The following is a 56,960-nucleotide window of genomic DNA, read 5'->3' on the forward strand; positions in this document are numbered from 1 at the left end:
TTGTTGCGGTATACGGGTTCCATATCCAGCATTGACTCTGCTTCCATCACCAAACCCGAGCGCACGTATCTGCGACGAAAGAGAGCGTATCGGTCAGAGTTCGACCCCGCTCGGGGCCGTAGTTAGGTGGTTGTCGCCCCTTCGCTGGGCTTTCCGCGATTGGCCAACAGGCCGACGATGACCGCGACTACGATGCTCACGCCGATGTGAACGGAGAATGTGAACACGTCATCGACATACGGCACATTGACGTAACTCATTCCGGCGATTGCGACGAATGCCACGCCAAACGTCGCGTAGGCGACGAGTACCGATGTAGCGACTCCGGAGAGGCGGTCAGCGTACGCACTGACAATCCCGCCCGCCAGCACTCCGACGATAACGCCGACGAGAACACCGATGATACCGATTCCGGGAGCCTCGCCGGCCCCCAACAGTTCGATCGTCGCGGCACCGGCCAACAGGAACGTGGTGATCGCGGTAGCCGTTCCGAGTGTGATCGTACGGGCGGTCATACGTGACAGATCACGGCAGAGAGCATAAATTCGCGGAAAGGATGTGTACCAGCGGTTTGTCATGCTGCGTGCATCCGAGAGGGACTAAGAGTGGTCTGTCCGAGTTAGTCTGGCCGGTCCCCAATAGACGACGACAGACACTGCTGTGAACGCGAGGAGTCCGACGAACGCGAGACTCGCCGGATCGGAGTCGAGTATCGGAAACATTCCCTGAGACCAGTTGAACGAGGTGTGGAACAGAAGAGCGGGGAGAAGGCTGGCGTTCGTGTTGTTATACACCCACGTCATGAGCACTGAGAGTAGCGTGATAGAGACCGCGAACCCGATAAACGGATTCTGGTAGTAGATCGTTTCGCTCGGGACGAAAAACAGTGGAACGTGCCAGATCGCCCAGACGAACCCGACAGCGAGACCGCCGCCAAGCGCCGAAAGCCGCTCTTGTAATGGGTCGAGGAGGTAGCCACGCCAGCCGAACTCTTCTTGAACAGGTCCACCGAGAAAGAAGATGACACCGAACGCGATCGGGAGGACGATCGGATCATCCGTCCAGGGAAACGAGAGCGAAGCGCCAGTGGTGATGGCGACGCCAACTGAGATGAAGACGATGGCAGGAGAGAGGAACAGCGCCGGGAGCAACCAGCGTTTCGGGAAGTCGAAGCGAACCGCCCGCCGAGCGAGGTGTCGAGCCCCGGTTGTGCCGTTCGCGTACGTTACGAGAATGAATGCAGCGACGGTCGGGCCAAATGCACCCAACTCGGGGAGAACAGGGATATTCTCAATGAGTCCTTGGGCTACGAGGGCTTTCGGTCCCCAGAACCCCCACGACCAGCCGAACGTTAGTAAGAGGAACGTACCAATCCGTGGTTTGTCACTCTGTTTAGAGTACGCTGGCCGTTGTTTAGCGCTCATACTCCCTGTGAATAGCCAACTCAATTAAAAACTAAGCAACAGTGCTTGCGTATCGTATACCAGCGTTCGCCTCATTACTCAGCGGTGGGAGCGAGCATTCACAACCCGAGGGACCGGCGACCGCTCTGGGTAAATTCTTTCGTCGTCACTGTTCCATGGAGTGAACACAATGACCGGTCAACTCCACCGATGGCATATCGGCTCGACGGTCGCCATCCTCGTTCTTGCCGCCGGTTCGTCACTACTCGGGTTGTTCCGTTCTGGCCATTATCGAGCACGTCCGGAGCTTGTAGAAGCATATCAGGTACAGGACCTTACGATCCTCGTGGTCGGCATTCCTGTCCTCGCTGCCGGGCTCTGGTACTCAGCGCGGGGCTCGCCGCGGGGACGAATCGTCTGGCTCGGTGGGTTAGCATACATGACGTACATGTGGGCTAGCATAGCCATTCAGATCCCGTTCAACGAACTATTTCTCGTCTACGTCGCGCTGTTCGGGCTCTCGCTCTTCGCGCTCGTCGGTGGTGTTGTCTCGACCAACGCGGAGAGAATCCGCCGAACGTTGGAGGGGAATATCAACGTACTACTGTACAGCGGAGCCTTGGCTGTCATTGGACTCGGTCTGGGGTCGCTCTGGCTGTCGGACGTCGTCCCGCCGCTCCTCGACGGGACGACGCCGAGTCTCATCGACGAGTCCGGTCAGCAGGCGATGGCGACCCACGTCATCGATCTCGGCGTCGTGGTACCGTCGATCCTCCTCTCTGCGACGTGGTTGTATCAGGGGCGTACTTGGGGATACGTCTTCGCCGGGATCGAGTTGGTTCTCGGCGGAACGCTCGCGGCGCCAATCGGTGTCATGACAGTAGTGTTTCTAACAGGCGACACCGTTACGGTCAGCCCTCTCGCAGCCGGATTGACGTTTCTACCGATCCTCGTATCCGCGCTACTGGCCGTAACCTACCTCCGCTCGATGGAGCGTCAAACACATCCGTCGGCGGACGACATCCCTCAACGATCCGGCTAACCATCGCCGCGTCTGCTGAGTTCGCACTCCGTGTGTAGTATCCAAGCGGTAAGCTGTCTCTCTGAATTTCAGCGAGACGAACGAGCGAGAACGAACCATCGAATGGGCCATACGACTCCCAACATACCTCGCGAATGCGATGGGAAGCCAGAGAGACGTAAGTGCGATTCGGTGGTGGTGCCCCCAGCGTTCGATTCCGAGTGCAAAGAGAAAGCCGTCGAGTAGCAGAAACACGACCGGTTCGGCATACGCCGTCGCCGCCGGATATCGACGACGCCGGTCAGGGGAAAAGAGACGATGGGAGGGAGGCTCGTGGCCGAAATCGAAATCGCTTCAATCAGCAACTAGACCACAATCCAGAGCGTACTTGCGAGTGCCGTATTCGCGGACGAGGAGATGCCGAACGGTGGAACAAGAGAAAACCGATGAACAACGCTGAACCGAGAACCAACCCGATCTATTGTCGGCTGGTAAAATCAGAGAGGTGACTATGGTTCACTGAACATCTCGGTCGCGTTCTGTCGTTCCACTCGGCCGTTCGTCATCCGTTCCGCGGCGTGGCTCGTCACCTGTTCGGTTCTGCGTGGTCCAGTGTTCGCGGGTCGACCGCCGGACGTACCACGCGACGCCGAGAAATCCGGGGACGGCAACGGCGAGTGCCGCGAGGAGGCGTCCCCAATCGTCGATACCCAGCGGAACCGTCCCGAAGTACTGGTTCAGTGGTGTGTACAGTACCGACAGATGGAGCGCGAACGATGCACTGACAGCACCCGCTAGCCAGCGGTTCGTGAGCGGCGGCGTCCCCCGGGACCAGCGAACCACGTACAGTTTGACGAACTCGAAGACGACGAACCCGGTGAACACCATCGTCATGACGTACGGTGTCACCTCAGGCGCCCCGCGTAGCGTGAGGAACATCACGCCGAGGAGGACGACGGTGGTCGTCAGACCGACGCCGCCCATAAGCGTCGTCATCGGTCGGTCGATGATACCATCAGTGGACGCCCGGGGTTCCCGACGCATCACGTCGCTGGACTCGGCGTCGGCCCCGAGCGCGAGTGCCGGGAGCCCATCGGTTAGCAGGTTTATCCAGAGCAACTGGACAGCGGGGAGGATGAGGTAGCCAAAGAGGGACGCGACGAAAACGAGCAGTACCTCCGCGAGGTTAGCCGACAGGAGGTAAGCGACGAACTTCCACACGTTATCGAAGATGGTGCGTCCGCGTCGGATGGCGTTCTTGATGGTCGCGTAGTTGTCGTCGAGGAGAATGATGTCGCTGGCCTGCTTGGCGACGTCCGTGCCCCGAACGCCCATGGCGATGCCGACGTCGGCGTTCTTGAGTGCGGGTGCGTCGTTGACGCCGTCGCCCGTCATCGCGACCGTCCGCCCATCGTCTTGCAGCGCGCGCAGAATGCGCACCTTGTGACTGGGCGTCGCCCGAGCGTAGATGTCCACGTCTTCGACACGTTCGCGCAGTTCGGCGTCGTCCATCGCATCCAACTCGGGACCGGTCAAGACGTCAGACTCGATGCCGACCTCGCGTCCGATGGCCTGCGCAGTTCGGCGATTGTCGCCCGTGATCATCTTCACGTCGATACCCGCGAGGTGGGTTTCGGTGATCGCGTCTGCGACCTCGGGTCGGGCCGGGTCGATGAGTCCCTGGAGACCGACGAACACCAGGTTCTCCTCGGGGTCGCCACCGTCGTCGGTCGGCTTGTCGGCGAACGCGAGGACGCGCAGTGCGCTGTCAGCGAACATTTCGACCTGCTCTCGAATCCGATTTCGAGTCGCTTCATCCAACTCGGCGACGCCGTCGGCGGTCAAGACGCGTGTCGACCGCTCCAGGACGACTTCGGGAGCGCCCTTGACGCGGACGCGGTCGGCGTGAACGGTCGCCATCCGCTTGCGGTCCGACGAGAAGGGAACTTCGTCCTCGCGGGGAGTGTCGTTCCGGAGCGCGTCGACATCGATACCCGCGTCGATGGCGGCCTGACGCAGGGCCTGCTCGGTCGGTTCGCCGCGCTCGTCATCAGCGTCGTTGCACAGCGCCCCGACTCGGAGCAGGGTTCCGACGCGGTCGTCTTCGGGGTCGAACGCGTCATCGATCACCTCGTCGTGGACCCAGAGGCGAGCAACGCGCATCTCCCCCTCGGTGAGCGTCCCGGTCTTGTCCGTGCAGACGACGTCCACCGAGCCGAGTGATTCGACGGCCGGGAGGGTCCGGACGAGCGCGTTCTCGTCGGCCATCTGCTGGACGCCTAGGGCCAGCGTCAGCGTGACGACTGCCGGCAAGCCCTCAGGGATGGCGGCGACAGCGAGCGAGATGGCTGTCAGTGCCGCAGATAACAGCGCGGTACCGCGAAACACCAGGAAGGGGATCACGAGCGCCGAGAGAACGAGAACGCCGATTCCGATCCGCCGACCAAGCCGGTCCAAGTCGCGCTGGAGCGGCGTCTGGCGCGTCTCGGCCTCCGAGAGTTCGGTCGCGATGGTCCCCATCTCCGTGTCCATGCCGGTCTCGACGACGACCGCTTCGCCCCGGCCGCGAGTGACGGTCGTGCCTCGGTAGACCATGTTCTCGCGTTCGGCCAGCGGCGTCTCACTGTCGAGTTCTTCCGAGGATTTCTCGACGGGAACGCTCTCGCCGGTCAGGGGTGCTTCGTCGACCTGCAGGCTCGCCGACTCTGCGATCCGAGCATCTGCCGGGACCGCGTCACCCTGTTCGAGCACCAGCACGTCTCCGGGAACGACCTCGCTGATATCAACATCCTGTCGCGCTCCGTCCCGGTAGACCATCACGCTCGGGGCGGCCAGTTCCCGAAGTGCCTCGAGACTCCGTTCGGCGCGGTACTCCTGAACGAACCCGAAGATGCCGTTGGCGAGCAGGATAACCGTGATGAGGATAGCGTCGACGACGTGCCCGACGGCGACCGAGAGTACCGCGGCGCCCACGAGGACGAGCACTAGACCGCTGGTGAACTGCGAGACGAGGACCTCGAGAACTCCCCGACCTTCCTCGCTGGTGATCTCGTTAGCGCCGAACTCCTCGAACCGCCGCCGGGCTTCCTCGGTCGAGAGGCCGTCAGCGTCGCTGGCCACGTTCTCGAATACGACATCGAGAGGGTGGTCGTGCCAGGCCATATTACCCAGGCAGGATGATGTTCAGCAACGCGACGACGATGCCAGCTAGACCCATCCGGGCACCGGCCACGATCCAGTTCTGTTCGGAGATGTCGGCGAGGTACGCACCGAACACGAAGAGAATGGCGACGGCGACGCCGATGGAGCCCAACGTGGCCCCGCGCATGCTCAAGAGCGATTCCTCGAAGAGGAACGGAGCCATCGGGAAGACGACCCCGATGACCGGACCGATACCGCTCATCAGCGCGTTCACCTGACGGGCGCCGGCCTTTTGGCGCTGAATCCGTGTCTCGTTGAGGTCGGTCAACATGGCGTGTTCGATACGTTTGAGCTCGGCTCGTTTCTCCGCGCGCTCGATCTCCCAGACGCTCCAGACCCCGGACGTGCCTAGCCCGATCGCGGCACCCATACCGATCTTGAAGACGGTCAGCCCGTCGGGGACGCCCGAGAGATACGAGCCGACAGCGACGCCGACGCTGGTGAGTGCGCCGTCGAAGCCGTTCGAGATGAAATATCGCCGCGAGATGGAGCGGACGTCATCGCGCTCTAGCGCTCTCAGCAGGCGTTTCAGACGGGAGATCATGACGTGCTCAATCCTGCGGCGTTTTGCTTTCTTCGACAATGAACTCCCCGCAGACCACCTCGTCGATAGAATGCACCGTTCCGCCGAGGTCCTCAACGATGTCGTGGACGGCGTCGACTGGAATGGAGTCCCCTTCGATAGTCAGCTTCACGTTTTGAACCTCCTTGTCAGTCTCCATCAAGACGACGTTGATACCGGCAACACCGTCACAGTCGGCGACCGATTCAGCGAACGTGACAACGTCTGGCTCATGCGGTTTCAACAGATCCAGCACGAGCCGCCTCACATTGGCCATTGGTGAGTGATTGCATCACCTAACTGATTAACGTCGGGGTCGCTCTCGCTAATCTGGCCACGGCGTACTACTCTCATCCGCTATCTCTTAGAGTTCGGTGCACCATCCGTAATAGCTACCGACCCCGAAGGACGTTGCTGTGTACCGAGGCCCGCAGATGAGCTGGTGCCTCAACGGACTACCGTTCAACGGCGCAGCCGCTGATTTGACGGAGCGAACGAGAAATATCTCCACTACAGAGGACGTCCGGGTCCGCATTGAGCGCGTCACGCGGGACGCTTTAGAGATCCCCAACAGTGGGGAATTCAAACTACCGCCGATCGCTTCAGTCTGATAGCTACGTATGGTCGACGCGGATTGGAGAAATCCTACGGATTTAACTCCGATGACGTGTTTATTCTCTGTGAGGTATTAGAGTTATGTCACTCCTCGAGGACCGTATTGCGGTCGTCACTGGCGGAAGTTCGGGTATCGGTCGCGGAATCGCGCTTGGATTCGCGGAGCAGGGCGCCAACGCAATCGTCGTTGCCGACGTTCGTGAGGAGCCGAAGGAAGGAGGCCAACCGACTCACGAGGCGATCGAAGAAACGACCGACGCGTCGTCGGTGTTCGTCGACTGTGACGTCACCGATCGGGCGGATCTGGAGAGTGTGATTGAGGCGACCGACGAGTTCGGGGGCGTCGACGTGATGGTGAACAACGCCGGAATCTGGCGCGCCGAGGAGTTCTTTGACGTCACCGAAGACCAGTTCCAGCAGATGATGGATATCAATCTCAAGGGTGCGTACTTCGGATCGCAGATTGCCGGAAAGCGGATGGCAGCTAACGGTGCTGGGTCCATTATTAACATCTCCAGCATTGCAGGATTGTTCGGAAACGGGAACTGGTCGACCTACTCCGCCTCGAAAGGTGGATTGACCATGCTTACCTACTCTCTCGCGCACAAGCTCGGCGAGCACGGCATCCGTGTCAACGCCATCCATCCCGGCGGCATCGAGACGATGATCGGTGGCGAGGCGACGGATCCCGAGGCGGCCGCCGCGCAGGCCGAGCAGTTCACCCAGATGGTCCCGCTTGGCCGATACGGACAACCCGAAGATATCGCCGGCGCCGCCACGTTCCTCGCGAGCGATCTGGCGAGTTATGTTACCGGTGAATCGCTCGTTGTGGACGGCGGGTGGACAAGCTGGCGATAGTCTGTCTTCTAAATCATTCAGGCAAAGGTATGTCTGGATACTTGTTTCAAGGACTCTGCTAAAATACTCATTTGGTGACAGATACAAGAAGTCATACTAAATATAAAGTGTGGGACGAATCACATTCTCCTCTACAGCCTTTGTCCACAGAACGAGATTGGATAGAAGGCACGGCATCTTTCCTGTAGAGAGGGATTCCCTCCCCGACGTGGTTCCGAATCCGTGCAGCGAAAGCATGCTTTCTTTGCGTGAGCCATTCTCTTTGCCCGTCCGGTGCGTTGATCCGTCAAGGGTCGGATAAGAAAGACCGAGAGGACAGGACCCTCTCAGCGGAGGAACAACGTCACGTTGAGGCCGGCTATCCACCTACTGAGATACGATAACCGGACCTTATCGGGAGGAGGGAAGGGGAGGCCGAGGGACCTCGTCGGCACCGGTCATAGTCTGTGCACCCCAGATTACAACGATTACACCCGCAAGTACCAACCAGAGGGCGTAATACGCAGGGTCGGGGACGACGATGATTTCTCCGTGAAATTCACCCATCCGTGTAAGATGATGATACCGAGAACACTGCGTTCGGTATTGTTATAGACCCACGTGAAAGCGAACGAGAGTGCGACAATTCCTGTCATAAACAGCCAGAATTCAGTGGTCGCGAAGCCGACGGAATCGTGTTGGTACGACCCTTCAATAAAGAACAGAGGGAGGTGTCAGAGCGCCCAAACAACGCCTAAAACAGCGCTCGCGCTGAACGCCGACCACTTCAGTTGCGGTCGGTCCAACGCGTATCCTCTCCATCCTAACTCTTCGAGGATCGGTGGAAGAGTCGTGAAGAACAACGCTGGAAGTATCGCGAGGGGATCGACGCTGAATTCGGTTACGCCTTCGCCCCACGTAGGTCCGGTTCCGCCGAGCAGCAGATCCAGGACGCCAGCGAGAACGCTAATACCCAGAGGAACCAGTAGAATCACGACGAACCAGAGAATTCCGAAGCGCTGTGGTTGAGTAACGCGGTTCCAGAAATCGGTCCGGCCACGTTCGTCATAGGTTAGGTACACGAAAGCGATACCAAGGGCTCCAGGGACGGAAAGACCAATGAGGAGCAACGCGAGCCCCGCGGCGCTGTCGAATCTCACACCGAGACCGATCGCTGGGAGCCAGAAGGCCCACGTTCCCGCGACTGCGACCAAGTACACTCACCAACGTCCGATAGCGCCAGAACTGTCTTCTAGTCTCTCGTTCGCACTTACTTGTGGATTCACGGAAGTCATAGCACTCTACGATGCGTCAAGTCACAGCGTAACTTGGTAGGGTGCTCCCCGCTGATAAATAACAGAGATAGTCACTATCAAAATAGATTTGTGTGTACGGATCTGCGGTGTACTTCGGTTGTGTCCTCCCCGCAAGACTATCAGCTATTGCTGGTTTCAATAAAGCCTGTTCACGAACACTTCTATTCCACCTTCTCTTTGAGGTGGCAAGAAAAGCGAACGCGGCGTGGGAGATCTTTATCGCCCCTCGACGATGTAGGTATGGGACACTCCGAACCCACTCCCTCGAAATTGCGGAACAATCCTGATGTGCGAATGCGAGACCCACTCTCGTCAACCATCGATTACCACCGCGATAGAGCACAACGAACTGTCAGAAGAGATCTGTGGCTACATTTTCGAAAGCGGAATCAATTCCCTGTCCTAGGATTCTATGGACGAACTTTCTCCGAAATGATGGCCTACGCTATCAGTGCTCTTTTGTGGGAATTCTCGCCGCTTGCTTATCGTGACGGTTTGGGTGCTATGGATGCACGAGACAATCGCCCACTGACGATGAGGACGGATACAACGAACACGAGAGCAGGAAGCTGAAACGGAAACATCTCGTCTGCCAACCCGAGGAACTCACCGGTCAGGTTCATCAGCGAGTGGATCAGGAGGACGGCGAGAATACTCCGTTCCGTATTGTTGTAAATCCAGACGAAAATCAGCGTGTGCAGGACGATACTCGGCATCCACCACCAGAGTGCCGGGTCGTAGCTGGTGTTCGCGTAGTATCCGGGAAAGAAGACGAACGCCGCGTGCCAGATGGCCCAGGTACCCCCGTTGAGTATTCCAGCGACGACCGGACTGAACCGTTCCTGAAGCCGGTCGAGGTAGTAGCCCCGGAGCCCGATTTCCTCGATTGCAGGAAACAACAGTCCGAGTGCCAGCATGAACCCGAGCGTCGCGGGTTCGGTCAAGATTTCCCAGACGACGCTGATCGGCCGATCCGTGACGCCGAATGCGATTGCTGCCCCAGCCGTGACGAGATTGAAGAGCGGCCAGAATACGAGGATGACGAGCCACCACTTCGCGGAGATTCGCCCGACGTCCACGAGCCGACGACCGAGGTCACAAACGCGCTCGGTACCGCCCGTGAGCCAGCCCATCGTCAGGCCGGCGAGCAGCGGACTCGCGCCACCGACGAGGAATAGGAGGAGATTTGTCCCTTCCCAGACGGAGGTTTCCGAGCCAAAGATGGGGGCCCAGAAAAGATACGCCCATCCGAGATAGAGAACGGGAAACCCCCACGGTGTAATCGACTGTGCGAGCGTTTCCAATCGGTCGGTGGTTGCCATCTCGTGATCGCTCTCCTGTACGGTCTACTGTCACCTGAATAAAAACACGGGTGTCTCTCGTCTAGTAGGATGGCCCCGTCACTGATGCTACGCTGTTCGCACCTGCTCTAACAGTTCTCGAATGCGTCAGAGTTCGCAGAGCATCTCGCTGGAGTCGTCGCCGTGGTCGCCGGTGATGTCGACCATTTCTGCGGTGTCCTCACCTTCAGTTGCCTTCGTGAACCATCGGAATGATCTACTGTGTGCCAAACCGATCCGTTCGGTATTGCCGTTTGTTCTCATTCGACTGAAATATCCCTCTCGATTTAAGCTATACTCTATCTAACATTAGGTGGGTGAATAATGTATGAGCCAACTCGAAACCTCGACGAAACCAGTATTCTCCATTCGGGGAGTGACGTTCGACTCCCAGACACTGGCTGGTGTGTTCTTCTTCACACTCGCTGCACAGTTCATGACAGTAATCATGCTCGCGGCGGCGATGGTCCCCGGCTATGACTTCCGCGCGGCTGCCATTAGTGACCTCGGCGTCTTCCCGGAGACGGCACTCCTGTTCAACGTCTCGCTGGTCGTCGTGGGCGTGTGCAATCTCCTCGGTGGGTACTTCCTCTACCGAGCCCACGGGAAGCGCTGGTTGCTGGCCATCTTCGCGCTGGCAGGCATCGGTGCAATCGGTGCTGGCCTCTTCCCGCTCAACACCGGTGGTATCCACGGTCTCGCCGCACTGCTCGCGTTCGTGTTCTTCAACGTGCAGGCCATCGGGAGCGGGACCTACCTCAGAGGGATCATGCGAGCGCTGTCCGTCCTCGTCGGGGCACTTGGCCTCGTCTTCGTCGTTCTGATGGCCCTCGGTGATGCGGGTAACGCTGCGGCGTTCGGCTCCATCGGCCACGGTGGGACCGAGCGAATGATCGTCTACCCCGTGATGCTCTGGATGGTCGCCTTCGGCGGCTACCTGCTCGAAAAGAGCGAGCGTCCCAGCGACGTGCAAGAGCCGGTATGAGTCACCGTAGACTGGCGAGCCAACACGACGGTTGCAGGTTCGGTTTCGCAGTCATTCGATACATGCACCACACTCGAATCAGCCACTGAACAAAGAGATCCCGTGAAACATCAGTACGTCCACTCCGTCGTTGTGGTCACCCTAGTCGTCGCTCTCGTGAGCACGCCGATTGGGACGACAGCAATCCTCGCCGTCTTCTCCTCTGATAGCCTTTCCGGTCAGGTCGAACTGAGCAATCAGACGGCGACCGAGGCGTGGCTTGACGAGACGATGGCCCGCCAACTGGAAGAGTACCACGTCCCGGGCGCGGCCGTGGTCGTCGTCAGCGACGGCGAGGCGGTTCTGACGAAAGGCTACGGGTACGCAGACCTTGCATCCCAGCAGCCTGTCGACGCCGACGAGACCGTTTTTAGCATCGGCTCGACCGGCAAGCTCGTGACGTGGACGGCCGTGATGCAGGGCGTCGAAGACGGGCGACTCGAACTGGATCGTGACATCAACGACTACCTGACCGACTCAACCGTCAGCGTTCCGGACACCTACCCCGAGCCCGTCACACTGGAACACCTCGGCACCCATTCGGCAGGCTTCGAAGACATCTTCTCGGGAATGGTCGCAGATGACTCCAACGAGAAACGACCCATGGAAAACATCCTCGCCGACCACCAGCCAGCACGGGTCAGACCGCCGGGGCAGTTCGTCTCGTACTCGAACTACGGGACTGCCCTAGCCGGCCACGTCCTCGCCGAGCAGTCCGAGGAGAGTTTCACAGGGTTCGTCGACAACCGCATCTTCACGCCGCTGGCGATGGACGATACGACCTACGCCCAGCCGCTTCCGCCCCGGCTGGAGTCACGGCGCGCAATCGGATACACCTACCAGAACGGCGAGTATCAGGCTCACGACCCCGTAGTCTGGACGCTTCCGCCTGAGGGCGGATCGCTTCGCACGACCGCGACCGATATGGGCCAGTTCATGCTTGCCCACCTGAACGGGGGTTCTTACGGCTCTGAACGCATCCTCGAGGCCGAGACAGTCCGCGAGATGCATCGTCGACATTTCACGAAGTCCGAGGAGGTTCCGGAACTCAACGGGATGGCGTACGGATTCATCGAGATGGACCGCAACGACGAGCGCATCGTCGGCCATTGGGGTGATACGCCCCGGTTCAAGAGTCTTCTCGCGCTCTACCCCGAGCACGACACCGGGCTGTTCGTCGTCTACAACAGTCCCGGCGGGGCTCTCGCCCGGTTCGAACTTCTCCAGGCGTTCACGGACCGGTACTACCCACAGTCGGACACGCCGGTCGTGGAGCCACCAACTGGTGCCACTGAACGGGCGCGCGAACTGACCGGTGACTACCGGTCGCTGACCATCTCGGAATCCTCGTGGGAGCGCGTCCTCGGCGTGATGACACGGACGTACACCGTCGGCGTCACCGACGAGGGGTATCTGACGACTTCCTCGTTGGGGGAGGAAACTCGCCGGTGGGTCGAGCGACGACCCGGCGTCTACGAGGAGATCGGAGGGAGCGATATGCTGGTCTTCCAGTTCGGCGAGAACGGGCGCGCGACACATATGTTCCGCCATTCCTTCGGACCGGCCACGTACGAACGCGTCCCATGGTACGAGAGCCTCACCGTACTCCAGTCTGTTCTCGGCGCGGGCGTCGTGGCCTTCCTCTCTGTCTTGCTGCTCTGGCTCGGCGGGCCGGTGTGGCGACGATGGCGAGCGAGTGACGTTCCGAGCGACCGCGAACGGTCAGCCCGATGGCTCCTCGGCGTGGTGAGTCTGCTCTGGCTGACCGTTCTGGTGATATTCTTGTTCGCCTGGATTAATTTCAACGCCGAAGCTGCCTCACCGTCGATAGCACTTCGGACAGGCAAGGTCCTCCGATACCTCGCTCTCGCCGGAACTATCGGGGCCGTCGTCGCGACAGGGTTCGCGTGGCACGAGGACTACTGGAGCCGCCCCGCTCGACTGCATTACTCGATAGTGACGGCACTCGCGCTCCTGTTCGCTTGGCAACTCTCCTTGCTCGGTGTTTTGCCGCTGTAGATCCAAGAAACATGATTCCAGAAGCAACGATCGACCCTCGGAGTATCGAACCATGAGACAGCAGATTCGCGAGCGTGTCGATGCCCACCCTGTCGTGACGTTTTTCCTGCTTACCTATGCTATTTCCTGGATAGCGTGGATCGGTCCCGTCTTGGAACTGTCCGAACCGATCGGAACTCTCGGATTCGTCGTCGGTGGCTACGGCCCGTTCCTCGCAGCCCTCGTCGTCACGTGGCTCGGGAGCGATTCGGTCCGGGCATGGGCACACCAGATCGTCGACTGGCGCGTCGCGCCGCGGTGGTACATCGCTGCTCTCACCATCCCACTTCTGGTCATCGTATTGACGAGCGTCGGCCTCACCGCCGTCGGCAGGTCCGTTGACCCCGGCGTGCTCCCCGGTCGCTTCTCGCTCGTCCTCGTCTCGTTCGTCACTATCGCACTCATCGGTGGTGGGAACGAGGAACCCGGCTGGCGAGGACTCGCACTCCCGAAGCTCCAAGAACAGTACGCGCCCGTGCCAGCGACGGTCATCCTCGGCGTGGTTTGGGCGCTCTGGCACCTCCCGTTGCTGGCAACTGGCACCACCGAGTTTCATGGACTGGCGTCGTTCGTCGAACTCGCTCCGACGACCGCGGTCCGCATCCTGAACATCGTCGGGGTCGCGTTCATTCTGACGTGGATCTACAACGAGACCGGGAGCGTCCTGCTCGCCACCCTCGCACACACCGGGTTCAATACGGCCAACAGCACACTCGTCCCGCTCCCACTCGACGTCATCGGCGCCGGCGACTCCACGACCATTCTCGTGATCACGACGGTCGCTATCTTTCTTCGAGGAGAGAATCCCGCCGTTTACGGCGGGAGTGAATCCGACAATTCCCTCACAGTCCACCGACGGCACTCAGACTGGATATTCAGCGCTAATCCTACTCATTAAGTAGGTTTGTTTACATAGACTATGTATGGCGATTGAGGTCACGCGCACCTACGTTGGTTCCATTCAGAACCACCGGCAGGTCTGCGATAGCCTCGACTCGCTCGGAGACTCCGCCTCCAAAATCTGGAACGTCGCACGATGGACAGCGGACCGAGTCTGGGACGAAATCGGTGAGATTCCCAACGAAGGCCCGCTCAAATCGTATATGAAGAATCAAGCGTGCTGGAAAGACTTGAACGCGCAATCCAGTCAGAAAGTCATCGAAGAACTATCCGACGCTTTCCAGTCATGGTTCGACCTGCGACACAAGTTTGACGAGGCAAATCCACCCGGCTACCGCAAACACGGAGACACAAGACCACGTTCCACGGTCACGTTCAAAGAAGACGGCTTCAAACACGACCCCAAGAACAACAGAGTTCGACTTTCGAAAGGCTCGAACCTCAAGGAGTACTGGTCGGACTTCCTGCTCTGCGAGTACCAAACGCGCCCCGACGTTGACCTCTCAGAAGTCAACTCCGTGCAAAACGTTCGCGCTGTCTGGAACGGCGACGAGTGGGAACTCCACTTCGTCTGCAAAGTCGAACTCGAAGCCAACGACTCCGCGGGCGAAGGTGTTGCTGGCATTGACCTTGGCATCAAGAACATCGCCACAGTCGCATTTCCCGACGAATACGTTCTGTACCCCGGCAACTCGCTCAAACAAGACAAGCACTACTTCAAGCGAGCAGAGTACGATACTGAGGGCGAGAACGGTCCGTCGGAGAAGTCGATGTGGGCACGTCGGAGACTCGCAGACCGCGAAACCCACTTTTACCACACACTGACGGACGCCATCATCACGGAGTGTGTCGAGCGCGGTGTGGGCACACTCGCGGTGAGTTGGCCCGAAGACGTGCGCGAATCTGACTGGGGGAAGACCGGCAACAAGAAACTGCATACGTGGGCGTTTGACCGCATCCACCACTACCTCGAATACAAAGGCGAGATACGTGGCGTCGAAGTACTGAAAGAGAACGAGTGGAACACCTCGAAGACGTGTTCATGGTGTGGTGACGACACGAAGTCGAACCGTGTCGAACGTGGCCTGTACGTTTGTTCGTCGTGCGGGTTAGTCGGGAATGCGGATTGCAACGGGGCGGAGAATATGCGTCAGAAGATAACTCCGAGTCCTCATGGTGAGGATAGGAGTAACGGCTGTGTGGCACAGCCATCGACATACTTGTTCGACCGCGAGAGCGGGACGTTTCGCACGAGAGAACAAGTCGTGTCGTAGACCAGCAAATATCCCAACTGCGGTACGGGAAGCCCCGTCGTNGTGGCACAGCCATCGACATACTTGTTCGACCGCGAGAGCGGGACGTTTCGCACGAGAGAACAAGTCGTGTCGTAGACCAGCAAATATCCCAACTGCGGTACGGGAAGCCCCGTCGTTTACGACGGGGAGGATGTCACGGAGGGGTCACCGAGGAACTCATGCTCCGGTTCGGACTCATGTCCGTGCTCGCGTTCGTCGGGTGGCGCGTTACCGGCCGTCGGACGGACGGCCCACGACCGGTTGTCATGTGGGCTGCAATCTTGGTCTCCGCCATCCTATTCGGCTTAGGTCACCTCCCCGCACTCGCTCAATCGGTTGATCTCACCCCAGCACTGATCGCGCGGACGGTTCTCCTGAACGCGGTCGCAGGAATCCTCTTTGGATGGCTCTACTGGCGACGGAGCCTCGAGGCCGCGATGGTGGCTCACGCCTCTTTTCACGTCCCCCTCGTCGCGCTCTCGCTCGTCCAAGTCGCGGTGGTCTGAGAGAGCGCTCTACGGAGTTCTGATGCGAGGGCACTCGGATTTCACCGGCTTGAAACTGGTCTAGATCGACGCTCTCGAACTGGACAAACTACAACCGCTCTCGTTCCAAGACAGCCGTTGTTGGAAGGGTCGGCCTATGGCGAGTTCGAACGAGGGTCACAAAATCGTTCGCATCGCTTCTCTGCGGCTGAACGATGTCCGGTACGACGAAAACCGGACGGTTGATGACGAGTGCTTTCCCGCCTGAGCGCCGATTGCGAACACGGTTTTTTTGGTGCTACCCGATACCTCCAGCACGCCACGACTCGAACGGGATTGGGTCCGACCCGTCTTTATTGAGTACCGTGCTGAACGTCCTTGCTGAGGTTAGAGAACAGATGAGTTCCTTTCTGGTAACCTACGCAACGGGAGAAGGCCAAACGGCGAAGATCGCAGATCGGATCGCCGCGACTATCGGAGAGCGCGGCCACGAGACGAGCGTTCTTGACGTGCGCGACCGACCAGAATCGTTCACGTTGGAAGGGTACGACGCCGCCATCGTGGGTGCGTCGATCCACGTGGGCAAACACCAAGACGAGGTCCGTGACTTCGTCACCGACAATCGAGAGGCCCTGTCCGAGATGCCGACCGCGTTCTTCCAGGTTTCGCTCTCCTCGGCGAACGAGGAGAAACACGAAGAAGCCGCAGGGTACGTCGAGTCGTTCCTCACTGAGACCGGGTGGCATCCGGATCGAATCGGACAGTTCGGTGGCGCGCTTCGGTTCTCCGTGTACGGGTTTCTCAAACGCCTCATGATGAAGCGAATCGCGAAGGACCTCCTCGTCGAGGATCGGAACCCGACGGGCGACATTGAGTTCACGGACTGGGACGCGGTCGATGCGTTCGCAGCGGATGTCGCCTCGTTTGTCGAAGGCCGTCTCGGCGTCGTGCCGGACACTCTGGAGGACTCGCCGGAATGACCGCGGTGCGATCACCTCGACGCCTCACTCGGCCGTACTTGGTTTCGTCAACGATTACCCTCCTTCTCACGGTTCTCGCGACGGTCGTCGGACTGTTCGTTCCCGAGTTCTACCGAGACGCCGAAGTCCTCCTCCCGCAGTTGTACGGGCAGGATCTGCTGACGCTCGTCGTCGCCGTTCCTGTGCTCGCCGGCGCCCTCTATTACGCATATCGGGGGTCGATCCGCGGCTACATCGTCTGGCTCGGTGTCACCGGCTACCTTCTCTACACGTACGCCTCGTACGCGTTGCTCACGGCGTTTAACGAGCTCTATCTCGTCTACGTCGCACTGTTCGCACTGACGTTGTTCACGCTCATCGGCGGGGTCGCTCGCACCGATCCAACAGACCTGAAGGAAGCACTCGACGGTCATCCGATCCGTGGATACATCGTCTTCCAAGCACTCGTCGCCGGACTCGTGGCACTGATGTGGCTCGCCGAGGTCGGCCCGGCGAGCCTCGCTGGAACGAGACCCCCCAGCATCGCCGAAACGACGCTTCCCGTACCAGTCATCCAGTCACTCGATCTCGGTATCGTCGTCCCGTCGTTCGCCCTTTCGGCGGTCTTCCTCTGGAAGCGGCGAGCGTGGGGTTACGTCTTCACCGCCGTCCTCCTCGTGAAAGGCACCACCCTCGGTCTCGCGGTGCTCGCCATGATTGCATTCATGCTCCAGAGCGGTCAATCCGTCCCTCTCCCCCAGATCGTGCTGTTTGGCGTCCTGAGTCTCATCGGTCTCGGACTCACGATTCGATTCATTCGCGCAATCACCCGCGGGTCCTCCAGAACCCAGACGCATGCCGGAACGGAACTACGAACAGACTAAGCGAGGAGTACTGAGATCGCTCACACCATAAGGCGGGTATAGTGACCTCGTATGCCGTTTCGATCAACGACAATTGGTGTCCGGTCGTCTGGGCACTGTCGGGTACTATCGTTGGGCATGATACTACGATCGTTAATACGAGCGGATTCTCAGTGTGGTTTCGTCGAAGCTGTTGCGGAGGGGCTGACAGCGGAAGAGCGTTCAAGCCGGCGGCGACGGTGATCGTAGATCGAAGCAACGCGATGACGGTGGGTTCGACTGCCCGCAACGCCGCGTTTAATGGTCGTCCGCGTTCACGAACAGCCGAGACGACTTAAATGGAGTTGAGCACGCACGTTCGGGAGCGTCGGTGGGTGACGGTAGCCGGGTACGGTCTCTTCGTCGCTCTGATGGTCGCCGGGTACTACTACAACATCACGTTCGTGCAGTTGGGGCTCATCGACCTCGGCACGCGCCTCGTTGGTATGTCCGAGACTGCCGTCTCGATGTGGATGGCGGCGCTGGCGCTCGTGACGCTCGTTGTCGCAGCCGCGACTGGCATGACGATGGACCGACGCGGGTGGAGCACGAACCTCCGAACGAAGCTCCGACTCCTGTTCGGCGTCGTCTGCGTCCAGTTCGCGCTCACAGTCGTGGCTCCGATGATTCGAACCGTTCCCGCGTTCGGGGCGTGGATCATCTTCGCGTCGATAGGACTCGGCGTCGGATTTCCCGTCTCGTTCTCGCTCGCGATTGACCTCGTTCCCGTGCCGGACCGCGGGTACGTCGCCGCGGGGATCACGGCAATTGCGTACTTTCTAGCGAACGCGATTCCGCTTTCTTGGTCTGTCGACGTCTTCAGCCAGTTGATGGTCGCCGCGATGGCGCCGGGCCTCCTCGTGCTCGGCGTCCTCTCGTTTACCAGCTTCAACCGCCTCGATGCGATACTCGACACTCTCGGGACGCAACACGAGACGTACGGCACTGGGCGGTTCTGTTATGGGGACCCGATTCAAACGCGGAGTCTCGCGTTCGCCGTCCCGGTCGTCTTGATGTTCGGCGTCTTTTTCATCGATAGCCTCGGCTTCCTCCGGATCATCGACACCCCATCGCTCCTTCTGAGTTCCTGGCAATCGACCGATCTCTCGACGCGGCTGTTCATCGCCGTTGCACACGTTATCGGTGCAGTGATGGCCGGCGTCATCTACGCGAACTACTCGCTTTCGCGCGTCTTCCTGTGGACGTTCGCACTGTTCGCGCTCACACACGTCATGTACACGTCCGACCTCCGATTCGCAGCATTGTTCCCGACTATTGCCGGCCAAGAGGCCTCTCCCTTAAATCCCGCTCTGTACGCTATTGCCGTGAGCTTCTACACGACGCTGAACTTCGCACTCTGGCCCGACCTCTCGACGCCCGAGACGATCGGCACCCACTCCGCAATCGGAATCGGCGTCGCCGGATGGCTCGCCACGTTCTCCAGCACCGCACTCGCATTGTACTTCCAAGCGGTCGACCTCACGCTTCTCTCCCACCTGAACGTAGTGCAGGCGCTCTCCCTGCTCCTCTTGTTCGGGCTCGCCGTAGGGCTGTACGCTAGACGGATGATCGAACTCGCTCGCGAGAACGGAGGTGCGAGTGGATGACTCCGACGGAAGCCATCCCGCTCCTCATCGTCGTCCTTCTCATGATCTCCATCGGGGGCAGCGACGTCCAGGAGATGTCGGTGACGTTCCAGGGTGACCACGACATCGAATCGCTCGCGGATGTCCACGTGGTTGCTGGTGGAGCTACTACCGTGCCCGAGAACGCGACCGTCGACGGCAACGTCTACGTGATCGGTGGCACCACAGACATCGACGGGACGGTCGACGGCGACGTGACGCTCCTCGCCGGGAATCTCTCGGTCAATGACGGCGCGACCGTAACCGGAACGTTGCAGACCTATTCGGGGTCTGCTACGGTCAGCTCCGATGCTTCGGTCGGGCAGATCTCGCAATTTGAGCCGCCAACCCGGTCGAGTTCGCCCGCTCAGCGGGTCGTAGGATTCCTCCTGCGGTTCCTCGTTCTCGGCGCGTTCGGGTGGTGGCTCGTCGAACGGCACCCGCTCGTTATCGAAAACGTCGGCGCGGCTATCACCGAGCACGCTCTCGTCAACGCCGTTGTCGGCAGCCTCGGCGCAACGACCCTCCTCGTACTCTTCGTCTATATGGCGTTCACCCTCATTTTGCTCCCGGTCGCGATCGTCGGGCTCATCGTCGAGTTTTTCATCGTTCTCTACGGCCAAGCCGTGTTCGGGTACCTTATCGGGACGCGTCTTCCAATCGAGCGCGATGGAGTAGCGACGCTCGCCGGGATAGCTGCGTTTCTGCTCGTCCTCGAACTCCTCGGATTCGTACCGTACCTCGGCGGGATCGCACAACTGGTCGTCGCAGTCGTCGGGTTCGGCGCCGTCCTGAACACGTACTTCGGTCTTCAGCGGTTCGAGCCCGTCACCATCTCGAGAGGAACCTGAGCATGCACACACCGCTCTATGACCTGAGCGCCCGAGCCCATGCACTACTATCGTCCCGGCGCGACGGAGGTCGCGCCACAAACCATCGAGGGTGACTGAATGCCGCCCCGATCATACGCCACCGCTGTCGCAGACTGGTCGTCCCGAGCGACATTCCTCGGGTACACCGCCCTCACGTACACTATCTCGTGGTCGCTGTGGAGCGTGTGGGCGATTAGCGAGTCCGGGTCAACGCTCACAGGAACGGTCCTGTTCGTTCTCGGCGCGCTCGGACCGTTCGCCGCGAGTACAATCCTCGTTGGGGTCTCCGGTCGGTCACTGAAGGAGTGGCTTCGGGCAATCTTCGAGATTCACGTCTCGCTGCGGTATTACGTACTTTCGCTCACGTTTCCAGTCGCCCTGTTTCTGAGTGCCGCCGTGGTTCACGTCGTCCTCTTCGATGGCGCCGTGACGCCAGACGTGCTCCCCGGCGTTATCGAGTACCCGCTCTTCCTCGGCTTCATCCTCCTGTTCGGCGGCGGTCTGGAAGAACCCGGCTGGCGCGGGTACCTCCTGCCGGCGCTCCAAGAGGCGTACAGTCCGCTCACAGCGGGGCTCCTCGTCGGTATCGCCTGGGCCGGCTGGCACCTCCCGCTGGTAGTCATTCCGGGAACCATCCAGCACACGCTTCCGCTCGGCCTCTATCTGCTCCAGCTCGTCGAACTCTCGATTCTGTTGACGTGGCTCACGAACCGGGTCGAGGGGAGCGTCCTGCCGGCAATGCTTCTGCACGCGGGCGGCAACGCGCTCCTGAACTACTATCCCGTGGGAGGCGTCGCGGGTGCGACGACATCCCTCGGGCTCGGACTTCTCGTCGCGACGCTCACCGCCGGCGTTCTCGCCCTCGTCGTCACCACTGGGACGTCGCTCGGCGCCGACCGTCCGGCTCGATAACGCATTTGTCAGCGGCACGCCGACTTATCGTATGGTAGCGTCGAATACGACCGGGACGATTGGTCGGATATCGAAGCGAGTTGGACGGTACGTCAATCACGATGACGTACTCGTCCGATTCGTCTCTCTTTGGATCATCGTCGCGAGTGTGTTCACGACGGCGTGGATCATCAGCTACCATCTCCTCTCACAAGGGTTGTTACGCGGTGGGAATCCGGGCGTAACCGCGCGGTACGCGGGGAGTATCACTCGGGAATTCCTGTGGCTGTTCGGGTGGAACGCCGGCGTCTCCCTGATCGCTATCGGCGCGAACACGCTCCGGTCGGTGAACACACCGATGGGATACGTCATCGAGGTCGTCCAAGCACCATGGTACGGGGCGGTCTGGGGGACCGGATCGCTCGCCATCGGAGGAGAACGGATAGCGCCGTCGCTGGCTGTGCTCGTCGAACGGAGCGGCCCGATGGAGATCACGGCGTTCATCGCAATCGTGGTCGCGACGCGGGGCGTGATGCTGTGGCATCAGGAGTCTGGACCTCGGTTGAAAGAGGAGTTCGAACGCGTACGATCTCCCAGCGACTGGTCGCTGACGCGCCGAGAGTGGGTGCTCTTGGTCGGCGGGTATCTGCTGCTGGCGGTTTCGTGCTATCGGGAAGCCGTCGCGATAGCACGGGTCGCGGGATAATGGGTGATTGTGTCCCTCTGTTGGCTGGTTCCAGTGGTAGTCCCTTAATGTTCTCCCGACCGATGCTAGGTTACGGCTCCGTGTTCCAGTCCGGACTGACTCGGTAATCGTAAAGGCGGATGCCGGTCGTGACGACGACGAGCAGTACGACCGCCCATGTGATAATCGCGTGCGATCCGTTCAACGTGGCGAGCGTACTCCAGTCGATAGCGTCACCGACGAGGACGACGTCCGGATCGAGCGGAACCTGCCCCGTCGTCGCGTTGTCGGTTCCGTGCATTAGCATGGCTAACAGCACGCTCCCGTTCGATCCGTTGAACACCCACCCGAGGAGCACGGAGAACGCGATAATCCCCACGAAATAGGCGACGATAAGTTCGAGCGGCCAGTCGGCGCGGAATCCGCCAGGGATGAATTGGGGCAGGTGCCAGAGCCCCCAAAATACGCCGACGATGAGAGCCGCGGACAATCCGCCATACCGTTCTTGCAGTTCGGCTTGGACGACTCCGTCGAGAGAAACCGTTTCCTTCGGAAGACGGACGATTTGCATACTTTCGTTTGTCATCATCGTGTTTGGTTTGTGGTGTTTCAGTAGTTGGCGCTACAGGTCTGCGGCGTTGAACCGGTAATACCCAACGAGGAACGGAACGACGAGCCAGAGGACGAGAACGACGATCCCCACCTCCGGGATCAGGAAGAACGGGTCTGGCTCAACGGCAGTCGCTTCGACTCCAACGCTCGTCTGGGCGGGCGCTGCACCGGCAGTCTCTGCGAATCCAGGCAGGAGAGCGACGACCGTTGAGAGATACGCCGAAGACGGGGAAACCTGACTGACGAGGAAAACCCAGTCGGGCATTGTGGATGGAAGACTGAATCCGTTGACTACGTAGACGAGCGCCATCGGGACGACGTCCCAGAGCAACTCGAAGACGACAAAGAATCCGAGTGCGAGTGTGGTCGCACGTGAAGTCGAACCCGTCGTGGCCGAGAGTCCGACCATGATTCCCGCGTAAATCGCCGCAAATCCGAGGGTCACGAGAGCGAATACGAGTGTAACACCAGGGCTGAGTGTCCCGAGCAGTACGGAGCCGAACCCTAATCCAACGAGGAGGCCGATACCGAGACCGAACACGAGAACGCCCGCTCGTCCGGCGACCTTTCCGGTGAAAACGTTCAGCCGGTTGGTCGGCAACGAGAGTAACAGCTTGATACTCCCGAGTTCGCGTTCGCCGGCGAGGGACTTGTAGCAGACCACAATCGCCGCAAGGGGCACGAACAGGCCGGTAAGGCCGACTGTGAAGAAAATGAGCCCGGCGAACGTCGCTCCCGTCGACTCACCAAGCATCTCGGGCACTTGGACGTACGCATACGTCGAAACGAGCGATAAGAGGACGAACACTGTCACGAGCGCCCAGAGCGCGCGTGACTGGACGGCATCTCGGAAGTCTTTCTTCGCAATTACCAGCCACGTCATGCTCTGACCTCCTGCTCGTCCTCAGTGTAGCGGACAAACAGGTCTTCGAGGGAGGACTCGACGACCGAGAAGTCCTGAATCGACGTTACGTGGGCGTCGATAGCTTGCAGAACGGCAAACTTCGAGGCATCATCGACGACGACTCGAATCCGACCGTCATCGATCGAAGCACTCCCGACACCGTCGAGTTCGGTGACTCGCTCGATAGTAGCTTCGTTGAGTTTAGAGACGTATATATACAGGACTTCGCCCGTTTCGGTCGCGTCGCGAAGGCCATCGATAGTATCGACGGCGACGAGTTGGCCGCGATTGATGATCGCCACCCGGTCACAGACCGCCTCGACCTGCTCCATGACGTGGCTGGAGAAGAACACCGTTGTTCCGCGTTCGTTCTCTTCTTGGATGATCTCCCGCATTTCACGGGCTCCGTTCGGATCCAGTCCGGTAGACGGTTCGTCGAGGACGAGCAGGTCGGGGTCGCCAGCGAGCGCCATCGCGAGAACTAGCCGCTGCCGCATCCCTTTCGAATACCCGCCAGCTTTCCGGTCAGCGGCGTCGGCGATGCGAACCCGTTCAAGAAGTTCGTTCACGTCCTCGCTCGAACCTTTCATCTCCAAAACGAACTCCAGGTGTTGCCGGCCAGTCAACCGTTCGTAGACGTGGTAGGCATCCGGGAGAACGCCGGTTTTCCGCCGCACGGCTTCACCCTCTCGCTGAGCGTCGTGGCCGAGAACAGTCACGGTACCTGCTGTCGGACGGACAAAGTCGAGCAGAATGTCGATCGTCGTGGACTTCCCTGCGCCGTTCGGGCCGAGGAACCCGAAGATCTCTCCTTCCTCGACGCGCAAGTCAAGGTCGTTGACGGCGACGACGTCTCCGAACTGTTTAGTCAGACCATCGATATCGATTGCAGCCATCTCTATCGTCCCTCTATCGACCGCTCAGAGAGACGCTGCTCTGCCGCTGTATTCGTGATCACGAGCCTCCACCACCAACGTCGGCCGTTTTCGGAATCGCACCACGAGCGAGGACTTTACGACCGTAGTACGCGACGATGGCAAGAGCGATGGCGGCGTATACGACTAAGTGAACGACGGTCACGATACCGACCGCACGCTCGTTGATCACCCCGTCGATGAGAATCTCGTTGGGAACGAGTGGAATGAGCACGTCCGCCGTGTTAGCCATTGCGTGGAGCACCATCACGATGAGGACGCTCCCGGTGCTGTTGTACGCCCACGCGAGGATGACAGACAGGGTGAGGATTCCACCGACCCACCCGACCTGATTGACGAGGGGGAAACTCGAATGTGGAGTGACTGGTGCGAGAAAGTACGGGAGATGCCAGCCAGCCCAGACGACCCCGATAATGAGACTCGCGTTGAACGCCCCGTACCGTTCGTTGAGCCTAGCTTGAGCGAATCCTCGCCACCCAGGCTCCTCGTTTAGGCCGCCGCTGAGTACGAGGGTGAAGAGGAATAGCCCTACGAAGAGCAACGGTGACGGGAGCGCCCGTCCGAAATCGATGGGACCTCGAACTGCAAAGATACCGACCGCAATTAGCGCCGCCGCGACGAGCGGAAGGCCGAGAGCAACGAACCACCATTTCCATCCCACGCGCCACTTCGTGATTTGGCTCGCCCACTCTCTGACGTCGTCGCCCCGCAGCCACGTCACTACTGCCGCACTTACTGGAGGGCCAAAACTCCCGATATAAATGAGAATTGCCGCGGTCCAACTCGGCTCCATGAATACGGCGGGGGCAGAGATGATCCACGTATACGCGTACGCCCCGATGAAGAACGACGCGACGGGATGTTCATCAATCAACGAGTGGCGGAGCGGGTGCATAGCCGATTCTTCCCCGGAGACCGGATAAATATTGTCATGTGGATTACAATTTGGCAAACAGATTACTCAAACACGTTTAAGTTGATAGATTGGGTCGAAGGCGTGTCAACTCCAACTCTCAGTCTACATCCACTGACAGGGTTGGGTTTCTCATCGCTCCATCACTCGCGTGCTGGTTACTCGCTGTAGAATACTGCTCTCTATGGAATCATACCCAGATTCGTCGGTGAGAGATCTCGCTTGCTCTCTATCGAAGCTCGGTCTTCTGTAGAACCGTAACCGAGAGCTGATGATCGACTGCTAACCTCATCTCCGTATCGTCGAGGATGATCTCGACTGAAGCAGCGAACGGCTCCTCTGCTCTCACAGTGGTGTTCCAGTTTTCTGCTGTCGTGTACTCGAATAGCTCCCAGAGAGGGGTATCGAGGAGGGAGACACCGTGTTGCCAGAAGGCTTCGATAACCACCGGGTGGAACGCAACGACGACGTCGATAGGAAGGGAGACGGTGAACCAACATCTGCGACATTCGTTAATTGAGACTCCCATGGAATGCTCTTCACGCTCTAACTGCTGGATAGTGGTTTCAAGCAGCCCATAGCATTCGGGACAGACGCCTCCTCGTACGAAGAGGTACTTCGCCCAGATACCGTAGCCAAAACTGTCGACGATTTCTTGCGTAGATCGCTCCTGAGCGATACTCTGCGGGAAGAGATCGGAGACGATGGGTGTTACGCACTTTCGGCACTCCACAGTGAACCGACCCTCGGCTGAGTCTGCATTAAGTGCCCGCGCACCACAGTTTGGGCAGGCCCCTTCGACAGCCACAGGACCGAACACGTGAGACGGCTCGTAGAGCCCCGAAAAGAGGGCACGACGAACTTTGTCACCAGCGTACGTGAGCTGATATCCGTCTTCGGTTTCGATGATGAATCTGTCGACAAGCTGTTTGAGATGGTAAGAGAACTGCGACGTGCTCTGGCAACTCACGACGTCGTACAGTTGCGTAAAAGACATCGCGGACGTCTCCGCTTTACCATCGTATTTCCTCTCGGCCAACGCGACGAGAATCTCCAGCCGCTGTTGATTGGCGAGGGCTTCGATGCTCTTGATAACGCTTTCGTCGATATCAGTTGCAGGGTCCTCTGAGTCCATTATCTACGTCGTCTGTCCCGGAAGCCGTGAACGTTTGGAACAGCCGTTTAGGGTCTCTACAGTTAATCTGGGAGTATCGCAGGATTGAGTCGACTGAGATCGAAGTATGTCGCTACAACCGTAACCCAAGGCCACGTTGATCTTCTCTCTTTGTTGTTAGAAGTGTTACTATCGCTCTCACTATTCACGCTTGGCCGTCGTCCATACCGTCGACCATATCCAAGAAGGCCATTTCGGTCACGCGCCCGAGTCGCTCCACGAGAAGTCATATCAGCTGCTGCGACTCATTGCGGCGAATCGTCCATTTGTCGATAGCAACAAGCGAACGGCGCTTATGTCGACCCGAATTTTCTACGCGTTGAATGGCCGTCGCTTTAACTACGACCGGGAGATCAAAGAGATCCTGAAAGCACTCGCGACAGATGAGAGCAGTGTCGATGAGGGCGACGTGATCAACCTCGACAAGCACGAGGAAATCTACGACGAACTCGCAACCGAATGGGACGGAACACTTCGAGAAGGTCGCGGTCGAACTCCGGGAAAAAGCGGACGAGCAGTCCTGCGAGTAGCTGTGTCGCCCTCGATGACATCCGCAGGTTCGAAGATCACGAGAATTAGTTTGTGGCGCGGTCAGCCACGTTGATCCGCTGTTCGCGAGCGGCTTCGACATCCGAGTAGAGTGCCAACGCGTGCTTGATTAAGCGGCGGTCTTCCAGATTCTCCTCCCAGAGCGTAATTACGTCACGGCGTTCGTGAAGTTCGGCACTTGCGAGATCTTGACGCTCCTCCTCAATGATGTCGAGACGTTCGAGTGCAAAATCTCGGTTTTGACGGAGACGAACTGGGGCAATCGTATCGGATTCGCAGGCAGTCCGCGAACTGTGCGAGAACCATTGCTTCGGGAAGCTCAACTGGGAGACTACCGAGGAGGGTGAGCTCACTATCAGGGGCTATGATGATTTCGAGGTGTATGAGGCCCAAGAGAACAGCCTTCCAGACTACGAAGGTGGAATCGTGACCCACGAGTTCCTCCGGACACTCGCCAGCTATCTCGAACCAGATGAGGAATTCGATATTCAGACGGCTGGGTTCACGAAGTGTCGGTTCCCGGTGCTAGCCAAACGGCACGTCGTTCGCAACGATGAGGTCCTCCACGCAGACCTCAGTTCCCACGAGCCGATTAAGCGGTAGTTGTTTTTCATCCCCCAAGAGGGGGTGTGGGGCGATCCAGCATGAGCATCGTCCCGTGAGGTGACTGAAGATGGGACATCGCGCACTCATTGCGTACGAACGTATCGATGGCACGTACACGCTCCACTACTCCCACTGGGGAGCTGCGAACCTCAAACTGAAGCACCGCATCACAGCGGAGACGCCGTTCAGTGGGCGGTTTATACTAAACGTCGTCTTGGTCCGCCATACAACCCAATACGGCGGAATTCTTTTGTAACGATACGCCGTCGATTCACGTATGAGCAAGGGCGACGGGGATTCGGCACTGTTCGCCTCTCTTGAAGAGTCGGCGTGCTCCGACCCGGATGTCAAGTTCGCGGTCGCATTCGGGTCCCAAGTCACCGGAGAGGCGACTCGCGCATCCGATCTCGATATTGCCGTCAAATTTTTCGACGATCTCTCGGACAGCGAACGGTTCGAGAAGCGGTGTTTCCTGTCGGGAGATCTTCAGCAAGAGGAATGGCCCTTCATCGACATCTCGGACATTGAAACGCTTCCTCTTGACATCGCACACGACGCTGTCAACGGGACGTTTGTCTGCGGTAATAAGGACGCGTTTGAGCAGTTCAAGGTGGACATCGAAGCGACATTCGGTGACCAACGTGACGACCTTCGCCGCCAGCAGCGTGCCGTGATCGACCGGATCGCGGAGGATGGACTGCGTGGCTGATACGCGAGTCGTCTCGATCAAACTCGAACATATCGAGCAGTACCACGGCGAACTGATTGAGAAACAGGAGACGCTATCTCGCGACGAATTTTCTCCGGAACACAACTGAACAGCGTGCTGTTGAGCGGATGTTCGAGAACGCTATCCAGGCATGTTCCGACCTCGCCCAACACATCGCAACGCGCGATTTCGGATACGACGGGAGTACCGCTAAGGAAGCGGTTCGCGTTCTGTACCGGGAGGGCGTTATCGAGGAACAGACGATGACGACGCTCGTCGCCGCGGTCGGGTTCAGAAACGTCCTCGCACACGAGTATGGGCATGTCGATGTGGAAGAAGTGTACGAAACGCTTCAGACAGGACTCACGGTGTACGATACATATAGCCGGCAAATCGCATCATGGGTTCGAGACGAGTAGATATACGCAGAAGTTGAGGTTACGGGCTCTGCTGAAATCCTCTGTCGCTGAGAGTTTATTGAGGCCGTGCTGAATAGAAGGCACGTATGTATAACAGGTATCCGAATTAGTCGGCCGGACGAGAATCATGACGACGGCAAAAAGGGGTCGAACCGTCGGGCATCTTGATTCGCCGCCGACCTGCACAGCGAGATTCAGTCGCTCGTGACCTTAGCCGAGGCAGTCCTCGTCTGTTCGCCGATCGGAGGTAGCGCCCGAAGACGACCCACGCGAGTCCGTACAACAGGAACGACCCTGCCCACGGGTCGGCGCCCTCTCCCATCACGTAGGTCGTGAAGGCGATGGCGAACGGCAAGCCGACGGGCAGTGCCGCGACCAGTAACCAAGCGCCGAACCGTGGCGTCGTCGCAACGTCGCTCCGAAGTATCGCGACACCGAAGACGAGTGCTCCGAGAAAAGCAACGAGCCATCCGAGTAGGGTCGGGATAAAAGCTACTCCGGGGCCGTATTCCGCTATCGGGAGCGCCACTGTCGCGATGACCGCACCTACATCGAGACCGCGAAATCCGTCGAATTTCGCGGTGTCCACGTCTTCGACTTCGAGGACGAGAAGATCGTTCGCTGGACGTCCTACGCCGATACGGCTCTGTTCAATGCGGCTACAGAGAGCTGATCGACCGATTCGACTCCAGATCCAGCGTACGGATTCATCACAGTGACTCGATGAAATCGCTCAGGACCCGATTGAACCGGTCGGGCTCTTCAACGGTGATACAGTGCCCGCTCCCCTCGAAGAGTTCGAATCTCGCGTCTGGAATGAGTTCCGCAGCGTACTTGACTGAAGCAACGCTTCGCCATTTCTCATCAGCGCCCGCACAGACGAGAGCGGGGATATCGACACTCCGTAGCAACTCGCGGTAGTCCCGAATGAATGACAGCCCGAAGAGTAAGGCTCCCTGAATCGGCGGTGGCGTCCGGGATCCTTCGTCAAGGATGAGGTTCCGGAGTTCTCGGGTCGGCGGGTCTTTCAGTAACGCCTCGGCCTCCTCGTCAAGAAGGCCAATGGGGTCCTGCTGGATTGCATCGATCGCCCCTTCGAGATCCTCGGTCCCGTACGTCCCGTACTCGTAGTCCCCTCGTTTCACTGGAGACGGCTCCATGTCGATGTCTACGATCGCCCGAAGCCGGTCGGTTCCGAACTGATGGATATACTCCCACGAAATGAGGGCACCCATCGACCACCCCACGAGGACGATTCGGTCGAGATCGAGCTCTTCGAGGACGGTCTGTACGTCGCGGGTGTATTGGCCAAGGGTGTGACCGAGTTCCGATTTCTCCGACCGGCCGTGTCCTCGGAAATCGACGGCGATCGTCCGATACTCGTTCGAGAGCCCCATCAGCTGCGGCTCGAAGTACCGGAGGCCAGCCGTTGCACCATGGAGAAAGACGATCGGTTGCCCCTCACCGTGGTCCTCGTAATAGAGATCGGCTCCGTTGCACTGGATGAGGGGCATATGACTGAGATAGTATGGGAGTTCGGATAGCTGTTCGTATGAACTCACCCTCTGTATCCGTCGCAGAAATGCTGAGAGAGGGCTGAGTAGTCATACCGGTGATGGACTCGACGCAGCGCATCAGCCGTTCTGTCCCCGAGATACGGCTGTATTTTTGTGCAGTCGCCAGATCGCCCCACCCTAGTAGAGTTGGGGGCAGCACCGGGGCGACGCCTTTGTACGCGTAGCTACCGGCGGCGGTGGCTCGCAGACAGTGTGGATAGACCCGAAAGGTTTGCCTCGCTCGCGACAGCCTGCACTCATCTATTGATTGTTGACTGTGACGGGAAATCCATCGTAGCGGTTGGCAAAGCGTTCAACATACAGTTCCAACTGAAGTGAGAGATCAAACGGAATGAGCCGAGCCAAAGCCCTCGGCGCAAAGAGACGATTGCACATCCGACGACATCGGCCCCCGGAGCCACTCAGGTTACCGCACACAGGTGACTGTAACCTCAGGAGCGACTCCGTCGCCGGCGGTCGCCTGGCGCTCAATCTCAGTGCTGACCGACGCGACGGTCGACGCCGAACAGGGGCGGTCGACGAGGAAGTGCAACTCGATCGAGACGCCAGTGGCGGTAAATGAGACAACAGTCGAACCCGCGATGACCCGCTCGACGACGATGCTAGCGGAGTCCAGCCCAACGATTGTCCAGTCGTGGTTCCCGAAGACTCGCACGTCGCGGAGCGTGGTGTTCCGAGCGTCGACGGTCAGCAGCCCGGCCGTGCGTTCGACGCCGACAGCGCCGGGATCGCCGACCGTGTTCGAGATGGTGCTGTCGGCCACAATCACTCCGTCGGCCCGCAGAACCGCGATGCCGGCGATCGAATTCCGGTCAAGCGTGCTTGCGGTCACGGTAGTCCCGTCGGCAGCGATCACTAGAATCCCGACGGCGTTGTCGGAGGCGACGAGTCCCACAGTGACGACGTCGGTGCTGTCGGTGACGAACAGCCCGTCGCCGTGGTTTCGGCTGACGGTCGTCGCCTGGATGGACACGCGGTCGGACCCATTGACGACAATCCCAGCCATCCAACTGGCGTCGACGGTCACGGCGTCGATTGTGACGTCGGTCGCGTTCTGGACCACCAGACCGTCCCCAGCGCTGTCAAGGATCGTGGTCGACATCACACGGACGCGAGAGACGCCATCGATAACGACGCCAGTGACAGCATTCGTCCCGGTGACGTTGACGACCGAGAGGTCAGCGCCGCCGGTCGCTCGGATGCCGCTATCGAACCCCTCGAACGAGAGGTTCGCGATCGTGACGTTCGAGCGGCCGCCGGTGACGACGACCGCCTCGCCGAACTGGTCGGGCGTCGGCATACCGAGGGCCGCGCCGTACGCCCGGGTGCTTTCAGCGACGGTCAACGCGTGGCCCCGGCCGTCGAGAACGACGCTGTCAGCCTCGACGTCCAAGCAGGTGTAGGTATGGCTCACGAGGTCCGCGACGAGGTGGTATCGCCCCTCCTCAGCGATCGTTCGACACGAATCGATCGGAGAACTCGCTCCTGCAGTCACGGGAGCGGAGATTCCTGCGAACTGCGCGGGATCGACAGTCAACTGTACCGACGCAGGCGCCGCGCCCGCGGGAGTGAATTGGACGACGAATACCGTCGCAACGACGAAAGCGACAGACAGGACCTGATTGGGTGTGGGTGACATGGTTGTGTGAGCGACCAATGGGCGCGGTCGTGTTCGCTGGCCGACCAGTGTATCCACTACTCAGCGTGAGTGATCGCCGCGCTCTGGAGACCGAGGAGTGATCGTCCCGACAGTCGGAAACGACCAGCATCGGCCCACTGGCGCTACTACAGAAGAGGTCGCATCAGGCGATAAATGTAATTAGAATAATATTTCTATGAGGTCGACAGTAAGAGGTTCGGTCGACGGGTTATCCGGTCGACAGCCTCCGAACGACCGGGTCACTATCAGATTTGTACCGCGGTTCTCGGCACCCTGAACTTGATCCAGTCCGCTCAACCAGTGTCTATCGGTGGCGAGTGCGCTTACAGAACTGCGAGGAGACGCCTACGACCGTTAGTCGGAGGAGATGGTCATTAAACCGGCCAGCCGACCGAGTACAACCGGACGTTTTCGGTCGGGCGCAGCAAACGCTTTGCCCGTATCGCGCGTGTATATCGCATGTCTCGGAATCGTGTGGGTGAGAACCCGGAGAAGAGTATCGATGAGGGAGCTCCCAAAGAGGGTTCTGGGCTGTCGTTCTCCGAGACGGTGGCGACGGCCATCGCCAGTCTGGCCAGCGAGACACGACTCAGAATCCTGCTGGTGCTCTGGGACGCACAGGATCGGCCGCTGCGGTTCGGCGAACTCCGGAAGCGCGTCGGCGTCGCAGACCCCGGTCAGTTCAGGTACCACCTGCGGAAGCTCGAAGACCAGTTCGTCAGGAACACCGCAGAGGGATACGACATCACGAACGCCGGCGTGAACGTCGTGTGGGCCGTCCGATCCGGGGACCTGACTTGGAGTGGGGACGTCGATCCGTTTCCCATCGACAGCGTCTGCCCAGCCTGTAGCGCGGGACTGTCGCTCCGCTACGAGGAACAGATGTTCTTCGTCATCTGTCCCGACTGCGGCCGGACACACGAGATGGCGCCGTTTCACCCGAGCGGTCTGGTCGGTCGAACTAACCGGGAGATACACGCGGCGTTCGAGCGGGTGAGCCACGGTCAGTTCGAGCTTGGGGCACACGATATCTGTCCCCGGTGTTACGGAACGGGGTCGTTCACGCTCGTCACCGACGAGAACGCCGTCCCGACCGATCTGCGCGAGGAACTGTCGGCAGCCGAACTGGCTGACCTCACCCGCTACGATCTCCAGGAAGGAATCGCGTCGGTCGTCTGGACGTGTTCGCAGTGTGGGCTGTGGATGGAGTTCCCGCTCGCAGTGTTGCTGTGTCACCGGACAGCCGTCGCCGAGTTCTATCGCGATCACGGAGTCGACGTCGACGCAGTCCCGGCGCGGGACCTCCCCAACCACCTTGGCGACGTCGCGATTACTGTGACGGAACTCGATCCCCTCTCAATGCTGGTCACCATGACCAAAGACGACGAGACGCTAACCGTCTCTATCGACGGCGGGTTCGCCGGGGTCGCGACCGAACGAACGCCAGCCGACTACGGTTCTCCAGCGTCCTAACCACGAGTTCAGGATCGTACGCTGGGCCGATACGGTGCGTTCGGGAGGGCCATCGACACCTGTGTGATGTATAGCCGACGGTGCATACAACAGCGAACCGACCGGATAGAGGACAAAAGTGCTGGGGTGTTCGTGTAACGGGCTATCGACGGGCCGTACGACAGGTTCGAAACCACGGAGACGACCGGTGATTTCCAACCCACCCGCATCAGGGTCAACCTTTCACTTTGAGGACTCTGTGCACTTCGTATGAGATGACCTGATAGAATATCGATAGTTCGGTCGTAGCTCTGCACGACACACTGCACGTATCCGGCACATGTCCTCTATTTCACTCACTTACACCCAGAGACCCTTTCAGATTCCCGTCTCAGCGCTAAGTGCGCTAGCCCCGTGTCCGGACCCAGGCGTCCCTGACGCTCCGAGATAGTTCGGACCACTTGACCACAAGGAACCCTCCGAAGATCACCAGAAACCCGGCTAACGTGACCACGGGCAAGTGCTCTCCCAGCCACGCCCACCCGACGATCGTGGCGACGATGGAGACGACGTAGACCACGAGGTTTGCTTGGTGGGGTCCCACCTGGTCGAGCAGCGAGAAGTACGCCACGAAGGCCATCGTGGTGGCGACCACCGCGAGGTAGAGGTACGAGCCGACGAACGTCGAGGCCAGAGTGACTGCCTGTGGTTCGCCCGACAGGATACTCCCGGCGTGGAGTACCGCGCCGCCCAGGGCCAGCAAGAGGACCGTCGTCGTCGCTGCGGGCATATGCGATCCCGCTCTTTCGGATCGCAATTGACCCGAGTGTGACGCCCGTGATGGCCGTCAACACCAGCAGCTTTCTCCGGAAGTCGTCGCTGAACAGCGCCTCGGGAGTGGGGCGAACGACGAGGGCGACCCCCACTAGGCCGATGAGGACGCCGACCAGTGCCCGCCGAGAGAGACGTGGGCCGATGCCGTGGAGTTTAGAAGATATCACCTCAGAAAATCGAGATACTCGCAGAGTTCGACCACGAGGCACAGGCGTTCGGCCTCGCCACGCCCGTCGGATACAATTCGACGACGGGAATCTCCGGCTTGACGCTCGGCGGGGGTTTCGGCTGGCTCTCCCGTCGATACGGTCTGACCGCCGACAATCTCCGCAGGGCGGACGTGGTCACGGCCGACGGTCGTCTCGTCCACGCCAGCGAGGACGAGAACTCCGACCTCTTCTGGGGGCTCCGGGGCGGCGGCAACTTCGGTGTCGTCACGTCCTTCGAGTTCGACCTCCACGAGGTCGGTCCCGAGGTGCTCTCGGGCCTGCTTGTCCGTCCGTTCGACGATACGGCCGAGGTGATGGCCGCCTACCGCGAGTTCGTCGCCGATGCCCCTGACCAGATCACCGCTTGGATGGTCATCAGGCACGCGCCACCGCTATACCGTTCATTCCGGAGGTGTGGCACGGCGAGAAGGTGCTCGTCATCGCCGTCTATTACGACGGTGCTCTGACCGACGGCGAGACAGCCCTGCAGCCGCTACGGGAGATCGGCAAACCCATCGCCGACGCCATCGGCCCCCACCCGTACGCTGGCTGGCAGCAGGGGTTCGACGGCTTGCTCACCCCCGGGTCACGGAACTACTGGAAGTCCCACAACTTCGCCGAGTTCACCGATGGGATGATCAACACCTTCGTCACGTACGGTGAGTCGCTGCCCACACCGGAGAGTGAGAGTGCCATCGCCTAACTCGGCGGTGCGATCAACGACATACCCGTGGACGCGACGGCGTACCCCCACCGGAACGCGGAGTTCCTCATGAACCTCCACACGCGCTGGACCGATCCGGCCCAAGACGACGAGTGCATCGCCTGGACCCGTGAGCTTCACGAGGCGATGGCTCCTCATGCCACCGGCGGCGTCTACGTCAATTTCATTCCCGAGGAGGCGGGCGAGGAGCGTGCTGCCTACCGCGAGAATTACGACCGGCTCGTGGAACTGAAGCGGAAGTACGACCCGGACAACCTGTTCCACCGGAACCAGAACGTCGCGCCGACAGCCTGACCCAGTCACCGAACTGGTCATCATCGGCCGTCTTATCTGCTGAATACACCCTCTCAGCCTTGTTTAGACGCAGTACAGATGGTCTTCTACTGTCAGTATTAGAACAACGGAATTGGGCCAAGAGGTACTCACAGGCTGGTTTTGTTCTTCCGGCATAGCCACTAAAACAGAGCCAGATTTCGGTACTGCAGTCGAAGTGCCCCACAGAGCATCAGCATCGGTGAGAGTCTATCGGCGCTGTGAGCTGTGCAGCGCTGCGTACAAGCGCTGAACTCACCGATGGATCAACTACTACCCGCAGATTTCGAGCCGACGAATCGTGTCCTCAAACGAGCACAGTACGAAGCCTTCGCGTTTTCAGTTCTCGACGGTGACATCCGCGTTCGCAACGAGAGCCACGAGAACCCAGCAACCCACGAGTACCTCGTTACCGCTGTCGACGGTATTCCGGTCATTTGTGAGTGCCCTGCCGACGCGACGTACGAAGGCCCGTGCAAACACCGGGTCGCTGTCGCGATTCGGCCTCGAATCCTCGAGTTCGTGACGAAAGTGCAGGTCGTGGCAGACGGCGGAACCACAGCTACTGACCACTACGAACCTGCTGAGTCGGATCGGTGTGAGTGCGAGGAACTCAACGACGGATTTCCCTGCTGGAACTGCGTTCGGACTGGTCGAAAAACGCTCCCTGAGACGTAGGTATACACGCGCTGGTCGCGTCACCTTCTGTACAACTGATATCGTATTGAACCGATTGTGTATTCGCTCCTACCTTACTCTGGCTGGTAGGGATCCGTCGCCGTGTCGAGGCGATACACCTCCGTGGCGGCGTCGAAGTCATCGTCGAATGCGTAGAGATATCCGAGGCCTTCAGTCTGCATGTACGCGACAATACAGGCGTCGACGAATGAAAACCGCTCGTACTGCCGGAAGAGTGCCTTCCCAGTCGCGAAGGCGTCGCCAGTCAACGAATCGATGTGAAAGTGGGTGTTCTCTTCGACACGATCCAGAAAGTCGATAGCAGCTTCGTGACCAGCGTGTGTCGTCAGTCCGTTCAGTGTCTCGGCAAGAACGTAGTCAAGAATGACCGCTTCTGGAAGCTCAGCAGCATCAATGCCTTGGAGAATGGGAAGTGCGTCATCATGTGCGCCATCGCGGCGATATGCTGCGGCGAAGAGAACAGATGTATCGACGAGTGCTCGCGGCATTTAGTTGATGTCGACGCCCCACGCATCGTGATCGGTTGTCACGTCGGTTTCTTGGCTGCCGTCGTAGCCGGTGAAGTCGCCAAATGTCCCGCTTCGCTGCTGAACGATTTCGACGCGGAGAGTACCGTCGCTTTCGATGTGCCAGCGGAGCGTATCACCATCGTCAATATCGAGTTCTCGACGAATTCGAGCAGGGATATTCGCTTGATTCCCAGAGACCTTACTTTCGGAGTCGACGCTGTCACTGCTCATATTCCAACTGATGAGACCGCGCTGTATAAACGTAGTGTGCATGCACACTAACGCCTGAGACGAACGATCGTCGTCCGGAGCGACGGGTTGGGAGTTAAACAGAATCACACCAGTACGTCCGCGGTCGTTTTTCTGCCCCCTGAGGGGTGCGGGGTGCAGACAACGTGCCTCGCGGATTACCGATGGCAACGAGCGACATCTACGACAGTGGCTTCGACGAAGACGTATCGACACACGACGACGCATTGGCCACCGGAAGGACGGTGTTCGACCGACTGGTCGGCTCAGACCTATGCTCCTGCGCCGTGTTCGACTACTACGTGACGTTCGAGGAGGGAGATACGACAGTCGCAGGCAAAGCGCGGTGGGGCGACCTCCCAACTGCGGTCCCTGTTGACTCCGACGACGGCCAAGACTTGCTCGAACGTGGCTGGGAGGCGACGAAGCAGGAGTTCGAACACAATCTCGAACGAGTCGAGGAAGCCATCAACGAACTCTCTGACAAGGAGATCATGCGCGATGAGGATCTCGCCCGGCACGCGTTCCACCAGGTCGGCGCCTACGACGGGCCGACAGTGTTCCTGTACAACGAGTACGCGAACGGAATTCGCCACCACGAGCAGTTGGATCGAATCATCGAGGAGAGCAAGGAGCTCTGGATCGTGCCTGCTGACGTCCATTTCTAAGCGATGCCGCTAATCACCAACTGGCGACGCAAGAGCCGGTCGCCGACGCTCGCATATCGGAACACCGAAACCGATGCGCGAGCCATCCTGCATCGATCGCTAGACCTGTACCGGTTAAGTGGTGTGGGACAATTCTCGTCGACGGCTACCCTGTGTGGTCGCGGGGGTACGAGACGAAAGGCTCAACGTCCTTCCATGACGTGTTCCGGCAGCCGTCGGCTTCGGAACTCAGCTGTCCGGCATGCTCGAGCGACGACGTCCTCATCGGCGAGAAGTCAGCAGACGGTTCGAAGGTCCAGCGGTGGTACGACTGGCCCCGACTGTAGGTATGAATTCCTCTCTCACGCATTGTCTACGGCGCCGCACGGTGAGTGGGTGAGGGCCTACTGGGCCCTGTTTTTCGGCCGGGCAGAAGATGGTAGCTCGGTACAGCCGAAGCATCGGAACGCCGCCTGTGAACTTTGAGAACCGGTGTGACCGTAGGCGTGACACGTCTGACTCGTGTCCGCTGGGCGAACCGTACCGAGATTCCCGCTTCGAGGGCTTTGTCCTCGATGCGTCCGGTGAGACGGGCGAACGCCCAGTTGTGGAGACGGCGGTTCATCCATTTCCCGTAGTCGAGATGTTCGCGGATGTACGACAGGTCTTCGAGGACAATAACCGGCGTCTCGAACTGTCGGGCGTACTCAACGGCTTCGCGGGATGTCTTCTCCAACTTGAACATCGAGTGAGCGAGGAAGAGTACGGCTGACTAAGCAAAGTAAAAGACGCACACGGTCTGACGGGGCGTGGACTCGTCATTCAGGGCGAAGACGTTGGATACCGAGGTACGAACGCGATTCCTCCCCGCCGTTCACATCCATATCTCTCTCGACAGGCCTTGAAGACGAGATGACAGAGCGAATGTAGGACACCACCAGCACTCTGGACTGGCTGAAGTCAGGAGGCCTCTACCCCGTATTTATACTCCAGCATCGATATAATACGATTGGTGTTTGATCTGTGACTGCTGGGGGCGAGCTTCTCTCTCTCGTTGTAATCATCCTCGGTCTCGGTGTGGTTGCTCAAATCCTCTCTGACCGACTTGAGATTCCGAGTGTGTTGTTTCTTATTCTAGCCGGGATCGCCGTCGGTCCAGAAGGGCTCGACCTCGTCGGCTTGAAATCATTCGGCGGACCCGAATCACTCTCAGCTGTCGTTGGGCTCTCGGTCGCAATAATCATTTTCGAGGGAGCGTTTCACCTGAAACTCGATAAGCTACGTCAGGCCCCGCGTGAGGCCTTTCGCCTGGTGACGCTCGGGGCAATGTTCACATTCGTTGGAACCGCTGCTGTCGTTCGATTTGCCCTCGATGTCCCATGGTCGTTATCTTTCCTGGTCGGAGCGCTCCTCATCGCAACTGGTCCGACGGTGATTACACCAATTTTGACTGTTATTTCTGTCCGCGACCGAGTCGGAGCCGCGCTCGAGACAGAGGGGATCGTCAACGACGTCACGGCTGCGATTCTCGCCGTTGTTATCTTTGATTTAGCTGTCGCCGGAGGGACCAGCCTTCGGCAGCTTCTCGAGTCTTTTGTGTCCCGACTCGGGATAGGTGTTCTCGTAGGTGTCGTCACAGCAGCAATAATTTGGTACCTTCTCAAGCACGTCGACCTGTCGCCGTCGAATGCGGTTCAGAATGCTCGATTGGTGGTGTTGATCGGCGCGATTGCGACGTTTGGCATTGCTGAAGCGCTCGCATCAGAAGCGGGGATCGCTGCAGTTGCGACTGCCGGTGTCCTCCTCGGAAATGCAGATCTTCCGTACGAAACAGAGATTGAAGCGTTCAAGGGTGATATCACGCTGATTGTCCTCTCGTTCGTGTTCATCTCGCTAGCGACCCTGTTGACCTTCGACGAACTTGCCTCGCTTGGGGTGGGTGGAGTCATCGTTGTCGTGGCTGTGACGCTGTTGATTCGACCGATAGCTGTCGTGATCTGTACTTACGGAACGCGGTTCACGTTCCGTGAACAGCTGTTCATGAGCGCAATCGGGCCGCGTGGAATTATCCCTGCGAGTGTGGCGACGCTCTTCGCACTCGAGCTTCAATCGACGAATCCCCAACAGGCGACGGTTCTCGTCGGGACGGTGTTTCTGGTCATCCTCGCGACGGTCGTGGTCGAAGGTGGCTTTGCCCGACACATCGCACAAGCACTCAACGTACTACCCATGCGAGTCATCATAGTTGGCGCTGGCCGCGTCGGACGCGGCCTCGCCGAACGACTGGAGGACCGAGGCGAAAACGTCGTCATCATCGATACCGATCAGCAAGCCGTTGAAACAGCACGGAGTGCTGGATTCGCTGCCCATCAGGGTGATGGGACTGATACGAGTGTTCTTCAGAGCGCCGGGATCGAGAACGCGAAGATCGTCGCGGCAGCGACGGCCAACGACGACGCGAACCTGCTCATCGCACAACTCACGAACTCGAAATTTGATGTCGAGACAGTCATCGCCCGAGTGAACACGCCGGATAACGTCGAAGCATTCGAGGAGCTCGGTGTCCGCGCGATTTCAGCGAACGATGCGATCGCTCACGAAATGGACAACGCGATCGAGAGGCCTGCACTCTCGGAATGGATGACGGAACTCGGTCGGAGCGGTGACGTCCAAGAAACCGAAGTGACCGCGGATAAGCTGATTGGAAAATCTATCCGCGAACTCGATGAGTACCTCCCGGATGGCGTCTTGATCGCACTCGTCAGTCGTGATGGAGATTCGCAAATTCCCGAACCAGATCTGACGCTTCAGCACGGCGATCACCTAACGTTCGTCGGACGGCGTGACGCCGTTCACAGCGCAATTGAACAGTGCCATCCCCAATGAGTGTAGTGTCTTTAAAAAGGTCGAGAGCCACAAAGACAGCCCCCTCTTATCGAATCCCTCGAGAGCGGACGTACTGACAAACACAACAAAATATGCGACCGCCAGCGCATCAGCGACGAGGGACCGGTTCAGAGGGCTAGCCGAGCCAACGTGTACATCAACCTGTGTGGTTTCGTCATCAGCTAACATCTCCGTCAGTGTCTCGCCGGCGTTCAGCACCAGACAACCGAACTCGTCGGCGCCTGGTTCGCCTGTCTTTTGTCGCATCCAATGGCGACTACTCCGCTGCCCGACAACCTCGCGATGTCGATAAGTGGGCTTCCAATATTGTGACCTCGGGTAGAGATGATATCATTGTGATCATACCTCTAGTCTCTGCAAGAGGGCCTGCCGAACAGACATCGGCGACTCCTCGGGACCTCGTGCCATCACAACCGTCTGACTGACTTCTTCGCCAATGGTCTCTGGGAGAGACCCGAACACGGCTTGAGAGATTGCACCGGACCGGGTCGCACCGACACAGATCGTGTCGTACTCCTCAGCCGCCTCGAGGATCGTTTGTTCGGTATCTTCAGCAACCGCAACCCGAGTTTCGTACGACATATATTCGATTCCAGCGCGTTCGACTAACTCCGAAATCACCGCTTCACCACGCTTGGTGGGAGACACATCCTCGTCACCATCCGTTTCCGGAGACTGTACGTTGAAGAGCGTTAGCGAGGACTCGTCGTCGGCTGCGGCGACGAATTCAGCAGCACGCCGCGCCGCAATAGGCGCGTGGGGTCCCCCACCGGCGAGGACCATAATATCTCCTTCACCGCGTCCATCCTCGGGACCGAGTTTGACGAGCGTCGCATCACACGGCGCGCGTCCGATAACCGGGTCAATCGTCGACCCAAGGATGTGTTCATGCCGGCTTCGAGTACCCTGCCACCCGAGAACGACGTGATCTGCGTTTTCCTCTTCGATGACGTCCAAGATGGCGGGACCAGCATTACGGCCGGCAATCGCTCGTGTCTGGAGCCCGATATCGAGGTCCGCAGCAATATTACGAGCGGTATTCAGTAGTTCCCGTTGGCGTTCGACTCGCTCTTCCTCGAAGGCGAGATCCTGCGAGAGTGAGGTCTGGCGAGGGACTTCGATAACGTTCACAACAATTATCTCCGCATGTACGTCTTCGTGGGCATGTGCGCTGGCTGCAGCCATTCGGAGGAGGTCGCGTTCCGTTTCCGGGTTCGCGACCGGCACAACCACACGGTAACCAACTTCCCTACTTGCCATCGGGGTGGGCTTAGGCGCGATGGCCTCTCCAACGAGGCTCTCGCTCAGTGCTCGGTCACGTGCGTAGAAAAAGTACCACAGTACGCCGAAAACGATGATAACGGACCCAACAGCCTGGACAATGAAGCTCATCTGGACGAGAATCGCCAGACAGGCCACGAATCCTAGAATCGGGACGATGGGATAGAGAACGCTCGGAATTTCGAACGCTGGATTGTATGTCTCCGGATCCGCCCGACGTAACACGACGACAGCAATGTGAACAAGGGCGTACGTTACGAGATACATGAAGCTCGCCACTTCGGCGAGAGTCCCGACTCCGACCCCGACCGCTATCAGAACTAAGGTAACCACGCCGGTCGCCGAAATCGCACGATACGGCGTCCGAAATCTATTGTGAACCTCATTGAGCCAGTTGACGAGAATTCGGTCCCGCCCCATTGCGAAGTTGACGCGAGCGGCCGAGAGGATGCTTGCGTTAGCGCTCGAGACCGTCGCGAGGACGGCGCCGACGATCATTAGCAAGGCACCGAGCGATCCCATGAACTCAGTGGCGACATCGGCGACCGGAATCTGCGAAGTGGCGAGTGCGCCAATCGAGAGCGTCCCGGTCGAGACGTACATCACACCGACATACATCAGCGTCGGTGTCACCACAGCAGCGATCATCGCCAGCGGGAGGTTTCGACTCGGGTTCTTGATCTCCTCCGCACTGGTCGCGATGACCTCGAACCCGATGAACGTCACGTACACCGTCCCGATGGTCGCTGCGACAGCGGGCCAACCGTTGGGATTGAAATTCTGGATGGTCGGTTCACTAACGATCCCTAATCCGAGGAACGCGAGAATGAGACCGACGAGTGTGAGGACGATAACGTTCTGGAGCGCTCCCGTCTCTTTGACCCCGTAGTAGTTCACACCGGTCAACAGTGCGGCCATCACGAGCGCAGCGACGGTTATCCCGAGCTGACCCCATCCGGAGAGGAACCCCACGTACTGTCCGAGCCCGGGGAGGAGATACTGACCGAACCCGATCATATAGAATGCGCTCGCGAACGTCAATCCGGCCCACATCCCCCAGCCGACGATACTCCCGAAGAACGGTCCGAGCGCCCGATTGACGTAGTAGTAACTACCGCCGGCCTTCGGCATCCCCGTCGCGAGTTCGGACAGCGAGAGCGCAGCCAGCAACGAAACTAATCCCCCTGCGAAGAACGAAACCATGCTTGCGGGACCGGCCTGCTCGGCGGCGATACTCGGGAGGACGAAGATCCCCGCGCCGATCATCGTCCCGAGACCGATCGTATAGGCTTCGAGGAAGCCGAGGTCCCGTGCGAGTTCTTGTTCGGAATCGCTCATTTTCTCGTCTCCTTTTCGTCCTCACTCGGGGGATTGGGTAGTGCGATGACGGGGCGATCCGCTTCGGTGATCAGTCGGAGCGACTTGTCCCCTGAGAGAAACTGCACGATGCGCGACCCGCCACGAGGCCGAAAGACGATTGCGCTCGCATCGATACCAGATGCGACATCTAGGATTCCATCGACGACATCTCGCCGATACGCCACTTCGACGTCTGCCCTTGGGAATTTCTCGTGGAACGTGGCGAACGACTTGTCGGCCATACGCTCGGACTGCTCGACCGGTGTTTTGTCCGGGACCCCCTCGCCTTTTTCGATCACGAAGAGGATAGTGACGTGCTCGATATCGTACGGTTCGAGGGCGCGTGCCGTCTCTCGAGCGTCCTCCTCGTTGGCAACTGGTACGACGATCGAATCGGTGAATGCTCGGCTCATCGGTTTACTCTAGTTCGTAGCAACTGATTTCGTCTGATTCACACAGCGGACACACGACTGCATCGGGGTCGAGTGTGTTTCCGCAGCTTCGGCATTCGTACACCGCAGAATCTCGTGTGATGAAACGCCGGACGCGTTTTGTGATCGATGTCATAGGGAGTATTACTGTCCGGTAATTTCGGACTGCAGCCCGCGGAATGCTTCCAGCTCTGCTTCGGTGTTGGTGGTCCGGGAGAGAACGGTGACGATGTCGTCTGACCGAATGACGGTATCTCCGTGGGGAGTGATCTCTTGGTCATCTCGTTCGATTCCGATGACGAGCGTGTCCTCGCCGAGAACGCCTCGACTGCTCGCTTCTTCCAACGAGTGATTCACGATCGGAGCGTCGCTGTTGACGGACATCTCGACGATGTTCGCTTGTCCTGTGAGTGCGATGAAATCGTTCGGAGCGTCAGTTTGTCGGTGTCCGTTCGGATTGAACGGGGTATAGGGACTGAAGAACTCGTCTTCGACGAGGTTTTCGTCTTCGATTTCGATACCGAGTTGTGAGAGCCGTCGAGAGACCCGTTGAAGGTCGTCAGTGTTGTCCCCGACTGCGACAACGTGGAGATTCTGACGCCCAGTCATCAGCGTCCGTACGTTGACGACTCCCGAAATCGCCCGCGCTCTCTGAGCAAGCGCCTCGCGTTCGGGAATCGGTACGTTGCAAATATAGAGGTTCGTGAGTTTTCCTCCCGCTCGCTCGAAGTCGACGTGTGCGGTATAGCCTCGAATTATCCCTTGCTCTTCGAGATTCTGGATCCGATTTCGGACGGTAGCACCAGATACGCTGACGGTATCCGCGATCGCTGCGGCGGTCGTCTTTCGTCCCTTCCGCATGAGTACATACAGGATCCGACGGTCGATTTCGTCGAGTCGATAGTCCGTATCTGAGTAAGGCATGTTCACTCACCGAACCCCGTTTCGGTTATACAAACTAACGTGTGACAGGTTCACTTAATAGTTGCTAGGTTGGGATGGAAATTCGTTTTCCAAATTCACCCATGTTCACAGATGAGATTTAATCCACCCTCATAGTGGAAAAATTTAGACTCATCCAGTTGCAAACACATCCCGATGACCGACGGAGATGCGGAAGAAGTCAGCTGGATCTCAGCGAAAAGATCCAGATACGCCGAACTCTTGGTCCTCTCTTCGATCTGAGATTATCGGGATTCACCTCGCGTTGGTACCTCCTATCGCGTACATCTTCAGACAACTAGGAATCGTGTTTGGAGAGCACCCGTCGTCATCAAAATGGCGTATTGCGTGCAATTGCTTCTTCTCGAGGCGAGACACTCTCCCTCGACTTGATCCTTCTCTAGGAGTTGTGCTGTTGAACGTGTCGGGTGTATCGGACGTGAACTACCCCGCTCTACTCAGCAACGCTTCGCGTTGCTTCCTTGAGAGCGGGGCTTCCTGCTTCTGTGACGCGACTTGCATCCACGACGATGGACGAATTCTCGTCACCATCGGTAGACCCAGCGGTCGCAGTCTCCACAGGCGTTACTTCGGAGTGAACCACTCCTAGTTTCCGTAGTCCCCTATCGAGAACGTTCAGAGCTGCGTTCCAATCCCTACCAAGTTCGAACCCACACGCCGGGCACGAATGCTCTCGAACCCACAACGGCTTCTGAGTCTCCACACCACACGACGCGCACTCCTTGGTCGTTCCACACGGGTCAACCTGCACGACGTGACATCCGTTCTTGTCACCGTGGTGTTCGAGTATAGTGATGAAGTCGCGCCAACCCACTTCAGCCTTGTTCTGCGCGTTCTCCTGAGATTCGAGCATCCCCTTCACGTTGAGGTTTTCGACGAACACGGCGTCGTACTCTCTCGTGTAGAAGTGCGCGAGCTTGTGTTTGAAGTCGCGCTTCTTGTTCGACATCCGATCGTGGACAGCCGCAACGCGACGCCGTTGTCCCTCCCAATTGTTCGACTCGTACTCTTTTCGGGAGAGTGAGTGTTGCTCGCGTTCGAGTCGGTCTCGGGCGTCAGACAAGTTGAGTCGTCCTATCGAACGTCCGTCAGAGTCGTGAATGAAGTTAAGTACCCCGAGGTCAAGCCCCACGGTGTCCTCAGCGTCGACGTCTTCAGCATCCGGTTTCTCGGGTTCTTTGGTCTTGATACAGAACGAGGCGTACCACGCTCCCGTGGGTTCTTTCTTGAGCGTGACTTCTTTGATTTGCTTGTGGTCTGGAAGGTCCCGGTGAAGACGGATGGGAATCTCGCAGGTTTCTTCCTTGAGCTTCTTGAGTATGAGGAGGCCTCGACCGTTCGGACCACTCTTCTTGTCGAGTTCGAAGCCCGATTGCCGGTACGTGAAGCTCCGGTACTCACGCGGTTTCTTCCAGTTTAATGACCCCGCTTTGTAGCCCTTGGCTTTGAGTTTCCCAAGATTCTGGATGTTGTCTCGGATTCGCTCGATGGCCTTCTGGAGGACTGTGGAGTAGACCTGTTTGAGGTCTGGCCACCAGTCTTTGAGCGCGGGGAGTTGGTCTCTGACCATCCAGACGCGCTGGCGGAGCGTTCCTTCGTTTTCAGGTATCTGGTTGAACTCGCGGAGCGCGTGGTTGTAGGTTTGTCGCACGGTGTTTCGCGTCCAGTCCATCGCGCCGCGTTGCTCCGTAGTGGGGAGTAAGCGGAAGCGAGGGCTGTACATCATGCGACGTGCCAACCCGTACGAATTGAGTCGTAATGATATTGATAGGGTATATGTGACTCGTGCGGGCACTGTATCCCCGCCCTACTCGCTCGGCTTCGCCTCGCTCCTTGAGGACGGAGACTTAGCGCCCTCTCTTTCAGCTAATTCGGGGGGAGAATCCTCCGTTCTTTTTCGTCCTGGTGTCCGTTCCCGTCGGTTCACAGCCGGTCTGTTCGGGGACGGACCCGAAGACGAGGCGGCTGAGCAGTCCTCGGACCGCGCCGTCGGCGACGAGGTCATCGTCACCTTGCAATCGGCGATAGTACGAATCTGTCCCTGCGCTGTTCTTCGTATCGAGTCCGTACTCTTGAGTTCGGCGACCGTCGCAGCGAACTCAGAGTACCGTCTCGCTCTCGGAGGTGGTCGATTGGTATCGAACCAGCAGTTCCACGCTGCTCGGGCTTGCGAACGGACTTGGAGCCTCGAAAGGCTGTAGAGCGATCTATAGCAGACCGCCGAGCTTCGAGGTGAGTCCGATGTTCTTCTTCGCCATGATGACCGTTCCGTCGGAACCCCAACCGATTTTCTCCGGCACGGAGCCGAAGACGAACTGGTTGAGTATCCCCTCTCGAGTCGCCCCGACCATGACAATATCGTAGCCGCCGGTCTGCGCGTTGATGGTGTCGACTACGCTGTCTCCCTCGAGTATCTCGGTGTCGACGGAGAGATCGTCGATCTCTGCCGCGGCTTCGTCGAGTATTTTCTGGGCTTCCTTCCGGTCGGTATCACTCGCTCCGGGATCAACGACGTGGACGATGTCGATATGGCTACCGTGTTGGTCGCCGATGTCGTCGGCGAGGCCGGCGGCGAACTTGGAATGTTCTCCGCCCGCGACGGGGAGGAGTATATCGTCGGCTTCGCCGGTGGCGTCGGGACCGATGCGCTCGACGAGCACGTCTGCATCGGCGTCGGTCGCGACGGTATCCACGACGCTGCCGAGTACGATGTCGCGGCGCTGACTCTTGCGCTGACCTTCCCAGCCCATCAGCACCATCTCGCTGTCGTACTGGTCGACGGTGTTGAGGATGGCGTTGGAGACCTTGTGCCCGACGCGGACAGTACCGTTCACGGGCACGTCGGCGTCGTGGGCAACCTTCATCGCCTCGTTCACGACCTCGCGTTCCTCATCGACGTACTTTCGGCCCTCCGACGGCGGCGTCTGCTGGGGGACCGTCACGACGCTCATCACTCTGAGCACCCCGTCGTTCTCCTTCGCGATGTCGATCGCAGTCCGCATCAGCTGCTTGACGTTGTCGGTATGACCGATAGGAACGAGGATTTCGTTCTCAGCGGTCGTCGGCTCGCTCTCTTCGATAACTGTGGGCGTCTCCTCTTCGATCTTCTTTTCCTCTTGCTGGACGGAGTAGCCGTAGTAGATCACGAGGCCGAGGATCATCCAGACCGCCGAGGTGACGAGCGCCACGAGACCGTGGTTGCTGGTCCCAATGCCGATCGCTTCGAGACCTAGCGTATAGATAAGGAACGGCGTGAGCAGGAACTGGAGTACGATGCCGATCAGCGGCGGCCACGGCATGTACGGTATCGTGTAGGTACGGGGCAGGTCGGGGTGCGTCTGACGCATCTTGACGACGGTCCAGTTGACCTGTATGAACAGCAGGATGAACATGATGTCCGCCGCGGCGGCTACCGACTCGATGGGCAGCACCACCGCCATGGCGACGATGAGCGCCGCCGAGATCCAGATGGCGAACGAGGGCGTTTTCTGACGGTCGGAGATACTGCCGAAGATGGCCGGGAGCGCGCGATCCCGACCCATGGCGAACGACACCCGACTCGAGGAGTACACCGTGGCGTTCAGCGCGCTCATGGTCGCCGCGAGACCCGCGAACAGCAGGAGCGGCACGCCGTAGGGGACGAACTGTCCCGCCGCTTGGATGATACCCATCTCGCCGAGGGCGCCCATAATCTCCCATGTGGCGACGTTCTGCTGACCGCCCAGACCCGCCATTGAAATGAGGTTTTGCGTCACATTGATACCGCCGATAGAGGCGAACGCGACGAGAATGTAGATGGGAACGACGACCGCCATCGAGTAGAAAACTGCTTTCGGGATGTTCTTACCTGGGTTGACGACTTCTTCACCGGACTGGACGATGATCTCGTAGCCCTCGAACGCGATGTAAGTGAACCCCATCGCGCCCACGACGCCGAAGAAGCCGTTGGGCATGAACGTGGGGTTGCTCACGAACTTCTGAGCCCAGTTGGGGTTGTTGAGCGTCGCCATGATACCGAAGCCGATGTAGAGACCGAGGACGACCACCTTGATCCCGGTGACGATGATGCCGATGGTCCCTGTTTCCTCGGCACCTCGGTAGTTAATGAATGCGAAGAGGCAGACCATCGCCACGGCGGCGAGTTTCTCCAAGTTGTGGAGTCCAAGGAGTCCCATTCCGAGCAGCGAGAAGTGGCCGCCGCCCGCACCGGGGGCAGGTAAGTATCCGGCGTAGTGAATGAGTTCGATCAGGAACGCACCGAAGGTGACCGCGTAGAGCGAACACGCGACGGCGTGTGCGAACCAACTCATCCACCCTGCGTAGAACCCGTTGGGTGGCATGAGCGCTTCCTTCACCCAAAGATAGCCGCCACCAGCCTCGGGGAACGCTGCACCAAGTTCCGCGTACGACACGGCGGTGAACATCGCGACTATTCCGTTGAGTAGGAAGGCGAGTGTGAGTGCCGGTCCTGCCAGTCCAGCGGCGAAACCGGTCAGTGCGAAAACACCCGCGCCGATCATGGCACCAACGCCGATGAACGTGACGTCCGCTAAACTCATGTCCCGAGACAAGTCGGTGTCGACGTCTCCACCATTATCTGTGGTGGAGCCCCCAGCACCCTCTCTCGAGCCGTTATCTGCCATATTTGGTTCCTTGCACGGACTATTGAAAAATTAATTGGCCGAGGGATAATTGAGGAATAAGTAATCCTAGAACACATATATCGGCAATCGAGAGCACGATCGAACTTTGGGTCCGCGGTAGTCTATTGGTGCGTTTCGAACGAAACCGAACTCAGACGAGCGGAGTCGATGCTCCACAACCTCATCGAGACGACGACCTACCCATTCGAGAGACACGTCGCTTGGTAATCCGTCGAGGAATTTCTCGGCGAAAAGAGCAGTCGGTACGATCTCGTGTTCCTCGGAGCGAGCACCGACAGGAGTCCGGCATCCCGGTTCCTCTCCCGCCCGACCTTCGAACGGGTTCAAGAATGCGACAGCGACCTCGCCATCGTTCATCGCGGGAGCTTTTCCTGACCGACTGCGGTTCTTTTGCGCGCTACACGCCAGAATCCGTACGCCGAAGACCCTTGAACAGCGTGTAGCCGACGAAGGCGAGGAGATACCCTCCGGCGAGCGCGGTGGTCACGACCGACCGTCCGAGTAACGCGACGAGAACCACGAGCAACGGACCGACGACCAAGAGCAAGTCGAACACTCGATCGTCTGCGCCGGTTCGGATTATCTCCCGGACGAGCGGAACGTCTTCTGGTTTCACCGGTACATCCCTCCTCGAATGAACGCCGCTCGGATCAGGACGATGACGGGGATTATCTCGAGCCGGCCGATCCACATGTTGAACAGGAACATCACCTTCGTCACGGTCGGCATCGACGGACCCGTGATTCCCGACGAGAGTCCGACGTTCCCCTGCGCCGACGCCACCTCGAAGACGACGTTTGCGAGCGTGAATCGCTCCGGAAGTGCCGCGAGGAGAACGAACACGCCGAGACCGAGGAAGATGACCCACAAAAACGAGATGATTGCGGCCTCGGTGAACTCCCGATTGGCCTCGGTCTCCGTCATGTCCCGACCGTTCAGTTTGAAGTGACGAATCGCTGAATCGGGATAGAAGACGTCACTGATACGGAACGCGGTGCCCTTCACGAGCGTAAGTGCGCGGACGAGTTTGATCCCTCCCACAGTCGATCCCGCCGCACCACCGACGACCATACCGAGTGAGACGGTGAGTTGCGCTTCGGCGGGCCAGCGCTGACCGAGCGACCCCGCCGTCTGGAAACCCGTACAGGACGCGGCGGAGACGAACTGAAAGACTCCGTACCGGAGTGCCTCGAACGCCGAATCGTACGTATTGTTCGCGAGTAGCATTCCCCACAGCGCGACGGTTCCGAGCGCAAAGAACCCGAACACCCACCGCGTCTGCAAGTCGGCGTAGAGGTTTCGCAACTCCCCGTTGAGCATGAGGTAGTGGATGGGAAAGGCGATGCTCCCCAGAATCATCACGGGCAGGAGCGCGAAATCGATGACAGCGCTGTCGTAGGTGGCGATGCTGTTGTCGGTGATAGAGAATCCGCCGGTCGCCAGTCCCGTCATCGCGTGATTGATGGCGTCCCACAGGGGCATCCCGGCGAGCCAGAGAACGAAGATGGAGACGAACGTGAACAACAGAAATATCCACCAGATAGTCCGTACCGTAGAGACTATACTCGGGTGTATCTTCTCCGAACGGGCCTCCGACTCATAGAGCGTGAGCGACCCGCTTCCCTGCCGTGAGAGAATCGCCGTCGTGAGCACGATGACGCCGACGCCGCCGACCCACTCGGTGAACGACCGCCACCACTGCAGCGTCGCCGGGAGGACCGACTCGTCGTCGGTCATCGTCAGCCCGGTTCCGGAAAATCCGCTCATCGACTCGAAAACTGCGTTCAACGGATTTCGGAATGCTGCTAGCGTCGCCGTGTCGACCGACGGCGGAACGGCGAGAACGGTGGGATCGAGAGACGCCGTCCACGCGATGAAGAGAAACGGAAGCGCTCCGAACAGCGCGACGGAGAACCATCCAGCCGCGGCGATCATCATCCCGTGTAGCTTCCCCGGTTCGGGGGCGTCGGCGAAGTACGTCGAGAGTCCTCGACCGATGAGGAAGGGGAGCACGCCCGCCAACAGTAACGACGGTATCGCCCAGAACTCGCGCCAGATGAGCGGCACGAGAGTCGAGAACAGAACCATCCCCGCGAGGGCTTGTAACATCCTGCCGAGGTCGCGTGCGATGGTCTGTAGGGTCGTGTTCATGATTGGGGATTCAACCACTCAGGATAGTTCTGTGTGATCTTCGTAGTGACCGAATATGTCGGTCACGTCCGGTGTCGCGCCTCGAGCGGAGTAGACCGTAACTATGTCTCCCACGTGGATCACCGTATTTCCTCGCGGGGTAATCGGGCCGTCTGCGTCCTCGCGTGCGATAGCGACGACGAGGGTATCGTCGGGGAGTAAGCCTTCCTCCGCCGCTTCGGAGAGACGTCTGTCGACGATCGGCGCTGACTCGGTGACTTCGATCTCGAACACCTCGGCCTGGTCGCCGACGCGCATGTAGTCGACGATAGTGGGGCGCTGGACTGCACGGAAGAGGTGGTCGGCGATGAGGCGAGAGGGGTTCTCCATCGTGTTGACGCCGATACGGCGGAAGATGTCCATATGCTCGGGGTTGTGGACCACCGAGACGATCGATGGAATGTTGAGTTCCTTAGCGAGCAGCGAGATCATGATATTCGTCGCGTCCTGGTCGGTCGTCGAGATGATCGCATCGGCGCGGTCGGCACCGGCGTCCTGCAGCGTCTCTTTGATGGTCGCGTCGTCGTGGATGACGAGACAGTCGAACTCGCTGGCGACAGCTTCCGCCTTCTCGCGGTCGCGTTCGACGACGACGACCTCGTTTCCCGCGGTACTGGCAATGTGAATGAGCGGCGTCCCGATGTCGCCGGCCCCGACGATGATGAGATACATAGCCTTGGTTTCTGAATCGTTTTTTAAAACCCTGCCGTTTTGCTTATTGCACAGAGATAGGATCCATGATTACGTCTGGAGTAATTCAGTGAGGGAGAGTTAAATAGGAGCGGCGATACCGACGTTGTATGGGAGACGGTTCCGTGGAGCGAGATTGGCCAACACTGAGCGAAGACCTCACCACCCAACTGGATGGCCTAACGGCGCAACAACTCCGTGAAGTCATTGAATACGCCCAGTGGCGACTTCGCGAGATGCACCAACCCGTCTCCAGGCAGATCGAGGCAGGACCCGGCGAAGAAATACTCTCCGTCGAGGATCGACCGGAGTACACGAAAGTCGTGAAACGTGAACCGTGCGGCGATGACTGTCCGGACTGCCCTCACGGTCCCTATCTCTACCATGTCTACGAGGAAATTCACCCAGATAGAGAGTCTTCGCTTCATTGGGTGTTCCTCGGTCGTCTTTACGAACCTCCCTCGAAGAACTCGCCGGACTAACCCGATCGATGCCATCTCGAGAGAACACACTCTCGAACCATCTCCGATAACCAGCAGTACTGAACGAGAGAAGTCAGTGATCAGCCCTACTGGAGGTCACCGCTGAACGCAGCAATCGTCTCTTCCGGAAAGCCGCCGCGTGCGAAGAGGGTAACGAGGTCGTCAGCCCGAATATGGGTGTTTCCCCGCGGTGTGATGATATTTTCGTCACGCTCCACCGATACGACGAGAACTTTCGGTGCGATGACGCTGCGTTCGTTCGCTTCTTGGAGAGTCATACCTTCGATTTTCGCGTCGTGAGTGACGCTTACTTCGACTACTTCTGCTCCCCCGGATAGAGACATGAAGTCGGCGATAGACTTCCTCCCCCGCCGTCCATCCGGGCCAAAAGTATGATTGGGTCGACACTCTTCGTGTTGGAGCAAGTGTTCGTCCTCGATTTCGAGGCCCAACTGAGAGATGTCTCGGGTGATCCGTGAGAGCTCCTGTGCGTCTTCGCCGACCGTGGTGATGTGGATGTTTCCGGTTCCGCACATGAGTTGTCGAACGCTCACAACACTGGGGATATCCGCAATTTGTTTCGTGATACGCTCTCGAACGCCGATATCGGCAGTGCCGACGACGAGATTAGCCAGTCGTCCTTCCGCCTGCTCGTAATCGATGTGTGCGTGATAGCTGCGGATGACGCCGTCCCCCCTCCAACTGATTGATACGGTTCCTAATCGTTCCTGCGGAGACGCTCGCCTCCTCGGCCACCATCGGGGCGGAGACGTTTCGTGCGTCGCGGGCGAGGTAGTAGAGGATGCGCTTGTCGACTTCGTCCAGTCGGTCGACCATACTGTCTTTTCGTTCACGACACCTGTGACATCCTCCCCACCCTACTCGCGCTTTCGGCGCTCGTTGAGGGTGGGGCTTCCCACGAAGTCGGTCTTCGCTGGTTTGGGAACCTCGGGTTTGTATCCCGTCGTAATACAGGGAGTGCCACGCCCCCGTTATCCCTATCCTCGTTGGATTCGGGAGTACCTGAGTTGTTTTCTGACGGTATCCACAGCGGGCGAACCGACGGAGATACCGTCGAACGACCGAGTGGAACTCCCGATACAGTCTCATTACATCGGGCGGATGGACCGCCTCGGTTGTATCACAGACGGGCTGTACCTCGGTGAATCTACCGATGACGGCGCTGTATCTCCACCCTGCTCGCTCCCTGCGGTCGCTCGCTGAGGATGGGGTCTTAGCGCCTGTTCAGCCAGATAACTGGACCGTCGTCGTAGAGTTGACCGATAGCCGCCGCAACTTGGACGTACACTCTCGCTCTGACGGGACGTTCGATGAGGACGAGTATCTGAGACAGGTCCTCGTCGATCTCCTCAAGTTCGGGAATCTACTTCCGTTTCTTCTCCGGCATCGATGTGTAAACTCGTGAGAAGTCGTGTTGAAAGAGTTCGGTGAAAGTCTCTTTCTATTTCGGATACTGTCATGGGGAATAGAAAGCGATGGCTTTTCACTCGCACCACCGGCAGGGGTAATCGAATGTACATCATCGTCGTCGGGGCGGGGAACATTGGTACCCCTCTCATCGAAATCGCAACGCGGGGCGGTAACGAGGTCGTCGTTATCGAACGCGACGAGGTGAAAGCCGAATCCGCCGCCAGCAATTTTGACTGTTTGGTTATCAACGACGACGCAACTGCGATGGGCACGCTTGAAGAGGCGGGCGCCGACCGCGCGGACGCGCTCATCTCGACCACCGATCAAGACGCGACGAACGTCATGGTCTGTTTGCTCGGCCAGGAACTGGAGATTCCGTCCATTGTCTCGGTCGTCCACGATGCAGAGCACATGGACCTCTTCCGACGAATCGGCGTCAATACGATGGAGAACCCCTCCCGACTCATCGCCGATCACCTCTACAGGGCAGTGAGGCGCCCCTCCATCATCGACTACATGCGCATCGGCGAACGGGCGGAGGTGTTCGAGATAATAGTTGACGAGGAGGCGTCCATCGTCGGGAAGACTATCGAAGAAGCGGCGTCAGAGGGGTTGCTGGGCGACGAAATGCTCATCGTCGCCGTCGAACGCGAGGATTCGAAGAATCCGATCACGCCCCGCGGGAACACGCGAGTGGAGGCCGGCGACCTCCTGACGGTGTACTCCGCCGAGGGTGCGACCCCGGACGTGACCGACGTCTTCGGCCACTTCGAGGATCACGAATGAGACGGCCGGACCGTCCCGACGAACCGTCGAACGGAGAAATATGAGACGACCGACCGTAGACGGATGGTCCGCGGATCTGGCGACGATCTCCCGCGACATCGGGTCGCTCCTCGCGATGGAATCGGCGCTCATGGGGTTCTCGGTGCTCGTCGCACTCCTCTTCGGCGAGTGGTACCCCGCGGCGGGGTTCCTTCTCGCGGGCGTGATCACCGCATCCGTCGGTCTTTCCGCCCGGCTGCGGTTCGAGGACGCGCCGGCCCCGCAGATGAAACACGGGATGATCATCGCCGCGGCAGGCTGGTTCTCCGTCGCCGTCTTTGGATCGATTCCGTTGATATTGGCCGCGCACCTGACGCCGCCGTCAGTGATGGCGACGTACGTCCCCGCCGACGTCGACACGACGGGGTGGGAGGCGATCGCAGTCGGTAGCACGACGACGGTTTCGAGCCTCGCGTACTTCCAGAACCCGCTGCACGCCCTGTTCGAGAGCATGAGCGGGTGGACAGGGAGCGGCCTGACGATGGCGATTCACGAACCATCGCTACCGCGTTCAATGCAGTGGTGGCGGTCGCTCATCCAGTACGTGGGGGGCGTCGGGGTGATCGTTCTCACGGTGTCGATTTTAGCGCGACCGGGCAGCGGGAGCTACGCGCTCTACCGCAGCGAAGCCCGCGAAGAGCGGATCCATCCGAGCGTTATCTCGACCGTCCGGACGGTGTGGAAGATTCTCCTCCTGTACACGGGGGTCTCGATACTCCTGCTTTTCGTTGCCATCTGGGCGAGCGACTACGGAAAGACGCTTCCGCTGTGGGAGGTCGGCTGGCAGGCGCTCAATCACGCGATGACCGGACTCACGACGGGCGGGTTCTCGGTCACCGACAACTCGATCGCGACGTACGACTCGCCGCTCATCGAGACGGCCCTGTTGCCGATCATGACGCTCGGTGCGATCGCCTTTACCGTCCACTACGGCGTGCTGTGGAACGACGAGGTCGACCTCCTGTACGAAGACCTCCAGACGCGCTGGCTGTTCGTCCTGCTCGCGATCGGTATCACTGTGCTGTCGGTACAGAACTTCGTCGCGACCCCGACGGAAGCGGACGCCTTCGTCGGAGACTGGTTCGGTCTCGCGGCGCTCTTCGGCGAACGCCACGTCGTCGTGTTCCGCGATTCGCTGTTTCAGTGGGTGAGCGCGCTGACGTGTACCGGATTCCAGTCGGCGCCGATCAACCGGTGGAGTTCGGGTGGCAAACTGATCGTCTCTGTGGCGATGACTCTCGGCGGCGCCGCCGGGAGCACCGTGGGAGGGATCAAGATCATCAGAGGATACACCATCAGTCGAGGCATCCGCTGGCAGTTCGCGCGCGTGTTCCTGCCGGCGAACGCGGTGGTAAACCTCGATATCGGCGACCGGCACCTCGACCGCGAGGAGATGGAACGGGAGTTCAGCGAGGCGGCGATCATCTCGCTGCTCTGGATATTCCTATTGATCGCTAGTAGCATCGTTCTCGTGAACCTCGCGGGACCGGAGTACGGCTACGCTGACGCCCTCTTCGAAATCGCCAGCGCGCAAGGCAACGTCGGACTCTCGTCGGGTATCACTGGTCCGTCGATGCATCCGTTCGCCGAAGCGATGTTCCTATTCAACATGTGGATCGGCCGCTTGGAGATCATTCCTGTGCTGGCGTTCATTCGGTCGATCCTCTACGGACTCGATCCGTGATTGATTATGGAAGAATCAAGCTGACGCCAGCGGCGAGAAGTCCGTAAGCAGCTAGTCGCCCACCGACCACACACCCTCTTCGACGAGTCACGGTTCCAAGCCATGCTCCAAAGACGAAGAGAGGTGTCACTCCAAGAACGAGAGCAATTACCGTCGCGAGAGCAGGAGAGAGCAACACCCCCTGGAAAGTGAACGAGGGCCATCGTAGACAACTGACTGAGAGCGGCCACGACTTCCGCTCGTCTTGCTTCCTCAGTGGTTCGTTGGATCTCTTGGAAACTCATGAACCCTGCCAGCGTATCATCTCGGTTGCGGCGCTCGCGTTCATCACGTTCTTCGGCTTCTCGGCGATCGCCGCCAGCGCCGGCG

At 59.0% G+C, this 56,960-nt stretch carries 53 protein-coding genes and 7 pseudogenes (1 of these 60 running past the window's edge); 30 read left to right on the top strand and 30 right to left on the bottom strand.

Annotated features, from left to right (window positions below):
* Window positions 1–122: 122 nt before the first annotated feature.
* Both C474_RS06220 and C474_RS06225 read right to left on the bottom strand, forming a co-directional pair.
* Window positions 123–515 carry a hypothetical protein gene (locus C474_RS06220; RefSeq protein WP_008385000.1) on the bottom strand — a complete coding sequence of 131 codons (393 nt, stop codon included), beginning with the start codon at window positions 513–515 and terminating at the stop codon, window positions 123–125.
* A gap of 84 nt (window positions 516–599) precedes the next feature.
* Window positions 600–1,424 (bottom strand): CPBP family intramembrane glutamic endopeptidase, encoded by an 825-nt coding sequence (locus tag C474_RS06225; RefSeq protein WP_049916762.1) that lies wholly within the window; start codon window positions 1,422–1,424, stop codon window positions 600–602.
* Window positions 1,425–1,593: 169 nt separating this feature from the next.
* Between C474_RS06225 and C474_RS06230 the strand changes: the two genes are divergently transcribed.
* A complete protein-coding gene (locus tag C474_RS06230) occupies window positions 1,594–2,445 on the top strand; it encodes a hypothetical protein (protein WP_049916763.1) in 852 nt (283 codons plus the stop codon).
* 495 nt (window positions 2,446–2,940) lie between these two features.
* Here the strand turns inward: C474_RS06230 and C474_RS06235 are convergent, their stop codons facing one another.
* From C474_RS06235 to C474_RS06245, 3 genes are read right to left on the bottom strand one after another with little or no spacing between them, the layout of a single operon-like run.
* Window positions 2,941–5,586 carry a cation-translocating P-type ATPase gene (locus C474_RS06235; protein ID WP_008385004.1) on the bottom strand — a complete coding sequence of 882 codons (2,646 nt, stop codon included), beginning with the start codon at window positions 5,584–5,586 and terminating at the stop codon, window positions 2,941–2,943.
* 1 nt (window position 5,587) lies between these two features.
* Window positions 5,588–6,169: a VIT1/CCC1 transporter family protein gene (locus C474_RS06240; RefSeq protein ID WP_008385006.1), complete on the bottom strand. Its 582-nt coding sequence runs from the start codon at window positions 6,167–6,169 to the stop codon at window positions 5,588–5,590.
* 7 nt (window positions 6,170–6,176) lie between these two features.
* A complete protein-coding gene (locus C474_RS06245; RefSeq protein WP_008385007.1) occupies window positions 6,177–6,464 on the bottom strand; it encodes a DUF211 domain-containing protein in 288 nt (95 codons plus the stop codon).
* Between the two features lie 419 nt (window positions 6,465–6,883).
* On the opposite strand from C474_RS06245, the gene C474_RS06250 reads away from it, so the two are divergent.
* The gene (locus C474_RS06250) at window positions 6,884–7,660 is read left to right on the top strand and encodes an SDR family oxidoreductase (RefSeq protein ID WP_008385008.1); all 777 of its coding nucleotides are present in this window, start codon (window positions 6,884–6,886) and stop codon (window positions 7,658–7,660) included.
* Between the two features lie 713 nt (window positions 7,661–8,373).
* Here C474_RS06250 and C474_RS22990 read toward each other — a convergent pair.
* The 3 genes from C474_RS22990 to C474_RS23270 form a co-directional block, all read right to left on the bottom strand.
* Window positions 8,374–8,859 carry a CPBP family glutamic-type intramembrane protease gene (locus C474_RS22990; RefSeq protein ID WP_008385009.1) on the bottom strand — a complete coding sequence of 162 codons (486 nt, stop codon included), beginning with the start codon at window positions 8,857–8,859 and terminating at the stop codon, window positions 8,374–8,376.
* 578 nt (window positions 8,860–9,437) lie between these two features.
* Window positions 9,438–10,277 carry a CPBP family intramembrane glutamic endopeptidase gene (locus C474_RS06260; protein ID WP_008385011.1) on the bottom strand — a complete coding sequence of 280 codons (840 nt, stop codon included), beginning with the start codon at window positions 10,275–10,277 and terminating at the stop codon, window positions 9,438–9,440.
* A gap of 126 nt (window positions 10,278–10,403) precedes the next feature.
* Window positions 10,404–10,526: a hypothetical protein gene (locus C474_RS23270; RefSeq protein ID WP_275039805.1), complete on the bottom strand. Its 123-nt coding sequence runs from the start codon at window positions 10,524–10,526 to the stop codon at window positions 10,404–10,406.
* 145 nt (window positions 10,527–10,671) lie between these two features.
* Between C474_RS23270 and C474_RS06265 the strand changes: the two genes are divergently transcribed.
* From C474_RS06265 to C474_RS06315, 12 genes and pseudogenes are all read left to right on the top strand, one after another.
* Entirely contained in the window at window positions 10,672–11,280 is a 609-nt protein-coding gene (locus C474_RS06265; protein WP_008385013.1) for a DUF998 domain-containing protein, read from the top strand.
* 102 nt (window positions 11,281–11,382) lie between these two features.
* Complete coding sequence (locus C474_RS06270; RefSeq protein ID WP_049916764.1) at window positions 11,383–13,338, top strand: serine hydrolase domain-containing protein; 1,956 nt, start codon at window positions 11,383–11,385, stop codon at window positions 13,336–13,338.
* A 52-nt stretch (window positions 13,339–13,390) separates the two neighbouring features.
* Window positions 13,391–14,275 carry a CPBP family intramembrane glutamic endopeptidase gene (locus tag C474_RS06275; protein WP_239640382.1) on the top strand — a complete coding sequence of 295 codons (885 nt, stop codon included), beginning with the start codon at window positions 13,391–13,393 and terminating at the stop codon, window positions 14,273–14,275.
* A gap of 25 nt (window positions 14,276–14,300) precedes the next feature.
* On the top strand, window positions 14,301–15,551 hold the full coding sequence (locus C474_RS06280; RefSeq protein ID WP_008385018.1) for an RNA-guided endonuclease InsQ/TnpB family protein: 1,251 nt from the start codon (window positions 14,301–14,303) through the stop codon (window positions 15,549–15,551).
* 42 nt (window positions 15,552–15,593) lie between these two features.
* A pseudogene (locus tag C474_RS23485) lies at window positions 15,594–15,668 on the top strand (RNA-guided endonuclease TnpB family protein); the annotation flags it as partial.
* A 17-nt stretch (window positions 15,669–15,685) separates the two neighbouring features.
* Window positions 15,686–16,078, top strand: coding sequence for a CPBP family intramembrane glutamic endopeptidase (locus C474_RS06285; protein WP_275039807.1), 393 nt, complete (start codon window positions 15,686–15,688; stop codon window positions 16,076–16,078).
* A 377-nt stretch (window positions 16,079–16,455) separates the two neighbouring features.
* Complete coding sequence (locus C474_RS06290) at window positions 16,456–17,037, top strand: flavodoxin domain-containing protein (RefSeq protein WP_008385022.1); 582 nt, start codon at window positions 16,456–16,458, stop codon at window positions 17,035–17,037.
* On the top strand, window positions 17,034–17,900 hold the full coding sequence (locus C474_RS06295) for a hypothetical protein (RefSeq protein ID WP_049916766.1): 867 nt from the start codon (window positions 17,034–17,036) through the stop codon (window positions 17,898–17,900). The genes C474_RS06290 and C474_RS06295 overlap by 4 nt, the downstream gene beginning before the upstream one ends.
* Before the next feature lie 317 nt (window positions 17,901–18,217).
* Entirely contained in the window at window positions 18,218–19,525 is a 1,308-nt protein-coding gene (locus C474_RS06300) for an MFS transporter (RefSeq protein WP_008385026.1), read from the top strand.
* Window positions 19,522–20,394 (top strand): bactofilin family protein, encoded by an 873-nt coding sequence (locus C474_RS06305; protein ID WP_008385027.1) that lies wholly within the window; start codon window positions 19,522–19,524, stop codon window positions 20,392–20,394. Before C474_RS06300 ends, C474_RS06305 begins: the two co-directional genes overlap by 4 nt.
* Window positions 20,395–20,493: 99 nt before the next feature.
* Complete coding sequence (locus C474_RS06310; protein WP_008385030.1) at window positions 20,494–21,327, top strand: CPBP family intramembrane glutamic endopeptidase; 834 nt, start codon at window positions 20,494–20,496, stop codon at window positions 21,325–21,327.
* A gap of 31 nt (window positions 21,328–21,358) precedes the next feature.
* Complete coding sequence (locus C474_RS06315) at window positions 21,359–22,012, top strand: hypothetical protein (RefSeq protein ID WP_008385031.1); 654 nt, start codon at window positions 21,359–21,361, stop codon at window positions 22,010–22,012.
* A gap of 70 nt (window positions 22,013–22,082) precedes the next feature.
* Here the strand turns inward: C474_RS06315 and C474_RS06320 are convergent, their stop codons facing one another.
* From C474_RS06320 to C474_RS06340, 5 genes are all read right to left on the bottom strand, one after another.
* Window positions 22,083–22,562, bottom strand: a complete 480-nt coding sequence (locus C474_RS06320) for a CPBP family intramembrane glutamic endopeptidase (protein WP_008385032.1) — start codon at window positions 22,560–22,562, stop codon at window positions 22,083–22,085.
* Window positions 22,563–22,613: 51 nt separating this feature from the next.
* Window positions 22,614–23,486, bottom strand: coding sequence for an ABC transporter permease (locus tag C474_RS06325; protein ID WP_008385033.1), 873 nt, complete (start codon window positions 23,484–23,486; stop codon window positions 22,614–22,616).
* Entirely contained in the window at window positions 23,483–24,403 is a 921-nt protein-coding gene (locus C474_RS06330) for an ABC transporter ATP-binding protein (RefSeq protein WP_008385034.1), read from the bottom strand. Before C474_RS06330 ends, C474_RS06325 begins: the two co-directional genes overlap by 4 nt.
* Window positions 24,404–24,461: 58 nt before the next feature.
* Window positions 24,462–25,337, bottom strand: a complete 876-nt coding sequence (locus C474_RS06335) for a CPBP family intramembrane glutamic endopeptidase (protein ID WP_008385035.1) — start codon at window positions 25,335–25,337, stop codon at window positions 24,462–24,464.
* Window positions 25,338–25,584: 247 nt separating this feature from the next.
* Entirely contained in the window at window positions 25,585–26,490 is a 906-nt protein-coding gene (locus tag C474_RS06340; RefSeq protein WP_008385037.1) for a winged helix-turn-helix domain-containing protein, read from the bottom strand.
* Between the two features lie 190 nt (window positions 26,491–26,680).
* On the opposite strand from C474_RS06340, the gene C474_RS22995 reads away from it, so the two are divergent.
* The gene (locus C474_RS22995; RefSeq protein WP_008385040.1) at window positions 26,681–27,133 is read left to right on the top strand and encodes a type II toxin-antitoxin system death-on-curing family toxin; all 453 of its coding nucleotides are present in this window, start codon (window positions 26,681–26,683) and stop codon (window positions 27,131–27,133) included.
* Here the strand turns inward: C474_RS22995 and C474_RS23645 are convergent.
* Window positions 27,105–27,266, bottom strand: a pseudogene (locus tag C474_RS23645) (DUF7342 family protein); the annotation flags it as partial. The gene C474_RS22995 and the pseudogene C474_RS23645 sit on opposite strands and share 29 nt — an antisense overlap.
* Window positions 27,267–27,339: 73 nt before the next feature.
* Between C474_RS23645 and C474_RS06345 the strand changes: the two are divergent.
* The 4 genes and pseudogenes from C474_RS06345 (at window position 27,340) to hepT (ending at window position 28,812) form a co-directional block, all read left to right on the top strand.
* Window positions 27,340–27,681 (top strand): hypothetical protein, encoded by a 342-nt coding sequence (locus tag C474_RS06345; RefSeq protein WP_049916767.1) that lies wholly within the window; start codon window positions 27,340–27,342, stop codon window positions 27,679–27,681.
* Window positions 27,682–27,751: 70 nt separating this feature from the next.
* Window positions 27,752–27,877, top strand: a pseudogene (locus C474_RS23405) (DUF6735 family protein); the annotation flags it as partial.
* Between the two features lie 84 nt (window positions 27,878–27,961).
* Window positions 27,962–28,393 carry a nucleotidyltransferase domain-containing protein gene (locus tag C474_RS06350; protein ID WP_008385048.1) on the top strand — a complete coding sequence of 144 codons (432 nt, stop codon included), beginning with the start codon at window positions 27,962–27,964 and terminating at the stop codon, window positions 28,391–28,393.
* A gap of 128 nt (window positions 28,394–28,521) precedes the next feature.
* Window positions 28,522–28,812 carry a type VII toxin-antitoxin system HepT family RNase toxin gene (gene hepT / locus C474_RS06355; RefSeq protein ID WP_008385049.1) on the top strand — a complete coding sequence of 97 codons (291 nt, stop codon included), beginning with the start codon at window positions 28,522–28,524 and terminating at the stop codon, window positions 28,810–28,812.
* A gap of 710 nt (window positions 28,813–29,522) precedes the next feature.
* On the opposite strand, the gene C474_RS06360 is transcribed toward hepT, so the two are convergent.
* Both C474_RS06360 and C474_RS06365 read right to left on the bottom strand, forming a co-directional pair.
* Window positions 29,523–30,326, bottom strand: coding sequence for an alpha/beta fold hydrolase (locus C474_RS06360; RefSeq protein ID WP_008385051.1), 804 nt, complete (start codon window positions 30,324–30,326; stop codon window positions 29,523–29,525).
* Between the two features lie 469 nt (window positions 30,327–30,795).
* On the bottom strand, window positions 30,796–32,028 hold the full coding sequence (locus C474_RS06365) for a right-handed parallel beta-helix repeat-containing protein (protein WP_083861959.1): 1,233 nt from the start codon (window positions 32,026–32,028) through the stop codon (window positions 30,796–30,798).
* Between the two features lie 480 nt (window positions 32,029–32,508).
* Between C474_RS06365 and C474_RS06370 the strand changes: the two genes are divergently transcribed.
* Complete coding sequence (locus tag C474_RS06370; protein ID WP_152421611.1) at window positions 32,509–33,522, top strand: winged helix-turn-helix domain-containing protein; 1,014 nt, start codon at window positions 32,509–32,511, stop codon at window positions 33,520–33,522.
* Window positions 33,523–33,907: 385 nt separating this feature from the next.
* On the opposite strand, the gene C474_RS06375 is transcribed toward C474_RS06370, so the two are convergent.
* Window positions 33,908–34,291, bottom strand: coding sequence for a DMT family transporter (locus C474_RS06375; RefSeq protein ID WP_008385057.1), 384 nt, complete (start codon window positions 34,289–34,291; stop codon window positions 33,908–33,910).
* A gap of 204 nt (window positions 34,292–34,495) precedes the next feature.
* Between C474_RS06375 and C474_RS23490 the strand changes: the two are divergent.
* Together C474_RS23490 and C474_RS21255 are read left to right on the top strand one after the other, a co-directional pair.
* A pseudogene (locus C474_RS23490) lies at window positions 34,496–35,562 on the top strand (FAD-binding oxidoreductase).
* Between the two features lie 279 nt (window positions 35,563–35,841).
* Window positions 35,842–36,258 carry an SWIM zinc finger family protein gene (locus C474_RS21255; RefSeq protein WP_083861960.1) on the top strand — a complete coding sequence of 139 codons (417 nt, stop codon included), beginning with the start codon at window positions 35,842–35,844 and terminating at the stop codon, window positions 36,256–36,258.
* A 74-nt stretch (window positions 36,259–36,332) separates the two neighbouring features.
* Here the strand turns inward: C474_RS21255 and C474_RS06385 are convergent, their stop codons facing one another.
* Window positions 36,333–36,767 carry a PIN domain-containing protein gene (locus C474_RS06385; RefSeq protein ID WP_008385061.1) on the bottom strand — a complete coding sequence of 145 codons (435 nt, stop codon included), beginning with the start codon at window positions 36,765–36,767 and terminating at the stop codon, window positions 36,333–36,335.
* Window positions 36,768–37,019 carry an AbrB/MazE/SpoVT family DNA-binding domain-containing protein gene (locus tag C474_RS06390; protein ID WP_008385063.1) on the bottom strand — a complete coding sequence of 84 codons (252 nt, stop codon included), beginning with the start codon at window positions 37,017–37,019 and terminating at the stop codon, window positions 36,768–36,770.
* A 182-nt stretch (window positions 37,020–37,201) separates the two neighbouring features.
* Between C474_RS06390 and C474_RS06395 the strand changes: the two genes are divergently transcribed.
* The 3 genes and pseudogenes from C474_RS06395 (at window position 37,202) to C474_RS23005 (ending at window position 38,031) form a co-directional block, all read left to right on the top strand.
* Entirely contained in the window at window positions 37,202–37,705 is a 504-nt protein-coding gene (locus tag C474_RS06395; protein ID WP_008385065.1) for a hypothetical protein, read from the top strand.
* Window positions 37,706–37,708: 3 nt separating this feature from the next.
* A pseudogene (locus C474_RS23650) lies at window positions 37,709–37,768 on the top strand (DUF7568 family protein); the annotation flags it as partial.
* Window positions 37,759–38,031 carry a DUF7568 family protein gene (locus C474_RS23005; protein WP_449404848.1) on the top strand — a complete coding sequence of 91 codons (273 nt, stop codon included), beginning with the start codon at window positions 37,759–37,761 and terminating at the stop codon, window positions 38,029–38,031. The pseudogene C474_RS23650 and the gene C474_RS23005, both read left to right, overlap by 10 nt.
* Before the next feature lie 111 nt (window positions 38,032–38,142).
* Here C474_RS23005 and C474_RS21265 read toward each other — a convergent pair.
* Window positions 38,143–38,420: pseudogene (locus tag C474_RS21265) on the bottom strand (IS200/IS605 family accessory protein TnpB-related protein); the annotation flags it as partial.
* 287 nt (window positions 38,421–38,707) lie between these two features.
* On the opposite strand from C474_RS21265, the gene C474_RS06400 reads away from it, so the two are divergent.
* Window positions 38,708–40,570 (top strand): cation:proton antiporter domain-containing protein, encoded by a 1,863-nt coding sequence (locus C474_RS06400; protein ID WP_008385069.1) that lies wholly within the window; start codon window positions 38,708–38,710, stop codon window positions 40,568–40,570.
* Window positions 40,571–40,930: 360 nt separating this feature from the next.
* Here C474_RS06400 and C474_RS06405 read toward each other — a convergent pair whose 3' ends face one another.
* From C474_RS06405 to C474_RS06440, 8 genes are all read right to left on the bottom strand, one after another.
* Entirely contained in the window at window positions 40,931–43,210 is a 2,280-nt protein-coding gene (locus C474_RS06405; RefSeq protein WP_008385070.1) for an amino acid permease, read from the bottom strand.
* On the bottom strand, window positions 43,207–43,644 hold the full coding sequence (locus C474_RS06410; RefSeq protein WP_008385073.1) for a universal stress protein: 438 nt from the start codon (window positions 43,642–43,644) through the stop codon (window positions 43,207–43,209). The genes C474_RS06405 and C474_RS06410 overlap by 4 nt, the downstream gene beginning before the upstream one ends.
* 162 nt (window positions 43,645–43,806) lie before the next feature.
* Entirely contained in the window at window positions 43,807–44,586 is a 780-nt protein-coding gene (locus C474_RS23495; RefSeq protein ID WP_049916768.1) for an Lrp/AsnC family transcriptional regulator, read from the bottom strand.
* Between the two features lie 472 nt (window positions 44,587–45,058).
* The gene (locus C474_RS06420) at window positions 45,059–46,351 is read right to left on the bottom strand and encodes an RNA-guided endonuclease InsQ/TnpB family protein (RefSeq protein ID WP_008385078.1); all 1,293 of its coding nucleotides are present in this window, start codon (window positions 46,349–46,351) and stop codon (window positions 45,059–45,061) included.
* Window positions 46,352–46,832: 481 nt separating this feature from the next.
* The gene (locus tag C474_RS06425; protein WP_049916769.1) at window positions 46,833–49,268 is read right to left on the bottom strand and encodes an amino acid permease; all 2,436 of its coding nucleotides are present in this window, start codon (window positions 49,266–49,268) and stop codon (window positions 46,833–46,835) included.
* A 418-nt stretch (window positions 49,269–49,686) separates the two neighbouring features.
* Window positions 49,687–49,905, bottom strand: a complete 219-nt coding sequence (locus tag C474_RS06430) for a hypothetical protein (protein WP_008385082.1) — start codon at window positions 49,903–49,905, stop codon at window positions 49,687–49,689.
* A complete protein-coding gene (locus C474_RS06435) occupies window positions 49,902–51,440 on the bottom strand; it encodes a TrkH family potassium uptake protein (protein WP_008385085.1) in 1,539 nt (512 codons plus the stop codon). Before C474_RS06435 ends, C474_RS06430 begins: the two co-directional genes overlap by 4 nt.
* An 18-nt stretch (window positions 51,441–51,458) precedes the next feature.
* On the bottom strand, window positions 51,459–52,151 hold the full coding sequence (locus tag C474_RS06440; protein WP_008385086.1) for a potassium channel family protein: 693 nt from the start codon (window positions 52,149–52,151) through the stop codon (window positions 51,459–51,461).
* A 128-nt stretch (window positions 52,152–52,279) separates the two neighbouring features.
* Between C474_RS06440 and C474_RS21270 the strand changes: the two genes are divergently transcribed.
* The gene (locus tag C474_RS21270; protein WP_083861961.1) at window positions 52,280–52,651 is read left to right on the top strand and encodes a hypothetical protein; all 372 of its coding nucleotides are present in this window, start codon (window positions 52,280–52,282) and stop codon (window positions 52,649–52,651) included.
* 86 nt (window positions 52,652–52,737) lie between these two features.
* Here C474_RS21270 and C474_RS23020 read toward each other — a convergent pair whose 3' ends face one another.
* Both C474_RS23020 and C474_RS23025 read right to left on the bottom strand, forming a co-directional pair.
* The gene (locus tag C474_RS23020; protein ID WP_239640385.1) at window positions 52,738–53,205 is read right to left on the bottom strand and encodes a TrkA C-terminal domain-containing protein; all 468 of its coding nucleotides are present in this window, start codon (window positions 53,203–53,205) and stop codon (window positions 52,738–52,740) included.
* Between the two features lie 73 nt (window positions 53,206–53,278).
* Window positions 53,279–53,488, bottom strand: a complete 210-nt coding sequence (locus C474_RS23025) for an AsnC family transcriptional regulator (RefSeq protein ID WP_239640386.1) — start codon at window positions 53,486–53,488, stop codon at window positions 53,279–53,281.
* Between the two features lie 696 nt (window positions 53,489–54,184).
* Between C474_RS23025 and C474_RS06460 the strand changes: the two genes are divergently transcribed.
* The 3 genes and pseudogenes from C474_RS06460 to C474_RS23500 all read left to right on the top strand — a co-directional run.
* Entirely contained in the window at window positions 54,185–54,868 is a 684-nt protein-coding gene (locus C474_RS06460; protein ID WP_008385094.1) for a potassium channel family protein, read from the top strand.
* Between the two features lie 40 nt (window positions 54,869–54,908).
* A complete protein-coding gene (locus C474_RS06465; protein WP_008385096.1) occupies window positions 54,909–56,591 on the top strand; it encodes a TrkH family potassium uptake protein in 1,683 nt (560 codons plus the stop codon).
* 299 nt (window positions 56,592–56,890) lie between these two features.
* Window positions 56,891–56,960: pseudogene (locus tag C474_RS23500) on the top strand (amino acid permease); its annotated part runs 140 nt beyond the window's last position; the annotation flags it as partial.

Origin of the sequence: Halogeometricum pallidum JCM 14848 (genome assembly GCF_000337095.1) — an archaeon.
GTDB lineage: Archaea > Halobacteriota > Halobacteria > Halobacteriales > Haloferacaceae > Halogeometricum > Halogeometricum pallidum.

Excerpts from the sequence above, each read along its gene's own strand:
- C474_RS06315 (WP_008385031.1), top strand. The coding sequence starts at position 21,359 with ATGGTAGCGTCGAATACGACCGGGACGATTGGTCGGATATCGAAGCGA.
- C474_RS21270 (WP_083861961.1), top strand. The coding sequence starts at position 52,280 with ATGGGAGACGGTTCCGTGGAGCGAGATTGGCCAACACTGAGCGAAGAC.
- C474_RS06410 (WP_008385073.1), bottom strand. The coding sequence starts at position 43,644 with ATGAGCCGAGCATTCACCGATTCGATCGTCGTACCAGTTGCCAACGAG.
- C474_RS06385 (WP_008385061.1), bottom strand. The coding sequence starts at position 36,767 with ATGCCGCGAGCACTCGTCGATACATCTGTTCTCTTCGCCGCAGCATAT.
- C474_RS06250 (WP_008385008.1), top strand. The coding sequence starts at position 6,884 with ATGTCACTCCTCGAGGACCGTATTGCGGTCGTCACTGGCGGAAGTTCG.
- C474_RS06230 (WP_049916763.1), top strand. The coding sequence starts at position 1,594 with ATGACCGGTCAACTCCACCGATGGCATATCGGCTCGACGGTCGCCATC.
- C474_RS06295 (WP_049916766.1), top strand. The coding sequence starts at position 17,034 with ATGACCGCGGTGCGATCACCTCGACGCCTCACTCGGCCGTACTTGGTT.
- C474_RS06360 (WP_008385051.1), bottom strand. The coding sequence starts at position 30,326 with ATGCCCCTCATCCAGTGCAACGGAGCCGATCTCTATTACGAGGACCAC.
- C474_RS06375 (WP_008385057.1), bottom strand. The coding sequence starts at position 34,291 with ATGCCCGCAGCGACGACGACGGTCCTCTTGCTGGCCCTGGGCGGCGCG.
- C474_RS06390 (WP_008385063.1), bottom strand. The coding sequence starts at position 37,019 with ATGAGCAGTGACAGCGTCGACTCCGAAAGTAAGGTCTCTGGGAATCAA.
- C474_RS06310 (WP_008385030.1), top strand. The coding sequence starts at position 20,494 with ATGCCGCCCCGATCATACGCCACCGCTGTCGCAGACTGGTCGTCCCGA.
- C474_RS06280 (WP_008385018.1), top strand. The coding sequence starts at position 14,301 with ATGGCGATTGAGGTCACGCGCACCTACGTTGGTTCCATTCAGAACCAC.
- C474_RS06405 (WP_008385070.1), bottom strand. The coding sequence starts at position 43,210 with ATGAGCGATTCCGAACAAGAACTCGCACGGGACCTCGGCTTCCTCGAA.
- C474_RS06290 (WP_008385022.1), top strand. The coding sequence starts at position 16,456 with ATGAGTTCCTTTCTGGTAACCTACGCAACGGGAGAAGGCCAAACGGCG.
- C474_RS06425 (WP_049916769.1), bottom strand. The coding sequence starts at position 49,268 with ATGGCAGATAACGGCTCGAGAGAGGGTGCTGGGGGCTCCACCACAGAT.
- C474_RS06240 (WP_008385006.1), bottom strand. The coding sequence starts at position 6,169 with ATGATCTCCCGTCTGAAACGCCTGCTGAGAGCGCTAGAGCGCGATGAC.
- C474_RS06440 (WP_008385086.1), bottom strand. The coding sequence starts at position 52,151 with ATGTATCTCATCATCGTCGGGGCCGGCGACATCGGGACGCCGCTCATT.
- C474_RS06330 (WP_008385034.1), bottom strand. The coding sequence starts at position 24,403 with ATGGCTGCAATCGATATCGATGGTCTGACTAAACAGTTCGGAGACGTC.
- C474_RS06465 (WP_008385096.1), top strand. The coding sequence starts at position 54,909 with ATGAGACGACCGACCGTAGACGGATGGTCCGCGGATCTGGCGACGATC.
- C474_RS06305 (WP_008385027.1), top strand. The coding sequence starts at position 19,522 with ATGACTCCGACGGAAGCCATCCCGCTCCTCATCGTCGTCCTTCTCATG.
- C474_RS06225 (WP_049916762.1), bottom strand. The coding sequence starts at position 1,424 with ATGAGCGCTAAACAACGGCCAGCGTACTCTAAACAGAGTGACAAACCA.
- C474_RS06370 (WP_152421611.1), top strand. The coding sequence starts at position 32,509 with ATGTCTCGGAATCGTGTGGGTGAGAACCCGGAGAAGAGTATCGATGAG.
- C474_RS06395 (WP_008385065.1), top strand. The coding sequence starts at position 37,202 with ATGGCAACGAGCGACATCTACGACAGTGGCTTCGACGAAGACGTATCG.
- C474_RS06220 (WP_008385000.1), bottom strand. The coding sequence starts at position 515 with ATGACCGCCCGTACGATCACACTCGGAACGGCTACCGCGATCACCACG.
- C474_RS21255 (WP_083861960.1), top strand. The coding sequence starts at position 35,842 with ATGGATCAACTACTACCCGCAGATTTCGAGCCGACGAATCGTGTCCTC.
- C474_RS06460 (WP_008385094.1), top strand. The coding sequence starts at position 54,185 with ATGTACATCATCGTCGTCGGGGCGGGGAACATTGGTACCCCTCTCATC.
- C474_RS06275 (WP_239640382.1), top strand. The coding sequence starts at position 13,391 with ATGAGACAGCAGATTCGCGAGCGTGTCGATGCCCACCCTGTCGTGACG.
- C474_RS06235 (WP_008385004.1), bottom strand. The coding sequence starts at position 5,586 with ATGGCCTGGCACGACCACCCTCTCGATGTCGTATTCGAGAACGTGGCC.
- C474_RS06365 (WP_083861959.1), bottom strand. The coding sequence starts at position 32,028 with ATGTCACCCACACCCAATCAGGTCCTGTCTGTCGCTTTCGTCGTTGCG.
- C474_RS06435 (WP_008385085.1), bottom strand. The coding sequence starts at position 51,440 with ATGAACACGACCCTACAGACCATCGCACGCGACCTCGGCAGGATGTTA.
- C474_RS06350 (WP_008385048.1), top strand. The coding sequence starts at position 27,962 with ATGAGCAAGGGCGACGGGGATTCGGCACTGTTCGCCTCTCTTGAAGAG.
- C474_RS06245 (WP_008385007.1), bottom strand. The coding sequence starts at position 6,464 with ATGGCCAATGTGAGGCGGCTCGTGCTGGATCTGTTGAAACCGCATGAG.
- C474_RS06260 (WP_008385011.1), bottom strand. The coding sequence starts at position 10,277 with ATGGCAACCACCGACCGATTGGAAACGCTCGCACAGTCGATTACACCG.
- C474_RS06340 (WP_008385037.1), bottom strand. The coding sequence starts at position 26,490 with ATGGACTCAGAGGACCCTGCAACTGATATCGACGAAAGCGTTATCAAG.
- C474_RS06420 (WP_008385078.1), bottom strand. The coding sequence starts at position 46,351 with ATGATGTACAGCCCTCGCTTCCGCTTACTCCCCACTACGGAGCAACGC.
- hepT (WP_008385049.1), top strand. The coding sequence starts at position 28,522 with ATGTTCGAGAACGCTATCCAGGCATGTTCCGACCTCGCCCAACACATC.
- C474_RS23495 (WP_049916768.1), bottom strand. The coding sequence starts at position 44,586 with ATGCCTTACTCAGATACGGACTATCGACTCGACGAAATCGACCGTCGG.
- C474_RS06300 (WP_008385026.1), top strand. The coding sequence starts at position 18,218 with ATGGAGTTGAGCACGCACGTTCGGGAGCGTCGGTGGGTGACGGTAGCC.
- C474_RS06325 (WP_008385033.1), bottom strand. The coding sequence starts at position 23,486 with ATGACGTGGCTGGTAATTGCGAAGAAAGACTTCCGAGATGCCGTCCAG.
- C474_RS06335 (WP_008385035.1), bottom strand. The coding sequence starts at position 25,337 with ATGCACCCGCTCCGCCACTCGTTGATTGATGAACATCCCGTCGCGTCG.
- C474_RS23025 (WP_239640386.1), bottom strand. The coding sequence starts at position 53,488 with ATGGTCGACCGACTGGACGAAGTCGACAAGCGCATCCTCTACTACCTC.
- C474_RS06320 (WP_008385032.1), bottom strand. The coding sequence starts at position 22,562 with ATGCAAATCGTCCGTCTTCCGAAGGAAACGGTTTCTCTCGACGGAGTC.